The sequence below is a fragment of the Mesorhizobium sp. B2-3-15 genome, assembly GCF_006442875.1.
Taxonomy (GTDB): domain Bacteria; phylum Pseudomonadota; class Alphaproteobacteria; order Rhizobiales; family Rhizobiaceae; genus Mesorhizobium; species Mesorhizobium australicum.
Genome location: NZ_VFVO01000003.1, coordinates 450,189 through 496,814, shown reverse-complemented (window position 1 = coordinate 496,814; position 46,626 = coordinate 450,189). Strand labels below are relative to the sequence as shown.

Here is a 46,626-nt window from a genome sequence, read left to right as displayed (position 1 = left end):
GATCTACACCGACGCCAATGGCATGACGCTCTACACCTATGACAAGGACGAGAAGGGCAAGACCAACTGCTACGACAAGTGCGCCACCAACTGGCCGCCGCTGAAGGCCGAGGCGGGCGCCAAGGCGGACGATGAATGGAGCGTCGTCGACCGTACCGACGGCACCAAGATGTGGGCCTATGACGGCAAGCCGGTTTACACCTTCATCAAGGACAAGAAGGCCGGCGACGTGACCGGTGATGGCGTCGCCGGCGTCTGGCACGTTGTCAAGGCGGACTGATTTCCCCATCGGGAGTTCCGCCAAACGGGACTTCTCACCGGCCGCCGGGCATCCCTCCAAGTCCGGCGGCCGGGCCGTCACGGACTCGACTTGACCCATTCCAGGCCGATTGGACCAGCAACAAGTTGAACCTCTCCCAATCTTCCGAGGCTTGCGCCCACTCATTCTAAAATATGTGATGTTCTCCATACACTCTTAGAGTGTATTGCTGTCAGCGGCCCCGCAATTTGGGCGCTTGCCCTTGACCGGATGCAAAAGCGCGGCCATGTGAGCGACGAACAGAACCGAGATTTCGTCGCGCGCAGCGGAATTCTTCTGCCGCATCACAGCTGATATGAGACCTCATGGACGTCGTCGTCGTCGAATCGCCGGCCAAGGCAAAAACAATCAACAAATATCTGGGCAGGAACTACAAGGTTCTGGCCTCGTTCGGCCATGTCCGCGATTTGCCGGCCAAGGATGGCTCGGTGCGCCCGGATGAGGATTTTGCCATGTCCTGGGCGGTCGACACCGCCTCCGGCAAGCGGCTCGCCGACATCGCCAAGGCAGTCAAGGACGCCGACGGCCTGATCCTCGCCACCGACCCGGATCGCGAAGGTGAAGCCATCTCCTGGCACGTCCTGGAAGTGCTCAAGCAGAAGCGCGCGCTGAAGGACAAGCCGGTCAGCCGCGTCGTCTTCAACGCCATCACCAAATCGTCGGTGCTGGAGGCGATGGCCAATCCGCGCCAGATCGATGCGCCGCTGGTCGACGCTTATCTGGCCCGCCGCGCGCTCGACTATCTCGTCGGCTTCACCCTGTCGCCTGTCCTGTGGCGCAAATTGCCGGGCGCCCGCTCCGCCGGCCGTGTCCAGTCGGTGGCGCTGCGCCTGGTCTGCGACCGCGAATCCGAGATCGAGCGCTTCATCCGCGAGGAATACTGGCAGATATCAGCTCTCCTCGGCACGCCGCGCAACGAGACCTTCGAAGCCCGCCTCACCGCCTTCGAGCGCAAGAAGCTGCAAAAGCTCGACATTGCCAACAAGGCACAGGCCGACGACATCAAGGCGATGCTCGAAGGTGCCACCTTCAAGGCGCTGTCCGTCGAAGCCAAGCCGACCAAGCGCAACCCCGGCCCGCCCTTCACCACCTCGACATTGCAGCAGGCTGCCTCATCGGGCCTCGGCTTCTCGGCCACGCGCACGATGCAGGTGGCCCAGCGGCTCTATGAGGGCATGGAGATCGGCGGCGAGACCACCGGCCTGATCACCTATATGCGAACCGACGGCGTGCAGATGGCCCCCGAGGCGATCGACGCCGCGCGCGATGCCATCGCAAAGGAATTCGGCCCGAAATACCTGCCGGAGAAGCCGCGCCAATACACCGCCAAGGCCAAGAACGCGCAGGAAGCGCACGAGGCCATCCGGCCGACGGATTTCATGCGCACCCCCGCATCGGTCAGGCAATATCTCGATTCCGACCAGATGCGGCTTTACGAACTGATCTGGAAGCGCGCCATCGCAAGCCAGATGCAGTCGGCCGAGATCGAGCGCACCACTGTCGAGATCGAGGCGCTGAATGGCGCCCGCACCGCTGAACTTCGCGCTGTCGGTTCGGTCGTTCGCTTCGACGGCTTCATCGCCGCCTACACCGATCAGAAGGACGACGACGCCGAAGACGAGGAAAACCGCCGTCTGCCGGAGATCCGCTCCGGCGAGCAGCTTGCCCGCCGCGCGATCAATGCCACCCAGCACACGACCGAGCCGCCGCCGCGCTACTCCGAGGCGTCGCTGATCAAGAAGCTGGAAGAACTCGGCATCGGCCGCCCCTCGACCTACACCGCGATCCTGAAGACGCTCGAGGACCGAGACTACGTCACCATCGACAAGCGCCGGCTGGTGCCGCAGGCCAAGGGCCGCCTGCTGTCGGCCTTCCTGGAAAGCTTCTTCGAGCGCTATGTAGAGTATGACTTCACGGCATCGCTGGAAGAAAAGCTCGACGAGATCTCCGACGGAAAGCTCGCCTGGAAGGACGTGCTGCGTGATTTCTGGAAGGATTTTTCGGGCGCCGTCGCCGACATCAAGGAGCTGCGCGTCACCGATGTGCTCGATGCGCTGAACGAGGAACTGGCGCCGCTGGTTTTTCCCGCCCGCGAGGACGGTTCCAACCCGCGCATCTGCCCGAAATGCGGCACCGGTAATCTGTCGCTGAAGCTCGGCAAGTTCGGCGCTTTCGTCGGCTGCTCGAATTATCCCGAATGCTCCTTCACCCGCCAGCTCGGCGACGCCGCCAATCCCAATGGCGAGAATGGCGGCGGCGAGGACGGCACCAAGGTGCTGGGCAAGGATCCTTATACGGCCGAGGAAATCACGCTGCGCTCGGGCCGCTTCGGCCCCTACATCCAGCGCGGCGACGGCAAGGAGGCAAAGCGTTCGAGCCTGCCCAAGGGCTGGACGCCTGATTCCATCGACCATGAGAAGGCGCTGGCCTTGCTGGGGCTGCCGCGCGACGTGGGCAAACATCCCGAATCCGGCAAGATGATCTCGGCCGGCCTCGGCCGTTACGGGCCGTTCGTGCTGCACGATGGCACCTACGCCAATCTCGACAGCATCGAGGATGTGTTTTCCATTGGCCTTAACCGTGCCGTCACGGTGATTGCCGAGAAGCAGTCCAAGGGCAAGGGTGGCCGCAATGGTGGCACGCCTGCGGCTCTGAAGGAACTCGGCGACCATCCGGATGGCGGCGGCAAGATCGTCGTGCGCGACGGCAAATACGGCCCCTACGTCAATTTCGGCAAGGTCAACGCCACGCTGCCCAAGGGCAAGGATCCGCAATCGGTGACGATCGAGGATGCGCTGGCGCTGATTGCCGAGAAGGAAGCCAAGGGCGGCGGTGGCAAGAAGCCGTTCCGCAAGGCGGCGGCAACCAAAGCCCCCGCCGCCAAGAAAACAGCGGCCAAGAAGCCGGCCGCGAAGAAAAAAGGGTAGAACGGCGTGGCGCGCAGGATCACCGGAAGAAGTCACGGCGATCCCCGCACCGCCGACACACGGGCCAAGGTCAAGGACGACTATCGGCCCTCGCGCGACGAAATCCTGCGCTATATCGCCGAAAACCCAGATCGCGCCGGAAAGCGCGACATCGCCAAGGCGTTCACGCTGCGCGGCGACGACCGCATCTGGCTGAAGGATCTCCTGCGCGACCTGCAGGACGAAGGCGTTCTGACCAAGGAGCGCAAGCGGTTGGCCCGGGTCGGCGCCCTACCCCATGTCGCCGTGCTCGACATCTTTGGCCGCGACGGCGATGGCATCTTGCTGGCGCACCCGACCGAGGCAGTCGGTCCGGGCGAGCCTCCCGTGGTCTCGATCCGCGTTTCGCGCAGCGGCAACGGTCCCGCGCCAGGCATCGGCGACCGCGTGCTGGCCAAAACCTTCCCGACCGACGATCCGTCAGGGCCCGCCTATACCGGCCGGGTGATCAAGATCTTCGAGAAGCGCACGGACGCTGTCCTCGGCGTCTTTCGCGTGCTTCAGGACGGCAGCTTCCGCATCGAGCCGGTGGAACGGCGCCAGCCCGAGCTGATCGTCGACAAGGAATTCCAGAACGGCGCCAAAAACGGCGATCTTGTCGAAGTCGAGCCAGCGCGAGCCTCCCGCTTTGGGTTGCCGCGCGCCAAGGTGCTGAACGTGCTGGGTTCGCTGACCAGCGAAAAGGCGGTTTCGATGATCGCCATCCACGCGCACGACATTCCCCACATTTTCCCGGCCGACGTCATTGCCGAATCCGAGGCGGTGAAGCCCGCGACGCTTGACCATCGCGAGGACTGGCGTGACCTGCCGCTGGTTACCATCGATCCGGCCGACGCCAAGGACCATGACGACGCGGTCTTCGCCACCCCTGACCTCGACGAGAAGAACCCCGGCGGCGTCATCGCGACGGTCGCCATCGCGGATGTCGCGGCCTATGTCCGCCATGGCACGGCGCTCGACCGCGAAGCGCTGAAGCGCGGCAATTCGGTTTATTTTCCCGATCGCGTCGTGCCGATGCTGCCCGAGCGCATCTCCAACGATCTCTGTTCGCTGCGCGAGGGTCAGGATCGCCCGGCACTCGCGGTGCGCATGACTTTCTCCGCCGAGGGCAGAAAGATCAGGCACTCCTTCCACCGCGTCATGATGAAGTCGGCGGCCAAGCTGGCCTATAGCCAGGCCCAGGCCGCGATCGACGGTGTACCGGACGACAAGACCGGCCCGATCCTCGACACTGTGCTGAGGCCGCTGTGGGAGGCCTATGCGATCCTCAAGCGCGGCCGCGACGGCCGCCAGCCGCTGGAACTCGACCTGCCGGAGCGCAAGATCCTGCTCAAGCCGGATGGCACGGTCGACCGCGTCATCGTGCCGGAGCGGCTCGACGCCCACAAGCTGATCGAAGAGTTCATGATCCAGGCCAATGTCGCCGCGGCCGAAACGCTGGAAGGCAAGAAGCAGGCGCTGGTCTATCGCGTCCATGACGCGCCGTCGCTGGTCAAGCAGGAATCGCTGCGCGAATTCCTGCAGACGCTTAGCCTGTCATTGGCACGCGGCGCCCAGATGCGGCCCAGCCAGTTCAACGGCATTCTTGAGCGTGTGCGCGGCGCCGACAATGAGGCGCTGGTCAACGAAGTGGTGCTGCGCTCGCAGAGCCAGGCCGAATATTCACCCAAGAACATCGGCCATTTCGGGCTCAACCTCAGCCGTTACGCTCATTTCACCTCGCCGATCCGCCGCTACGCCGACCTGATCGTGCATCGCGGACTTATTGCCGCGCTCGGTCTCGGCCCCGGCGGGCTGACGCAGGATGAGGAGGCCCGCCTCGAAGATGTTGCGGTGCTGATCTCCGGCACCGAGCGGCGCGCGATGGCTGCCGAGCGCGACACGGTCGACCGGCTGATCTCGGCCTACCTCGCCGAGCGCATCGACGACCGCTTCGACGCCCGCATCTCCGGCGTCACCAAATCAGGACTTTTTGTCCAATTGCCGCAATATGGCGCCGATGGTTTCATCCCGGTGTCAACTTTGGGCGGCGATTACTATATATACGATGAAACGGCCCGCTCCCTGTTCGGAGAACGCTCGGGCAAAGGCTACCAGCTCGCGGACCGCGTCGAGGTCCGGCTCGTCGAGGTGGCGCCAATGGCCGGCGCGATGCGCTTCGAGATGTTGACCGACCCAAAGCCCCTGCCAGGCTCCAGCAGGTCGTTTCACAAGGCTAAGGGCCGCGCCCGTGCGTCGCAATCGCGACCGGGGTCGCGCGGCAGGAGACGATGATGGAACAACAGGTTTTTGGTGGCGAACATCACTCTGGCCGGGTTGCCCGCCCCTTGTGGACGGCGATGAAGCGGGGCTTCTTGGGCCGCTGCCCGAACTGTGGCGAAGGCAAGCTGTTCCGCGGCTTCACCAAGACTGTCGAAACCTGCAGCGTCTGCGGCGAGGAGATCCATCACCATCGCGCCGACGATCTGCCGGCCTACCTGGTCATCGTCATCGTCGGCCATATCGTTCTCGGTGCCTTCATGGGCGTGGAAGCGACCTCGACGCTCTCCACCTGGCAGCACATTGCAATATGGGTGCCCTTGACCATCCTGCTCTCCATCGCGCTGCTGCAACCGGTCAAGGGTGCCGTCATCGGACTGCAATGGGCGTTCTATATGCACGGGTTCGGTGGCCAAAAGGATGGGACGGAGTCCCACCACGGCGCCTAAGGCGCCGCTGGCGCAACACGCCAATCGGTAAGGCCACTTTCGCATGCAAGAAGTTTCCGCTAGGTCCCTGCGCATGGAAGCATTGACCAAGGCGGATGCCGACAAGCTCGACAAGGGTCTTGCCACGCATGGCGGCGGGCGCCTGCGTCCGCGTGACGCCGCGACGCTCATCCTGCTCGACCGCAAGGGCGACGACGTCCTGGTGTTGATGGGGCGCCGCCACGCCGCACACGCTTTCATGCCAGGCAAGTTCGTGTTCCCCGGCGGCCGAACCGACCCTGCCGACAGCCGCATACCGACAGCGACGGCACTTGACCAGCACGAAGAAGCCAAGCTGACGGCCGGCCCCGGCCGCACCAGCCGCGCCCGCGCCCGCGCCATTGCCTTGTCGGCGGTCCGCGAGACCTACGAGGAAGCCGGCCTGCTGATCGGCCGCAAAGGCGCCTTTGCCACGACCAGGCGCGATTGGCAGGGTTTCGTCGAACATGGCGTGGCACCGTCGCTGGAAGCATTGCGCTTCGTCGCGCGCGCCATCACGCCGCCGAACCGGGTACGCCGCTTCGATACCCGCTTCTTCAGCGCCTGGCGTGGCGATGTCGCCGTCGAACTGCCCGATGGCGGCCCGACCAATGAATTGGAGGAACTGGTCTGGCTGCCGCTCGCCAAGGCCAAGCAGGCCGACATACCCGACATCACTCGAATGATCCTGGACGAGCTGGAAAAGCGGCTCGCCGACGATCCGCTGCTGCGTCCGGGCGGACCTGTCCCTTTCTACCGGCTTGTCCGCAACCACTTCACCCGCGAACTTCTCTAAGCAATTCCAGGAACACTGTGCCGCGGTTTCCCACGGGAATTGCGCAAGATCAAAAAGACAGAGTATTCAGCATCCCATGACGGTCGATACCCAACCACAGGGCGACGAACGCGTACACTGGCTGCCGATGGTGGCGGCGATTTCGTCGATCAGCGTCGTCGGCATCGCCATTGGCCTCGGCATGCCCTTGCTCAGCGTCATCCTGGAAACACGCGGTCATTCGGCCTCGATGATCGGCCTGAACACGGCTGTCGCCGGCGTGGCCTCGATCGCCGGGGCGCCGCTGGCCACGCCGCTCGCCATGCGCTTCGGCGTCGCCTGGACCATGATCGCCATGATTGCCACCGGCGCGCTCGCCTTCGTCGGTTTCCATTTCGCGCCCGATTTCTGGATGTGGTTTCCGCTGCGCGTCGTTCTGCACATCGCGCTGACCGTGCTGTTCATCCTGTCGGAATTCTGGATCAGCACGTCGGCGCCGCCACACCGGCGCGGCCTTGTGCTTGGCATCTATGCCACCGTCCTGTCGCTCGGCTTTGCCGCCGGGCCGTGGCTGTTCGCCCATCTCGGCAGCTCCGGCTTCAGGCCGTTCGGCGTCATCATTGCCCTGGTGACGCTGGCTGCCATACCGGTGCTCGCCGCGCGCAACGAAAGCCCGACCATCGTGGCCGACAGCGAAACCAGCCACTTCCTGCGTTATATCTGGCTGGTGCCGACCGCGACTTTCGCCGTGCTCGTGTTCGGCGCGGTTGAGACAGGCGGCTTCGCGCTGTTCCCGGTCTACGGCAACCGCATCGGTTATTCCGAGGCCGACGCGGCGCTGCTGCTGACCATGATCGGCCTCGGCAATGTGCTGTTGCAGATTCCGATCGGCATGATCAGCGACCGCGTCTCCGACCGGCGTTATCTCTTGCTCGCCTGCGCCACGGTCGGCCTCGTCGGCACGATATTCATGCCGTTCTTTGCCGCGAACTGGCATTTGATGGCCGCGCTACTCTTCGTCTGGGGCGGTGTCGTCGCCGCCATGTACACGATCGGCCTCGCCCATCTCGGCTCGCAGCTCTCCGGCCACGAACTGGCCTCCGCCAACGCCGCCTTCGTGCTCTGCTACGGCGTCGGCATGGTGCTTGGCCCGCAGGCGATCGGCATCGGAATGGACAGTTTCGGGCCTTCCGGATTCGGCTGGTCACTCGGCCTGTTCTTCGGCGCCTACATCGCCCTGGTCTGCTTCAGGCTCGTGCGCAAGCTCCTGCTGTAACACTGCGCCGTCGAGTGCCCTTATCCGCCGCGCCGCGGCGGATGCTGACAGAACCGTGTCAGCAGCGTCCGGTTAGAAGAGTGTCCCCTGATATCCGAAGTTGAGGACACTGCCATGATCGACAGCGGCTTTGAGACCACATCACTGCGAATGACGCTTCTGCTGCTTGTAACCTTCCAGGCTCCAGCTGCCGATGTTGACCGCATCATGGACGCGGTTGTCGCGATCGCACCGCTCGCCATGGGCAAATATGACCGCAACGCGTATCAGTCGGCACACGGCATCGAGCGCTACAGGCCGCTTGAAGGGGCCGCGGCCGGCGCCGAGACCGAATTGCGCCGCCGCCCGGGCACGGTCGAGGTTTCGTTCGAACTGCCCGACGACCAGACGCTGGCGGCCCGCGTCGTCGAAGCGATCTTCCAGGCGCATTCCTATCAGGAACCGGTGATCCGCATCCAGCCGATCCTTGCCAGCCGCTCCAAGGGGCTGGACGACCGTGCCAATCCGAATCGGTGGTGGAACACGACCGGAGACTGGAAGGAGGTTGCGGTATCCGAGGCGGAAACCGCCTGATTTATGCGTTCTGGGCAGCTTGGGCCGGCCACATCAGGCGAGCCGGGCTTGACTTTCCAGGCACGTTCTTTATGTGTCGCGCCAAGTTTCCCGCGTCCGGGTGTTTTCCCGTGCTCCAGCGGCCAAAACCCCACGAACATAACGGACTGAGATCATGGCCAAAGCCGCAAACATCAAGATCAAGCTTCTGTCGACCGCCGACACCGGTTTCTTCTACGTCACCAGCAAGAACAGCCGTACCAAGACCGACAAGCTGTCGTTCCGCAAATACGACCCGGTCGCCAAGAAGCACGTCGAATTCAAGGAAACCAAGATCAAGTAATCTGGTTTTTCCTCTGGAATGCCAAACGCCGCCCATCGGGCGGCGTTTTCGTTCGGCCCGGGCGGCTGAAGTCCGTCAGCCCGGCTGAGCGCCTTAGAGCCGGATGATTCAGGTCGAGTCGACCTGAAATCTGAATCCGTCTCTAAATCAAAGAGATAGAGCATGATGTCGTCCGAAAACCGCTTCACACTTTTCGGCATCATGCTCTAGCCGATGCGGTCGCCGCTCTTCCCGTCGAACAAATGCAGCGATGCCGGATCGGCCGACAGGCGCACCATGTCGCCAGGCTTCACGGCCGCGCGCCCCATCGCAAAGACGCAAAGCTGCTGGCCGGCCAGCTTGACGTAGAACTGCGTCGACAGGCCGAGCGGCTCCACCACTCCTACTTCGCCTTGCAGCGTGCCGTCGTCAGCCAGCCGGATATGCTCGGGCCGCAGGCCGACGGTGATGACGTCACCGTCCCTGAGCGGCAGGCCGTCCGGCAGCCGAAGCTTCTGGCCATCGGACAACACGGCGTCCACCTTGCCGCCCTTCTCCACCGTGGCCGGCAGGAAATTCATTCCAGGCGAGCCAATGAAGCCGGCGACGAACATATTGGCCGGCCGGTCATAGAGATCGAGCGGCGCCCCCACCTGCTGGATCAGCCCGTCATGCATGACGACGATGCGGTCGGCCATGGTCATCGCCTCGATCTGGTCGTGGGTGACGTAGACCGAAGTGGTCTTCAACTGCTGGTGCAGCGCCTTGATCTCGGCGCGCATATGAACGCGCAGCTTGGCATCGAGGTTCGACAGCGGCTCGTCGAAGAGAAAAACCTTGGGATCGCGTACGATGGCGCGGCCCATGGCGACGCGCTGGCGCTGGCCACCAGACAATTGCCTGGGCAGGCGTTGCAGGAACGTATCGAGCCCCAGCCGCTTGGCGGCACCATCGACGCGCGCATCGATCGCCGGCTTCTCGGCCTTTCGCAGCATCAGGCTGAAGCCCATGTTCTTCGAGACGTCCATATGCGGATAGAGCGCATAGGACTGGAACACCATGGCGATGTCGCGGTCCTTGGGCGCCACGTCATTGACCAGCCGCTCGCCGATGCGGATCTCGCCGCCCGAGGCTTCCTCGAGCCCGGCGATCATGCGCAACAGCGTGGACTTGCCGCAGCCGGACGGTCCGACCAGCACGACGAACTCGCCATCGGCGATTTCGAGATCGACCGCGTGCAGGACGCGCACGGCGCCATAATCCTTGCGGACCTTTTCGAGCGTGACAGAGGCCATCGGTCTATCCTTTGACGGCGCCGGCGGTCAGGCCGGTGACGAGATAGCGTTGCAGGAAAGCGAAGAAGATGCAGACCGGGATCAGCGCCAGGATCGACGCCGCCATCATCTGTCCCCAGTCAACGGCGAACTTGCCGATGAAGGTGAGCAGGCCGACGGCGAAGGTTTTCTGGTCGTCGCTGGAAATCAGCATCAGCGCGAACAGCAGCTCGCTCCAGGCGGCGGTAAAGACGAAGCCCAGCGTCGCGCCCATGCCGGGCAGCGTCAGCGGCACGATCACCTTGCGCATCGCCTGCGCGCGCGTGCAGCCGTCGATCATCGCCGCCTCCTCCAGGTCCTTGGGGATGCCGTCAAAGAAGGACTGCATCAGGAAGGTGGCGAAGGCGGTGTTGAAGGCGGTGTAGATGATGATCAGCCCGGTCAGGCTGTTGATCAGGCCGATCTGCCCCATCACGCGGTAGATAGGCGGAATGACCATCACCAGCGGAAAGGTCTGGGTCAGCAGCAACATGAGAGCCAGTGCAGCCTTGCCGCGAAAGGTGAAGCGGGACATGGAGTAGCCGGCGAGCGTGGCGATGACCGTGACCAGTGCCGCCGTCGACACCGAGACGATGACGCTGTTGAGGAAATAGCGCGGGAAATCGGTGGCTTCGAGCACGGTCACGAAATTCTGCAACGTCATGTGCGACGGCCAGAAGGTGATGCCTTCGGAATAGAGCAGCCGCTCCGGCGTGACCGAGATCTTCAGCGTCCAGTAAATCGGGAACAGAGCGAAGACGACGTAGGCGGCGATCGCGGCGTAGAGGCCGATGCCACCGAAGAAGCGCTGTGATGCTGAGCGTCCGGCAATCATCAGACGTGCCTCACAAGCGAGCGGCGGATGGCGATGAGCACGATCGCGTAGGCGATGAGCAGGACCAGCAGCAGCACGGCCACGGCCGAGGCATAGCCCTTGTCCAGCGACTTGAAGGCGCTGACATAGATGTAGACCGGCACCGTGTTGGTCGAGCCGGCCGGTCCGCCCTCGGTCATGACGAAGATCAGGTCGGCGAAAGTGGCGATCCAGATGGTGCGCAACATCACCGTGATGGCGATGGTTGGGGCCAGGAAAGGCAGCGTCACCTTGGTGAAACGTTGCCACGGCGAAGCGCCGTCGATCGCCGCCGCCTCATGCAGTTCCGAGGGAATAGACTTCAGCGCCGCCAGCAGCGTTATGGCGAAGAACGGAATGCCGAACCAGACATTGGCTATGATCGGCCCCCACATGGCGGTGGAGGGATCGGACAGGACGTTGGTCGGTTCGGCCTTCAGCCCCAAGGCGAACAGCCAGTGCGGCAGCGGACCGACGATCGGGTTGAACAGCCAGGCCCAGGTCAGGCCCGACAGGAAGGACGGCACCGCCCAGGGCAGGAAGACCAGTGCCTGCACCGCCTTGCGGCCTAGGAAAGGCTTGTCGAGCAGCAACGCCAGGCCAAGGCCGAGGAAGAACTGGAAGAACAGGCTGGCCGCCGTCCACCACAACGTGTTGATCAGCGCCTGGCCCAGCACCTGGTCCGACAGCATCGCCTGATACTGCCCGAGCCCGACATACTCGGACTTGAAGGCCGAAAATTTGCGGAAGGAATAGCTGATGCCGATGACCAGCGGCACGAGCAGCACCACGACCAGCAGGATGATCGCCGGGCTGAGGTAGAGCCAAGGCTCGATCGTCGCGTAGGAGAGCCGCTTTTTTCGCGGCGCCGCTGCGGACCGAATTTCGGATACGGCATAGGTCATAGCGTGCTGGATCGTCTCCTGGAGGGCGCCGGGATTGGCGACAGCGTCCTTCTCCCGTTTCACGGGGAGAGATGCCGGTTCACCCTCCGTGCTGCACCGCAGCGAAGGATGGCCAGCCAGATGAGGGACGGCGCCAGCTTCTCAGAACTCAGCTCTGCCCCTCATCCGTCAACTCGTGCCACCTCTCCCCGTTGAACCGGGAGAAGGAAAGGCGCTTGTTTACTTCTTGTTCTTCGCCAGCCAGTCCTGCTGTTCCTTGGTCAGGAAGGCAGCCCACTGGTCGGCGACCTCCTTGGCCGTCTTCTGGCCGAGCAGCACTTCCTGGAAGTTCTTGATCGCGACCTGGTCGACGAAATTGCCGAGGTTTTCCAGATGCGTCGGCGGCGTCACCATTTCATATTTGGAGCTGTCGCTGAGTTCCGTGAACCAGCCCTTGAACTGCTCGGTCTTGAAATGGGGATCCTGGTCGGCACCGTTGTGGATCGGCACGACGCCGACTTCCTTGGCCCATTCCAGATTGTCCTTCGGCGACAGAAGCGTCGCCATCAGCTTCCAGGCATCATCCTTGTGCTGCGAGTTGGCGAACATCGCCCAGCCGGCATAGCCGAGGGTCGGATAGGACTTTCCGCTTGGTCCGACCGGCAGCGGCGCCACGGCGAAGTCGTCGGCGCTCATCTTGTCGGCGATGCCGAGCAGCGCGTCCGGATCCTGATTGAGCATGGCGCAAGTGCCGGAGTAGAAGCCGGTGACGGTTTCGTTAAAGCCCCAGCTTACGGCATCCTTCGGCGCTAGACCATTCTTGTACATGTCGGCCAGCATCTGCAGGCCCTTGACCGAGCCTTCTTCATTGATGGTCGAGGTGCCGTCCTCGTTGAAATAGCCGCCCTTGCCCTGAGCGATGTTCATGAACATGTGCATGCCGTTGAAGGCGCCCGGCCCGCCGCGCAGGCAGTAGCCGTATTTTCCGGGAATGGCCGAGATCTTCTTGGAATCGGCGACAAACTCGTCGAGCGTCGCTGGCGGGCCGTCAAGACCAGCCTCCTTGAACAGCTTCTTGTTCCAGAACAGCGCGTTCACATAGTAGCCATAGGGGATCATGAACTGGGTGTTGTTGACCGTCGAGCCGAACTGTTTGGCGCGGTCGCCGAGCGTCTTGGCGTCGTCCCACTTGGCCATATAGGGGCCGAGATCCTCGAGCTGGGCATTGTTGGCGTAAAGCCCCATCCAGCGTTCCGGCATCTCGACCACATCGGGCGTGTCACCGGCCTGCACCATGGTCAGGAATTTCTCGAAAGCCTGGCCCCAGGGCAGCGAGACCAGTTCGACCTTGACGCCTGGATTGGCCGCCTCGAACTCGGCGATCTGCTTCTTGAGGAATTCGGTGCGTGGCGGGCTGGTGATCACCTCGACCATTTTCAGGGTTGAATCGGCGAGCGCGCCACCGGCGGAAATCGCCAGCCCCGCGACGGTGGCAAGCATGACGGTCAGTTTTTTCATGTTCAAGACTCCCATTTTGAACCCGCTTGTTATTTTCTGGCTTTTTCGAGGGCCTGGGCGACATCCGCCCAGAGATCCTCGACACTTTCCAATCCGACATTGAAGCGGATGGTTCGGGGGCTGACGCCGAAGCGCGCCATCGAATTCAGTCCTGGCGTCTGCTCCAGCGACGCCTTGGCCGGTACGACCAGGCTCTCATGCCCACCCCAGCTGACGCCGATGCGGAAATATTTCAGCGCGTCGACGAAGACGGGAATGTCGATGTCCTCGGTAACCTCGAACGAGAACAACCCGCCATAGCCGGCAAGCGTCGCCTTGCCCGGATGGTTCGAATAGGCCGGATGGTTCACCCGCTCGACATCGCCATGCGCCTTCAGCCGCTCGGCGATGGCAAGCCCGCTCTTCATATGGTGCGGCAGGCGCAGCGGCAGCGTGCGCAGGCCGCGCAGCAAAAGCCAGGCCTCGAACGGCGACAGCTTGCCGCCGAGATAGGAATAGGTCTGCTCGTTGATCTGCTTGATATGCGCTGCCGAGCCAGCCACCACGCCGGCGACCGTGTCGCTGTGGCCGCCGAGATATTTCGAGGCCGAGTGCAGCACGAGGTCGACGCCGTGCGAGATCGGCTTCTGGAACACCGGCGTCGCCCAGGAATTGTCGATGGTGGTGACGATGCCCTGCTCTTTTGCCAGCCGGGTCAGATGCGGCAGGTCCTGGAGCTCGAACACCATCGAGGTCGGGCTTTCCAGATAGAGCAGCTTGGCGCCGGGAAGCGCCGCCGCGACCGCGTCCGGGTCGGAACCGTCGACATAGTCGACCTTGATGTTGAGCCGCGGCAGGAGCCGCTCGAACAGCCGGTAGGCATCGCCATAGCAGTTGCGTACAGCAACGATGCGCTCGCCCGCCCCGACGAAGGCAAGCACGGTGGCGCTGATCGCCGCCATGCCGCTGGAGAAGCCGCGTGCGGCCTCTGCACCCTCGAGCGCGGCGACACGAGCCTCGAACTCCATGACCGTCGGATTGTCGCCGCGGGAATAGATCGGCTGCTTTCGTTTGCCGGCAAAGGTATCGGCCATTTCCGCATAATTGGCGAAAGTGAACAACGAGGTCTGGTAGATCGGCGGCACGACGGCGCCGCCGGGAAACGGTTCGTCATGCGCCAAAACCGTCGCCGCCTCGGCGAGATAATCGTGATCGAAACCGTCTGGATGCCCGTTCATTTCAGGTCCGAAAGTTTGAGTTTGGCCGCACCGCGCTTCAGATCGTCCTCGACGGTGGCGATGAGCTTGAGCGCCTCGTCGCGGGCGCCCTGCGGATCACGCGCGGCGATACGTTCGTAGATGGTGCGGTGATAGGGAAAGCTGGCATGGCCGAAATCGCGCACGCCGAGCGGATGCTCCCAGAAACGGTGGAACAGTTCGTGCATGGCGGCAATGATCTGTTCGAACAGTGGATTGCCGGAGACCCGGTAGATCGCCTGGTGGAATTCCCAGTCCTCTTCCGATGACATGCCGTCAAGGGTGCGAAACGCCTGCTCCATGATATCGAGCTTGCCCTCGATCTCGGCAATGTCGGCCGGGCTGGCCCGCTCGGCGCACAGTGCCGCTGCCTCCGCCTCCAGCGCGCGGCGTATTTCCAGCGTCTGCATCAGGCTGGTGAAGTCATTGCCGCCCGCCAGCGTCAGCGGCAAATGCAGCATGTCGGGCGAGACGGCCGCCTTGAGAAACGTGCCGCTGCCTTGCCGGCGTTCGACCAGGCCCAATCCTTCCCACCGCGTCAGCGCCTCGCGCACCGTGTTGCGGCTGACCTTGAGCCGTTCGGCTAGAATGCGCTCGGTCGGCAGTCGCTCGCCAGGCCGCAAGGCCTCGGCGCGGACGAAGCCCACCAATGCCTTCAGCACGGCGTCGTCACGCGCCGTCGTCTGAATTGGTGGCAGGCTGTTCTGGTCCACATTTCCTCCAAGTGGTCCAATGGTCCAACCAATTTCTGCACGGATGGAGCCTCCTGTCAATTGCTTGTCAGGAGACAGCTGGCCATCAGCCTGTGGAAGGTGACGCGCTGCGTTCGGAGGGGCGCCCGGCTCCGGCATCCGGTCCGAACCATCTGGTCAGCGCATCGGCCAATCCCTGTCCATCCTCAACGCCAACCCAGGCCACGTATCCATCGGGCCGGATCAAGACCGCGTCGGGTGCGGCGACCGTTCCGAGTACGGGAAGCTCCCAGGCACCGGCATACGATGCGTCGATCTGCCGGATCCGGTCGGCCCAAGGCGCAATGTCCAGCCTGCCTGGCTCACCGAAATTGAGGAGCAGCGGCCGCGCGTCGTGGAGCAACGTGAACAGTCGCAACGGCCCATCAGCGGTGGAGAGATCGAGGTCGGGTATTCGTCGCCCAAGCAGCGCGTGCCCCTCCCCGAGATCGTAGTGGACATCCAGGCCAGACATCTCCGCGGCGATCCGTTTGCGTGGCCCATCCATGGCGAGCAGTTCGGCGAATGTGTCGCTCAAGGCCTTGGTGCGAGCATCCATCCGGCGAAGCGCGACCTGCGCCATCGCGTTGCGCAGCACGCGGGCGGCGACCGGATAGCGTTCGGCATGGTAGCTGTCGAGCAGGCCTTCCAGTGACATCCGCTTGACCACCTGGGCCAGCTTCCACCCCAGGTTCACCGCGTCCTGCACGCCGATATTGAGGCCCTGTCCGCCCATTGGGGGATGGATATGCGCGGCGTCACCGGCCAGCAGAACACGTCTGTGGCGGTAAGCGGCAGCCTGCCGCGTCATGTCGGTGAACCGGGAAATCCAGGTCGGACTGTGGACCCCGTAATCGGTGCCGTAGACACCGACAAGCGCCTCGCTGAGATCGCGCAGTGTCGGTTCGCCACCAATGGTCAGTTGTCGCTCGGTCAACACGATACCCACCCGGCCGTCTTCCTCAATCTTGCCGATCGCATGGATACCATGGGCGTCACTGCGAAAGCCCAACGCTGGTTCCTCCGCCGTCTCCACCTCGGCGATTATCCAGCTCATCGTCGGATCCCATCCATCGAACGCAATCCCCGCGGCCTTGCGGATCATGCTGCGTCCTCCGTCGCAGCCGACGAGATACTGCGTCCGCAACCGCTGGCCGCCAGACAGATCGATGTCGACGCCACCATTATCCTGTGCGAAGCCCGTGACGTCCTGCCGGCGATAGATCGGCACGCCGAACTCGCTGATCCAGTCGGCCAATATCCGCTCGATATGGTTTTGCCGCAACGCCAGCAGATAGTTGTGCCGCGTGGGAAAGTCGCTGATGTCCAATCGGATCATGTGGAAGCCCACCGACGGCGATGTCTGTCCCTGCGAGAGGAACCGGTCGGCAATTCCGCGCTGGTCGAGCACCTCGACGGTGCGGACGTGCAGGCCACCCGCGCGCAAACCGATGAGTTCCTGGTTTGGCCGCCGCTCGACAATGGCCACATCGACGCCCGCCAATGCGAGTTCGCCGGCCAGCATCAACCCGGTCGGACCACCTCCGGCGATCACCACGGCATGATCCCGACGCACTCGGCCACCTGGCAACAATTCCGGCATTTCGCCACTCCCGTTTCCGTTAACCTGGGTCGTGGTTCTACGGGAACAGCCGGGTCTTGCCGCAAGCCCCTTGCGCGCCATATGTATGAAATGGAAGGAGCTGGCTCCTCTCCTTCTCCTTATGCAATGGCGGTGAAAAAGTCTTGGCGTTGCCAGGCAATAGCGCCGAGAGTGCAGCCGAAGCCGTTACAGTCCAGAAAAGCGGGAACCTGCCGCAAAAAAGCCCCGGCACTTCCGGGGCTTGACGCAGATTCCTGATGTCATATCGGGCAAAGGGGGCCGGTCGGCGTTTGGCAGCGGTACGAGGAGGCCACTATGTGCCAGCGCCGGCCGGCCGACCCCACGGACCCAGGAGATGCGGCGGACCTGAGCATCATGGGGTATTCGAGGATCGAGCCGGCTGTCTACCTCGTGCCGGCTTCGTCTTGGCCTTCACATTTGCGCAAGAGCTTATGGAAATCAACAGTTTCTTAACCAAGGCTCGCGAATCGCTTGGATTAAGGTAAATGGGTAACCCTGTTGGGTTGACCGGATAATCGGGCCCGGAGCGTCAGGCTGCCTTGGCAACGACGCGGTTGCGGCCGCCGCTCTTGGCTTCGTAGAGCGCGAGATCGGCGCGTTTCATCAGTGCCGCCACCGTGTCCACGCCCTTCAGCACCGATGACACGCCAACACTGACGGTGACCTCGATCGTCTTGCCCTCGGCGCCGATGGCGAACGGCATCTGGGCGATTTCGGCACGAATGCGCTCGGCCACCTTCTCGGCCACTGCGCCGTCGGTGTCGGGCATTACCACCACGAACTCCTCGCCGCCGAACCGGCAGGCAAGGTCGATACCCCGGACGTTCTTGCGCAGCCGCCGCGCGAATTCGCGCAGCACCTCGTCGCCGCCGTCGTGCCCATGCGCATCATTGATGGACTTGAAGCGGTCGAGATCGGTGATCATCACCGACAGCGGCCGGCGCCGCGCCACGGCGCGATCGAACAGCGTCTGCAGATGGCTGTCTAGATAGCGGCGATTGTGCAGCCCCGTGAGGCCGTCGGTCACGGCCATTTCGATGGTCTGGGTGACACTGGCGCGCAATTGGTCATTGTAGCGCTTGCGGCGCACCTGGGTACGCAGCCGCGCCGTCAGTTCCTGCTGGTCGATCGGCCGCATCAGATAGTCGTTGATGCCGAGTTCGAGCCCTCGGATGATGCGCTCCTCCTCGCCCTCCTCCGCCAGCAGGATGATCGGCACGAAACGGGTGCGGTCGAGCGAGCGCAGTTGCGAGCAGAGCCTGAGCGGATCGAAATCGGCGAAGGCCGTCGAGATCATCACGCATTCATAGGGCGTCTCCGCGGCCTGGAAGAACCCGGCATGCGGATCGCCCGTGACGTCGAGGTCGGCACGATCGCGCAGCATCTTCTGGATGCGCTCGACCGACGATTTGCGCTCGTCGATCAAAAGCACCTTCGGCGTCGTGTCCTCGGACGCGAAATTGCGGCTCAAAAGTTCTTCGATGCCGATGTTGCGCGTGGTCGAGGCGCGCAGCCGAAGCTCGTCGGTCAACGACTTCAGGCGGACCAGGCTCTTGACGCGCGTCATCAACTGCAAGTCGTTGACCGGCTTGGTCAGGAAATCGTCGGCACCGGCCTCGAGCCCGCGCACGCGGTCGGTGACCTGATCGAGAGCGGTGATCATCACCACCGGAATGTGCGACGTCGCCGGATCGCTCTTCAATCGCCGGCAGACCTCGAACCCGTCCATGTCGGGCATCATTACGTCGAGCAGCACGACATCGACCTTGCCGTTCTCGCAGGTCTCGATCGCATCGGCCCCATTGGTGGCGGTCAGAACCTCGAAATACTCGGCCAGCAGCCGGACTTCCAGCAGCCTCACATTGGCAGGGATGTCGTCGACGACGAGGATCCGCGCAGTCATTTCACAACGCTCCGGCTCGGCTGGAAGGGTACATCAGGCATCGCCCAGATAAGATTTGATGGTTTCGATGAAACGCGGCACCGAGATCGGCTTCGAAATATACGCCTCGCAGCCGCCTTGGCGGATGCGTTCCTCGTCGCCTTTCATCGCAAAGGCAGTCACCGCAATCACCGGGATGACGTGCAGATCGTCGTCCTCTTTCAGCCATTTGGTCACTTCCAGTCCCGACACTTCGGGCAGTTGGATGTCCATCAGGATGAGGTCCGGCCGGTGCTGGCGCGCCAGGTCGAGCGCCTCCAGACCGTTGCGGGTGCGCACCGTCTCGTAACCGCTTGCTTCGATGAGGTCCCGAAAGAGCTTCATGTTGAGCTCATTGTCCTCGACGATCATGACCTTCTTAGGCATCGGCATCCCGTCCCGGCCGTCCTCCACCCGGAGGTGGCCGTCATGCGCTCTTTCCTTGAACGCACCAAACCCTGCTTCACTATACGGCAATATGATTGACGAAACGGAAACCCGAAGCCTGCAAAGCAGCACGAATTCCGCCTCGCCTCCCTGCGCGTCCAAAAGGCGCGCCACACGCTAATGGCTTGCCGCAAGCAATTCTTGCCATTACTGCGGGAGAGACTCATTCCACGCACCGAAGGTAGTGATGGCAAACGCAGCGTCAATGCGCGAAGAGGCGGAAACCATTGCCGTCAAGGCACTGGGCTTCGTTGCCACCGATCCGGAGCTTTTACCGCGCTTTCTGGCAATCACGGGAATAGAGGCGCATTCGATCCGCCGGGCGGCCGGCGAGCCGGGTTTCATGGCCGGCGTCCTGCAGTTCATTCTCGCCCACGAGCCGACCTTAATGCGCTTCGCCGAGGAAACCGGCACGCCACCAGCGGCTGTCGGCAAGGCGTTGCGCGTCTTGCCGCTTGGCGATGACAATCACGAGCACTCCACATGAGCGATGATCCCGAAACCGCGCGCCAGATCGAGGAACTGGCGGCTGACGACCGACCGCTGCTGGTGCTCGATGTCGATGACGTGGTGCTCGAATTCATCCGGCCCTTCCCGCATTTCCTCAAGGCGCGCGGCTATGGCCTGACGCTGGCGTCCTTCCGGCTGACCGGCAACATTGCCGAGACAGCCAGCGGCCGCCTGATCGGACAACCTGAAGTCACCGCACTCCTCGGCGATTTCTTCGACGCGCAAGCCGATTGGCAAAGCATCACCGATGGCGCCGCGGAAGCCCTGACCGGGCTTGGAGACCGTGCCGAAATCATATTGCTGACAGCCATGCCGCACCGGCATCGCGCCGTGCGACGCGCCCATCTCGATGCACTGGGGCTAGCCTATCCGCTGCTGACCACCGAAATGGCCAAGGGCCCGGCGGTAGCCAAACTGCGCGGCAAGAGCGGCAGGCCGGTGGTCTTCGTCGACGATCAGCCAGCCAATCTGGCGTCGGTGCGTGACTCGGTCGCCGACGCAAACCTATTCCATCTGATGGCCGACAATTCGCTGCGTACGTTCCTGCCATCGGTCCCGGACGATGTCATCGTCGTCCAGGATTGGCACGAAGCCGCGCCTAAGATCGCTGGCGCGCTGGGGTTCTAATCCAGGCGTTTTGGTGCGATCCCGGACGAAAAAACCGGTTCGCACTGTTCCGGATTTGCTCAAGGGCAGAACACTCAAGGATTGAGCTTCGCCCCTGCCCCGCCGTTAGCGCCGCCGCCATTATCGCTACCGCCATTATCGCCGCCGCTCTCATCGTCCGAACCGTCACCGTCGTCGACGCTATCGTCCACCGCCGGGTCGGCGGGCTTCAGCATGACGCCGTTGACGGTGACCGAGCCGTCGGCCTTGGTGTTGATAGCCCATTCCAGCTTGCCATCCGGCAGCGTCTTGGCAAAACCCTTCGCCATGAGAGCGATAGGCACGTACTGCCCGACCTCCGGCTCCGCCTTCGCCGCTTCCTGCAGATGTTCCATGACCTTGTCGAAGCCGGCGACGTCGACAGTGAGATTTGCGTCGGGTTTCTGGCCGAAGCTTGTCATCTCACCTTCCAGCGCGATCTCCATGTCCTTGTTCTTCACGGTACTGTGGCCGATGACGACCTTCGGCGTCTTGGCCAGGAATTCGGCTTTGAGCTGGTCGCCGAACTCGGCCGGCAGCGGCGGATCCTGGTTGAGATCAAAGGCTTCGATGGCCTTCTTCGCCATGCTGTCGAGATCGATGTTGGCACCGCCGAAATTCAGGTCGATATCGGTGGGCAGCAATGCCACGCTCCAGCTCGGCAAAAGCTGCTGCGGCACGGTCAGCCCCGAAGCCTTGATACCATAGCTGACCTTGCCGTTCTGGGCGACGCCGTCGGAACCGAACGCTATGCCGAACTGGGTTGCTCCGAACGTGCCGATAGGGCTGTCGACCGCGAAGTCCTTGAAGCCATAGGTCCCGTCGATACGCTCCCACACCGGAAGCGCTGCAAGCAGAAGCGACTTGAGCTGCGCCTGGTTTGCCTTCAGCGTCTTCTCGTCCTCATTGGCCACGGCAAACGCCAGGAGATCGAGCAGAGGCCTGGTCTGCACGCCCTTGCCGCTGGCCTCCACGGAAAATTCCGGCGACTTCACGGTGACGGGAAAATTCAGCCCGCTCTCGGCATCGTTGAATTTTATCGCTTCGACGAAGTTCGAAATCTTTTGCGACGTCGTGAAATCAACGCCGCCATTGGTCGCCTTGGTCGCGGAAAGCGTCACGGTGCCGGCACCGGCGGTCACATCCATCTTTTGCTTGGCGTCCTGCGACGACATCGTCATTCCGGCCATCGAACTCGTGGCGCTGGTGAAGGCCGCCAACTTGGGGTCGTAGACGCCGTTGCCCTTGCCATCCTTGATCGAGAACTGCGTGCTCTGCTTTCCCTGAGGGCCGTTGAATTCAAAGGAGGCGCTCTGCGAAAAATCCATCGAGACATCCCAGGACCCGTCGCTGCGCGGCTTGACCAGCAGGGCGTAGGGCGCAAGGTCGAATTTCACCAGTTTCTGGTCGGGAAAGCTGCTGGCCAGCGCCTTGAAATCAACCACGATCTTGTAGGCGTCGCCTTCGGCCGAAACCTTCAGGATGCCCTTGTCGAGCGCCTGTTTGCCGACATAGCGCGACAGGTCATCGGACAATTGCTTGGCGCCCTGACTGTCGACGGTCTGGCCGAAAGCAGGCGCGCTCAGCAGGAACGCGGTAAAGGCAATAGGCAGCATACGGTTCACGGGAATTCTCCGTTCGGTCGAAAAGGCAAAATGGTCTCGTATCTCTGGTAGGGAAATACCATCGCGACTGCAAGACGATGACAGTCAGGCAATCGGCTTCAACACCAGCCGCATCAGCGGTCGACCGGCCTTGCGCTCCACAAGCCTTTCGAACCCGGCTTTCTCGAACACTCCCGATGACCCGACAAACAGGCCGATCGAACGCGAATCGCGCGACAGGTCGATCGGGCAGGCCTCGACGAGCCGCGCCCCGTTCCTGCGGGCGAACTCGATGCCGCCTTCGACGAGGCGGTGGGTGATGCCCCTGCCGCGCGCCTTGGCGCGGATGAAAAAGCATGAGATCGCCCAAACGGCCGGATCGGACGCGTCGGCGGGATCGATCGGCGCCGAGCCCCTGCCCTTGTTATTCCATTCGGGCACGTCGGCGCGTGGCCCGATCTGCATCCAGCCGACCGCCTTGCCGTCCTCGAAAGCCAGCAGGCCGGGCGGCGGGCCGGCTTCGATGCGCGCCTTGATGTGATCCTTGTTGCGTTCACGACTGCTCTCGCGCCGCGCCGCCGGCGCCAGCCGGAAATGGGTACACCAGCAGCCGTAGCAGGCGCCCTGCTTGCCGAAAAGGTCCTCGAATTCAGGCCAGAGCTCTGGCGCCAGCGGCACTACGGTCGTGCTCATGCGTTCTCCCCAGGCCAGGCTTGTCGCTGGCCTTGCGCTGTCGTACCATTGGTTTTGTTCTCTTTATGTTCGCAGCGATGGCGACCCCTGTCAACAATCCCGACCACGGTTTTTGTCGTGACTGCCTGACTTTTCAGCGCAGTGAAACGCGCCGTTGCGAACGCTGCGGCAGCCCTCGCCTTGCCCGCCATCCCGAGCTTTACCGGCTGCACCTCGCCCATATCGATTGCGACGCCTTCTACGCGGCCATCGAGAAGCGCGACAACCCTGCGCTCAAGGACAAGCCGCTGATCATCGGCGGCGGCAAGCGCGGTGTCGTCTCCACCGCCTGCTACATCGCTCGCATCCGCGGCGTGCGCTCCGCCATGCCGATGTTCAAGGCGCTCGAGGCCTGCCCGGAGGCGGTCGTGATCGCGCCCAACATGGAAAAGTACGTGGCCGTCGGCCGCGAGGTGCGCGCCATGATGCAGGCTTTGACACCGCTGGTCGAGCCGTTGTCGATCGATGAGGCCTTCCTCGACCTCGCCGGCACCGAGCGCCTGCACGGACTGCCACCGGCCGTGGTGCTGGCGCGCTTTTCGCTGGCGGTGGAGAAGGAGATCGGCATCACCGTTTCATCAGGCCTGTCCTATTGCAAATTCCTCGCCAAGATAGCGTCCGATTTCCGCAAACCGCGCGGCTTTTCCGTCATCGGCGAGGCGGAGGCGGTCGGCTTTCTGGCCACGCAGCCGGTGACCATGATCTGGGGCGTCGGCAAGGCGTTCAACGCCACGCTGGAACAGGATGGCATCCGCACGATCGGCCAGCTCCAGAAGATGGAGCGTGGCGACCTGATGCGCCGCTATGGGGTGATGGGCGAACGGCTCTACCGGCTTTCGCGCGGTGAGGATGTCCGCCGCGTCGACCCAGACCAGGACGCCAAGAGCGTATCGGCCGAAACCACTTTCGACACCGATATCGCCTCACTGGACGAGCTTGTCTCGGTGCTGAGGGGCCTTTCGGAAAAAGTCTCGGCGAGGCTGAAGAAATCAGGCATCGCCGGGCGCACCGTGGTGCTGAAGCTGAAGACCCAGGACTTCAGGCTGCGCACGCGCAACCGTCAGCTCGGCGACCCGACCCGGCTCGCCGACCGCATCTTTTCGACCGGCGTGGAACTTCTTCGCAAGGAGACCGACGGAACGAAATTCCGATTGCTCGGCATCGGCGTCAGCGACCTCTCCGACGACGACAAGGCCGACCCGCCGGATTTGGTCGATGTGCAGTCGCGCAAGCGCGCCATGGCCGAAGGCGCCATCGATGCGCTACGCGACAAGTTCGGCCGCAAGGCGGTGCAAACCGGCTACACCTTCGGCAAGGGCCGCGACGCCCATCCGCCGGAGCCGCTGGAAGATTGAACCCGATCAGCTGCGTCGAAGATCGATGCGGCTGGTCACCACGCTCTTGCCGGTCTTGGGATCGCGGTCGACCACGGTCAAGACTATGCCGTCCGCACCGTTTTTCTGCACGGTAAGCTGCGCGGCGCGGTCGCCATTGACCTCCTTGGCCCAGCGGATGGCGAGGTTTATCGCATTGCCGGAACGGCTTCCGTTCAACTGCGCCGGTCCGGTGCGCGATCCCACATAGACACCGCTGTATTTGGCGCCGCTGGTCTTCAGGCGAGCACTGATGGCGCGTGTCACCAGGATCAGGCCGCGGCAGTTGCCGTCGAGGGACAGCGAAGACGATGTCGCATTCGATTTGAACGTGCAGGAAACGCTGACCGTTGGCGCCTGCGTCGTCACCTGAACGGTTCCCTTGCCGGCGAAATTGCCCTTGAAGGATTGGAGAAATTTGCTCTCGTCCGCATGCGCGGCTGTGGCCGCGACGGCCAGGCACCCGGCAAGCACAAACCGCGTGAGTAATGTCATCGAAGGTCTCCTTGTGACGGGTGGAACGGCGATCGGTGATGCTCAAGCGGACATCGCGACTCAACGCGGCTTGCCATGTCAGGTTCCGCCCGCGACAGGGCTGTTTTGCAACGTCGCGCCAATATCTCTGGCCCAGTCAAATGCGGCGGCTAGTGGTTGCGGCAAAAACCCCGGCTTGCGAGATAGCTGACATGGCACCTACCCCCTCGATCCCCAAGGCCGCTTTCTGGATGGCGCTGTCGATCGCCTCGTTCCTGGCGATGTCGGTCGCCGGCCGCGCCACGACCGCCGAGCTCAACGTCTTCCAGGTGCTGGAACTGCGCTCGGTCATCGGGTTCTTCATTCTGCTGCCGCTGGTGATGATGAGCGGCGGCTTCGCGGCGATGCGCACGCAGCGGCCCGTCGCTCATATCGCCAGAAACGTCATCCACTATACCGGGCAGGCGGCATGGCTCTACGCATTGACCTTGATTCCGTTGGCCGTGCTGATTTCGATCGAATTCACCACACCGATCTGGACGGCTATCCTGGCGGTGACCTTTCTTGGTGAAAGGTTGTCCCGGCCAAAGCTTGCCGCGATCGTGCTGGGCCTGATCGGGGTGGTAATCATCGTTCGCCCCGGTGTGGGCTCGGTCGATCCGGGCCATCTCATCGTGCTCGGCGCCGCGGTTTGCTTCGGCATCTCGGTGGTCCTGGTCAAGTCGCTGACGCGGACGGACAGCGTCGTGCGCATTATCTTCTGGATGCTGATCATCCAGTCGGTGGTCGGCCTCGTTCCAGCCCTTTACGAGTGGCGCAACCCGCCGCTGGAACTGTGGCCATGGATCGTGCTGATCGCCTTCACCGGCATGTCGTCGCATTTTTGCATGGCCCGTGCGCTTGGCTATGCCGACGCCACCGTCATTTCGCCGATGGATTTCCTGCGTGTACCGTTGTCGGCGCTCATCGGCTGGCTGCTTTACAGCGAGCAGATCGACGCCTTCACCGCTGGCGGTGCATTGCTGATCCTGATGGGCAATCTGCTCAACTTGCAGCGCAAGGCAGTCAAGCCGGCAGAAGTCGCGGCGTCATAGCGTTGCCAGTCAGTTCCCTTCGTCTGGAATGTTGAGCACGTGTCCGCACGCCTTGCAGTGTACGGCGTCCGGCTCGTGACGCTGCAACCCGCATTGCGGACAGGGAAAGAACACCTTGGCCGGCCGAAAGATCGCCTGCGCCAGCCTGACGAACAGCGATATGCCGATGATCATGGTTACGATCGCCGTCAGCTTGCCGGCGATGCCCGGCAGCACGATGTCTCCGAAGCCTGTCGTCGTCACGGTCGCGACGGTGAAGTAAAGCGCGTCGATGTAGTTTTCCAGTCCGGCTCCGTTGCGAAAAAAGAACGTGTAGACGAAGCCCGTGATGACAAAGAGAAAGGTCAAAAGGTTGATCACCGCGTGGCTTGCCTCGCGCCAGGGCCGCAGGCCACGCATCTCGAAATGCCGCCAGATCGAACCGCTGCGCGACAGCGACCATAGCCGCAGGATGCGCAGAAAGCCGAGGCTCGCGAGAGCTGTCGGCATCAGCAGCGTCAGAAGGATGAAGGCATCCACCCAGAAGGTCGGCTGCTTCGTCAGGCGCAGCATGTCGTTGGAGGCGAGCAGCCTGGCAATCAGATCGGCGGCGACGAGAGCCGCCACGGCATAGTCTAGCCACAGAAACGAGGGCGACTGCTGGATGACCGGGGTGGCGATGAAAAAAGCGATGATGGCGAGGTCGATGATGACAGCCACCAGTTGGAACCGGAACGCGGCCGGCGAGCGTCCGTGATAGAGCCTGCGCAGCCTGTCGCGTAGTCGCGCCGTCGCGGAAAGGTTCTGCGATGGGCGCCTCTCCTTGGCCTTCATGCTGGCATGAGCAGCCGATGCCGGCCCGCGGGGTGCCGCCTGGTAAGCGCGCAGATCACACCAGTTCCACTTCAATCACGCCCGGCACGGCGCGCATCGCCGAGGCGATCTGCGGCGAGACGCGGTAGCCGCCTTGCAGAGCGATCTCGACCTCGCCCTGCGCCTCTTCCTTGATCACGATAATGCTCACCTGGCTCTCACCGCGCTGCGTGAGCTGGGATTGGATCATCGAGGCAGGTCCATCGTTCCTGACGAAAATGCGCAGGGCTTTCTGGATGCGGCTTGCTTCGTCCTCCAGCGATTGGACGGAGTTGATGCGCAGGCTGACGCCCTCGGGCCTGTCCTCCGCCGCGACCGTGATGACAACCGAGCGGCCGGCCTCGAGGAGGTCACGGTACTGCGCCAGCCCTTCCGAAAACAGCACCGCCTCGTACTGGCCGGAGGTGTCGGAAAAGGCCACCACGCCCATCTTGTTGCCGGTGCGCGTCTTGCGCTCCTGCTTGCTGGTAACGGTGCCGGCAAGCCGGCCGGCGGAAGCGCCGCGCTTGACGGCAGCGGAGAACTCCGCCCAGTTCTGCACCCGCATCTTCTGCAGCGCCGCCTTGTACTCGTCGAGCGGATGCGCCGAGAGATAGAAGCCGACGACCTGGAACTCGCGGTGCAGGCGGTCGGCAGCGAGCCACGGATCGGTCGCCGGCAGGTTGAGCGCCTGAGACTGTGCGCCGAGGGATGCGCCGAAGATGTCGGCCTGACCCGAAACGGCGTTCTGCTGGGCGAGCGACGCCAGCCCCATCATTCGCTCGACGCCGGCCAACATCTGGGCGCGATCGTGGCCGAAGCAGTCGAGCGCGCCAGCCATGATCAGGCTTTCGAAAACCCGTTTGCCGACGATCTTCGGGTCGACCCTCTCGCAGAAATCGGCCAGGCTCTTGAACGGCTTTTCGCCGCGAACGGCGACGATGTGCTCCACCGCGGCATCGCCGACGCCCTTCAGCGCGGCCATCGAATAATAGATCCGGTTCTCCCCGACCTCGAAGGCACGGAAACTCGTCATCACTGACGGCGCCAGGACTTCGATGCCAAGGCGCAGCGCATCCTGGCGGAAGTCGGCGAGCTTGTCGGTGTTACCCATGTCTAGCGTCATCGACGCTGCCAGGAACTCGACCGGATAATGCGCCTTGAGATAGGCGGTCTGGTAGGAGACGACAGCGTAGGCGGCCGCATGAGACTTGTTGAAACCGTAGTCGGCGAACTTTGCCAGCAGGTCGAAAATGAAGTCGGCTTGCGGCTTTGCGACGCCGCGCTCGACCGCGCCGGAGACAAAGCGTTCGCGCTGCTTGTCCATCTCGGCGCGGATCTTCTTGCCCATGGCGCGCCGCAGAAGGTCGGCTTCGCCGAGCGAATAGCCGGACAGCTCCTGCGCGATCTGCATCACCTGTTCCTGGTAGACGATGACGCCTTGCGTCTCCTTCACCAGATGGTCGATCTTGGGATGGATCGAGGCCATCTCCTCCTCGCCATGCTTTCTGGCGTTGTAGGTCGGGATGTTCTCCATCGGTCCCGGCCGGTAGAGGGCAACCAGCGCGATGATGTCCTCGATGCAGTCGGGCCGCATGCCGATCAGCGCCTTGCGCATGCCGGCACTTTCCACCTGGAACACGCCGACCACCTCGCCGCGCGACAGCATCGCATAGGTCTCGGGATCGTCGAGCGGGATGGTTGCCAGATCGATATCGATGCCGCGCCGGCGGATCAACTTGACGGCCGTCTCCAGCACCGTCAGCGTCTTCAGGCCGAGGAAGTCGAACTTCACCAACCCCGCCTGCTCGACATATTTCATGTTGAACTGGGTGACAGGCATGTCCGAGCGCGGATCGCGGTACATCGGCACCAGTTCCGACAACGGTCTGTCGCCAATGACGATGCCGGCGGCGTGCGTCGAGGCGTGGCGGTAGAGGCCCTCCAGTTTCTGCGCCATGTCGAGCAGCGTCTGCACGATCGGCTCTTTCTCAGCCTCCTCGGCAAAGCGCGGCTCGTTGGCGATGGCATCGGCGAGCTTGACCGGATTGGCCGGGTTCTGCGGCACCATTTTCGAAAGCTTGTCGACCTGGCCGTACGGCATCTGCAGCACGCGGCCGACGTCGCGCAGCACGGCGCGCGCCTGCAGCGTACCGAAAGTGATGATCTGACCGACCTGGTCGCGGCCGTATTTCTGCTGGACGTAGCGGATCACCTCTTCGCGACGGTCCTGGCAGAAATCGATGTCGAAATCGGGCATCGACACGCGGTCCGGATTGAGGAAGCGTTCGAACAGCAGTGAGAAACGCAGCGGATCGATGTCGGTGATGGTGGTCGAATAGGCAACCAGCGAACCAGCGCCCGAACCACGCCCCGGCCCGACCGGAATGCCTTGCGCCTTGGCCCATTTGATGAAGTCGGCAACGATCAGGAAGTAGCCGGGGAATTTCATTTTCTCGATGATGCCAAGCTCGAATTCGAGCCTCTCACGATACTGCTCGATCGTGTAGCCCGGTGTCGGTCCGTGCAGGGCGAGCCGTGCATCGAGCCCCTCGCGCGCCTGACGGGCCAGTTCCTCGGCCTCGGCCTTTTCGGCGGCGTCCTTGTCGGAGGCATCGCCGCCCGTGAAACGCGGCAGGATCGGACTGCGGGTTTTTGGATAGTAGGAGCAGCGCAGCGCGATCTCGACAGTGTTGTCGATGGCTTCAGGCAGGTCGGCGAACAATTTCGCCATATCGGCCTGGCTGCGCAGGAAATTGTCCGGCGACAGCCGGCGGCGGGTGTCGACGGCGACAACCGACCCCTCGGCGATGGCGATCAACGCATCATGCGCCTCATACTCGTCGCGCGACGAGAAGAACGCCTCATTGGTGGCAACCAGCGGCAATTCATGGGCATAGGCGAGATCGATCGAGGATTTCTCGATCATCCGGTCGTACCCCGAAACCCGGTCCAGCTCGACATAGAGCCGGTCGCCGAACATCGCCTTGAGCGTTACCAGCCGCGCTTCGGCAAGATCGCGGCGATCTTCCTTCAGGGCCATGCCGATCGGGCCGCGCGGCCCGCCACTAAGACAAATCAGGCCGTCACATTGGCCGTCCATCATTTCGGTGGTCAGGTGCACCGCTTCGCCGGGCGGTGTTTCAAGGTAAACGCGGCTGACCAGCCGGACGAGATTGGAATAGCCGGTTTCGGTCGCCGCGATCAGCACGACCGGCCGCATATCGGGACCTTGCCGACGACGGTCACGCTGGCCGTCGCTGTTTTCGCCGGAAAAGGCAAGCGCGATCTGGCAGCCGATGATCGGCTGGATGCCGTCCTTCACCGCCTTCTGGGCGAACTCCAAGGCGCCGAACAAATTGTTGGTGTCGGTCACCGCGATCGCTGGCGCTTCGTCCTTGACGGCATGGCCGACGATCTTGCCGAGTTGCAGCGCGCCTTCCAGCAGCGAATAGGCCGAGTGCACGCGCAGATGGACGAACGGCCGCGCCGGCACCTCCGGCCGCGCGGCCGCGATCGCGGCCTCGCGCTTCAGGGGATCGCGTGGAAGTCTCTCATCCGCCATGGTTTCTCGCGCTGTCCGTAAGACTTGAGTCGATGGAGATGTATTGTCCGGGACCGGGCGATACCAGTCCAGCACAAACGACTACCGACCCACAGGCTTCCAGCCGTTCAGGCGAATTCCATGATCACCGCGTCGACGGCAAGGCTGTCGCCCGGCTTGGCATTGAGTTTCGCCACGACGAGGTCGCGCTCGGCGCGCAGAACGTTTTCCATCTTCATCGCCTCGACCACGGCCAGCGTCTCGCCCGCCTTGACCTCCTGGCCTTCGACAACGGCGATCGACACGACGAGGCCCGGCATCGGGCAGAGCAGCAGTTTCGACGTGTCCGGCGCTATTTTCTCCGGCATCAGCCGTTCCAATTCGGCGGTGCGCGGCAGCATGGCGCGCGCGGTCACCGACATGCCTTTCCAGGCGATGCGGAGGCCATTGGCGACAGGACGGATCTGGGCGGCAACCCTGCGCTTGCCGACCGTGCCGCGCCAGATGAGATCGCCGGGCCGCCAATCGGACGAAACTGTCAGCGCCTTGCCGCCATCGATGGACAGGTCCATTTCCATCGGGATGGAAATCATGCCTTCGAGGATCGACGCCGACAAATACTCTTCGCCGATCTTCACCACCCATTCGCGCTTGAGCGCTCCCGAATGCGGCGCCAGCCGCCCGCCCAGCCGGTCGAGACGATCGCGGCGCAGCAGTTCCACCGCGGTCGCGATCGATGCCAGAACGGCTTTTTCCTCGCTGTTCGGTACGACGGGGGCAAAACCGTCGGGATATTCCTCCGCGATGAAGCCGGTCGATATCGCCCCTTCCCGCCAGCGTGGATGCTGCATCAGCGCCGCCAGGAACGGTATGTTGTGCTCGATGCCGTCGACGACAAAGCTGTCCAGCGCTTCCGACATGGCGTCGATGGCCTCGAGCCGCGTCGGCGCCCAGGTGCACAGCTTGGCCAGCATCGGATCGTAGAACATGGAGATTTCCGAGCCTTCGGTGACGCCGGTGTCGTTGCGGATGACGACCTCGCCGAAGCGGCCTTCCTCGGGTGGCCGGTAGCGTGTCAGCCGGCCGATCGACGGCAGGAAATTGCGATAGGGATCCTCGGCGTAGAGCCGGCTTTCCACCGCCCAGCCGTTCAGCTTGATGTCGCTCTGCTTGATGGCGAGCTTTTCGCCGGCGGCGACGCGGATCATCTGCTCGACCAGATCGATGCCGGTGACGAGTTCGGTCACCGGATGCTCGACCTGCAATCGTGTATTCATTTCAAGGAAATAGAAGTTCTTGTCCTTGTCGACGATGAACTCGACGGTGCCGGCGCTCTGGTAGTCGACAGCCCTGGCCAACGCCACCGACTGCTCGCCCATCGCCTTGCGCGTCTTGGCATCGAGGAAGGGCGACGGCGCCTCTTCCGCCACCTTCTGATTGCGGCGCTGGATCGAGCATTCGCGTTCGCCAAGATAGAGCGCGTTGCCATGCCCGTCGGCCAGCACCTGGATTTCGATGTGACGCGGGTCGACCACGAACTTTTCGATGAAGACACGGTCGTCGCCGAACGAACTCTTGGCTTCCGAGCGCGCCCGGTCGAATCCGTCACGTACTTCCGACTGGTCCCAGGCGATGCGCATGCCTTTGCCGCCGCCACCGGCCGAGGCCTTGATCATCACGGGATAGCCGATCTCGCCGGCGATCTTTTCGGCGTGATCGGCATTCTCGATGACGCCGAGCCAACCCGGAACCGTCGAAACCTCGGCGGCGTTGGCGAATTTCTTCGACTCGATCTTGTCGCCCATCGCCTTGATTGCCCTGGGTTTCGGCCCGATGAAGACGATGCCTTCCGCTTCCAGGGCTTCGCAGAACGCGGCTCGCTCGGACAGGAAGCCATAGCCGGGATGCACGGCCTGAGCGCCCGTCGCCTTGCAGGCCGCGATGATCTTTTCAGGAACGAGGTAGCTCTGCGCGGCAGGCGACGGCCCGATATGCACCGCCTCGTCGGCCATTTCGACATGCACGGCATCGCGATCGGCGTCGGAATAGACGGCGACCGTGGCAATGCCCATCTTGCGCGCCGTCCTGATGACGCGGCAGGCGATCTCGCCACGATTGGCGATCAGGATCTTGGTGAACATGCGGGCAGAATTCCCCTCCGGCAGATGGTTCAGTTCTATGGACTATGTCGCCAGGTCTCAAGTGCCGCAGCGGACGACATGGCGGGCGTCCCTCCCGATGCTCCGTCGCACTCCCCTGCCGAGCCGGGCTGGTTGTCGACGGTGTGCTATCTGCGTCAAGAAAGCCAAGATTTCGTCTCATCTGAGAGTTGATGAGCAGCTCAAAACCTGAAACCTTGGCTCAAAATCGCCTTTGGAGGAATTGCCCGATGAAAACCCGCGCCGCTGTCGCTGTCGCCGCCGGAAAGCCGCTGGAGATCATGGAGGTCGACCTTGATGGACCGCGCGATGGCGAGGTGCTGGTCGAGATCAAGGCGACCGGCATCTGCCACACCGACGAATTCACGCTGTCGGGCGCCGATCCCGAAGGCCTGTTTCCCGCCATCCTCGGCCATGAGGGCGCCGGCATCGTCGTCGATGTCGGGAAGGGCGTCACCTCGGTCAGGAAGGGCGACCATGTCATCCCGCTCTATACGCCCGAATGCCGGCAGTGCCCGTCGTGTTTGTCGAGGAAGACCAATCTGTGCACCGCCATCCGTGCCACCCAGGGGCAAGGGTTGATGCCGGACGGCTCGTCGCGCTTCTCGATCGGCAAGGACAAGATCTTCCACTATATGGGCTGCTCGACCTTCTCCAACTTCACCGTGCTGCCGGAGATCGCGGTGGCCAAGGTCAACCCCGACGCGCCCTTCGACAAGATCTGCTACATCGGCTGCGGGGTGACCACCGGCGTGGGTGCCGTCATCAACACGGCAAAGGTCGAGCAAGGCGCGACCGCGGTGGTCTTCGGCCTCGGCGGCATCGGCCTCAACGTCATCCAGGGCCTGAAGCTTGCCGGCGCCGACATGATCATCGGTGTCGACCTGAACAACGACAAGAAGGAATGGGGCGAGCGATTCGGCATGACGCATTTCGTCAATCCGAAGGAGATCGACGGCGACATCGTGCCCCACCTCGTCAACATGACCAAGCGCGGAGCCGACCAGATCGGCGGCGCCGACTATACATTCGACTGCACCGGCAACACCAAGGTGATGCGCCAGGCGCTGGAGGCATCGCATCGCGGCTGGGGCAAGTCGGTCGTCATCGGCGTCGCCGGCGCCGGCCAGGAGATTTCGACCCGGCCGTTCCAGCTGGTCACCGGCCGCAGCTGGATGGGCACCGCCTTCGGCGGCGCGCGCGGCCGCACCGACGTGCCGAAGATCGTCGACTGGTACATGGACGGCAAGATCCAGATCGACCCGATGATCACCCACACGCTGAAGCTCGAGGACATCAACAGGGGATTCGACCTCATGCATGAGGGCAAATCGATCCGGAGTGTCGTGGTTTACTAAAAGACAGCCACACGCCGCCGGCCATCCGGCCAGCGACCCCTGTGGTGAAACATGGGAGGAGAGAAAAAATGGCGGAGAAACTGCATCCAAAGATCGACAATGGGCTGCCCAGGGAGAGCGCCAGCTTTGCCGGCGGCACGCTGGTCTGCGCCTGCACCAGCAAGCCGGTCAAGGTGAAGGTCAAGGGCCAGATCGCCCACAACCACGCCTGCGGCTGCACCAAATGCTGGAAACCCGACGGTGCTGTATTCTCGGTGGTTGCGGTCGCCGGCACCGGCGATGTCACCGTCACAGAGAACGGCGACAAGCTCAAGGTGGTCGACCCCTCGGCGCTGATCCAGCGTCATGCCTGCACCCAATGCGGCGTCCACATGCACGGGCCGGTCGAGCGCGACCATCCGTTCAAGGGCCTGTCCTTCATCCATCCCGAGCGCTTCGAGGAAGACGGCTGGTCGCCTCCGGGCTTCACCGCCTTCGTCTCCTCGATCATCGAATCGGGTGTCGACCCAAGCCGCATGGACGGCATTCGCGGCAGGCTGAAGACGATCGGGCTGGAACCTTATGACTGCCTCAATCCGGGCCTGATGGACTATATCGCCACCTGGACGGCGAAGAAATCCGGCGCCCTGCCGGCCTGACGACCGAGAGATTTCAGACAGGGGCCGGATATGTTTCCGGCCCCTGCTCGTTTCCGGAGAGACAATGCCCGCACCCGCCATCTACGTCGACGCCGACGCCTGCCCGGTCAAGGCCGAGGTAGAAAAGGTCGCCGAACGCCATGGCGTCGTCGTCACCTATGTTTCCAATGGCGGTCTGCGTCCCTCCCGCGACCCGATGATCCGCAATGTCGTGGTCTCCAAGAGCGCCGATGCCGCCGACGACTGGATCGTCGAGAACACCAAGCCCAACGACATCGTGGTCACGGCGGACATTCCGCTTGCCGCCCGCACGGTGGCGATCGGCGCGCATGTGCTGGGACCGACCGGGCGGCCGTTCACGCCCGAGACGATCGGCATGGCGGTGGCGATGCGGGACCTCAAGCAGCATCTGCGCGAAACCGGCGAGAGCAAGGGCTACAATGCCAGCTTCGCGCCGCAGGATCGTTCCCGGTTCCTGGGTGAACTTGACCGCATCTTGCGGCGCGCGCTGAAATCCGCCACACCGGGCTAGCAACAAAGCGCCATCCAGGTGGAGACCGCCATGGCCGCCGAAACCCCGATCAAGAAACCGATGCAGCGCCACATGCTGTTCGCGGTGTCGGCCTGTATCGGTGCGTTTGCGCTGCTTGTGGCGCTGCTGCTGCACGCCCCACTCGCCTATTCGATCGGTGCCAACATATTTTTTGCCGCTTACGTCCTTCTTGTCGTCAGCCAGATGCCCAAATTCACCGGCAAGTACCTGAGCAAGAATGCACGCGCCACCGATCAGCCGGTGCTGGTGATCTTCGCGGTCACGCTCGTTGTCGTCGGCGTTGCCCTTGCCTCCCTGTTCCTGCTGATCAATCGCAAGGATGGGGATCACCCGATCGAACTCGGCTTCGCACTGCTGTCGATCCCGCTCGGCTGGTTCACCATCCATGCCATGGCTGCGCTCCACTATGCCCATGTCTACTGGATGGACGGCGACGCGGTCGACGCCGGCACCAATAAGAAGATTCCGGTCGGCGGCCTGCTGTTCCCGGGCGACAAACGCCCCGAGGGCTGGGATTTCCTCTATTTCTCGACCGTCATCGGCATGACGGCGCAGACCGCCGACACCAACATCTCGACGACGCACATGCGCTGCGTCGTGCTTGTCCACTCGGTCCTGTCGTTCTTCTTCAATACGGTCATTGTCGCCGCAGCCGTCAATCTCGCCGTCAGCCTGGGCGGTCCGTAATAAATCCGTGATCGCATGAAACATCGGTTTGGATCGCGACGTATCAAGAGGACAATGAACGCTTAGGACAAGCCGCAAGGCCGGGAGATCAGACAAGATGGAATCGGTTGCCAGAAGCCAATCCGAAATTGGACCGGGCGTCCCCGCGTCAAAAGAGAAAACATTGATCTACCGGCAGTCGCGCTGGACGCGGCTGACACACTGGCTATGGGCTATCTCGTTGTTTTTCATGCTGCTGTCCGGCCTGCAGATCTTCAATGCCCGCCCGCAGCTCTACATCGGCAAGCAATCCGGCTTCGACTACAACAACACCATTTTCGCCATAGGCGCCGAAAACACCAATGCCGGGCCGCGCGGCTACACCGAAATCTTCGGCCACCGCTTTGACACGACAGGCGTCCTCGGCTGGTCGGGCCCGGCCGGTAACGAGACGGCGCGCGGTTTCCCGTCCTGGGCGACGATCCCGTCCTACTATGACCTCGGCACCGCCCGCGTGATCCATTTCTTCTTCGCCTGGATACTGACGACGACCTTGATCGTCTGGCTCGTCGCCAGCCTGATCAACGGCCACATCCGCCGCGATCTGGCGCCTCGCCTGGATGACCTCAAACGCTTGCCCCGGGACATCGCCAACCACGCCAGGCTGAAATTCCACCACACGCGCGAATACAACACGCTGCAGAAGATGGCCTATGGCGGCGTGCTGTTCGTGCTCTTGCCACTGATGATCATCACCGGCCTTGCAATGTCGCCGAGCATGAATTCGGTGCTGCCCTTCCTCAATGAATTGACCGGTGGCCGGCAGACGGCACGCACCATCCATTTCACCGTCATGCTGCTGCTGGTCGCCTTCTTCGTCATTCACATCCTGATGATCCTCGCCGCCGGCCCGATCAACGAACTGCGCTCGATCATTACCGGCTGGTACCGCACTGATCCTCCCGTGCATGACGACAAAACGTCCGAGAGGAGTGCCTGAGATGGCGAAATTTGAGATAAGCCGCCGAAAGTTCCTCACCGCCGCCGGCCTCGGCGCGTCCGGCATCATGCTGTCGGGCTGCGACGCCTTCGACAGCCAGCTCAGCATCGGCAGCGGCCTGCGCAGCTTCCTCGAAAACGCCAATGGCCTGACCCACAAGGCACAACGGTTGCTCGGCGGCGGCAATTCGCTGGCGCCCGAATTCACCGAGGCTGATATCCGTCAGCCAATGCGGCCGAACGGCGTGACCGCGCCGGACGACGACGCTTACAAGGCCCTGCTCGCCAACAACTTCGCCGATTGGCGACTGGAGGTGTCAGGCCTCGTGGAAAAGCCGCTGTCACTCACCCGCGAGCAGCTCATGAACATGCCGAGCCGCACCCAGATCACCCGACACGATTGCGTCGAAGGCTGGAGTTGCATCGCCAAATGGACCGGCACGCCACTGGCGCTGCTGCTCGACCAGGCGGTGGTCAAGCCACAGGCCCGCTATGTCATGTTCCATTGCCTCGACACGATCGACCGCAGCCTGTCAGGCGACATCAAATATTACGGCACGATCGACCTCATCGATGCCCGCCATCCGCAAACGATCCTTGCCTACGGCCTGAACGGCAAGCCGCTGCCGGTCGAGAACGGCGCGCCGCTGCGTGTCCGCGTCGAGCGCCAGCTCGGCTACAAAATGCCGAAATATCTCTACAAGATCGAACTGGTCGATGGCTTCGCCACTATCGGCGGCGGCCGGGGCGGCTATTGGGAAGACAACGGCTATGACTGGTATGGCGGGATTTGACGGTCCCTCGCATACGGGCCGAGCACGACTTGTCCCCCATGGAATTGAGTTCGCTCGAGGATCGTCTCAACCGCGATAACCGACGTATGATCGACCGCGACGATGACCGAGGGCTGACCTTTGTCATCCGCGATGGTGCGGGACACGCGGTCGGAGTAGCCGCCGGCTATTCCTGGGCGGGCACGTCCGAACTGACTTTAATGTGGATAGACGAGGCTCACCGAGGTCGCGGCTACGCAAGGCAGTTGCTAGACGCCTTTGTCGCGGAGGCCGCCGATCGCGGTGTCAGGAAAATCTGGGTCTCCAGCCACGACTTCCAGGCACCAGATCTCTATGAAAAGGCTGGCTTCGAGCGTATGGCCGAATTCTCGGGATGGCCCGAAGGCCATTCCAATATCATTCTTTGCAAAACGATAGCAGCGGACGGCGGGGCTTAGGCAACCTTGTCGAGCAACGGCTTCAGCGCCGGATGAATTTCCGGCGAGGCATGCTTGATCAGGGTCAGCAGCGCACGCTCATTCTCGTAAAGAGGCCGGTTCACCCCGATATGTCCGACCAGCCACTTTGCCTCACAGGCATCGATCGTCTCGGCACGGCGGGCCAGCGCCTCGGCGGCCCTGTTCTTGGCCTCCCATTCGGTCTCTATGTCGTCAGGAGAGCGGTAGGCCTCGATGACACCGGCAAGACCGCCGGAGACCATGCGGCTGAAGAAGCCGCCGATTTCCGGATCGGTATGATCGAGGAAAGTTTCCTGGCGCAGCGCCACCTCGCGGGTGGGCGCCTCATAACCGGCCGAGCACATGACGAAATTGGCGATCGCCTTGACGAACAGGTCGTTCCACGACGGATCGTTATTGGCCTGGGCGGTCCGCTCGTTGATCCTGAACAGCACCTCGGCCTCGGCCTGGGTGATGGCGATGTTGCCGTCGCCACCATGGGCATGGAGGATGCGGCGCAAAAGCTCGACTTCGGCCCCGGCGATCAGTCCGGGCACCAGCGCGCCGCCGAGCATCAGCGGTCCCTTACCGTCGACGACGGCGTGGGCGACCTGCTCCAGCGCGTAGACGCAAAGCCGGCTCGGCGAGGATTTCGCCTCTTCCAGCACATGGACCAGCAATTCGAGTTCGGTCCGGCTGTCGACCATGCCGTCGCGCGAAATCGTGCGGACCAGCCAGTCGGCATTCTCCCCCGAAATGTAGCCCAAGGGCTTTTCCTGATGAACGATGTAGTCGGTGACCGCCTCGACGAAGAACGGCGCCCATTCCGCGCATTTGTCCCGCGCCGTCTGGTTGAGCGCGAACAAGGCCTCGGCTTCGCCCCGGCTCACCACGCCGTCGGCGAACACGTCGCGGCGCAGCATCACGACGTCCTCTGAAGCAATGCGGTTCTTCGAAGTCAGCCCCGCCACCGGAGCACTCATGATCAACTCGCCCATCTGTCGTCCCCGTCCGCCCCAACGCGTCACATCGGTCAGCTTTATCAGGAGTGTCTTGAAAAACCGGCAAACGGCGTGGTTAGCGAAGACTTGTCAGAACAATGTCGCTGGGAGGTGACAAGGTGTCGTCGACGGGCTATGGATGGCGCGTCGAGGGCTCAGGGTTCTGAGTCCTACCTGTTTGCGGGAGAGAGCAGCGAGAGCTGCCGCCGAAGGGGAAATCGCCCGAAATCTCTCAGGCAAAAGAACCGTGGACGGGAAAGACACTCTGGAAAGTCGGGGCTTGCCCCCGCGCCGAAGGTGTAAGCGCCGCTGACAGAGTTCCGGCTGCGCGAGTCTCTCAGGCTTCAGACAGAGGGGCACGGACTGGTCGCCATCAGCGGCCGATTGCGTGCGACTCTGGAGGCGACATGACGGGCGACGACGACAAACACCTTCCCCTCGAAGATATTCATGCGGCTGCCGGAGCGCGCTTCGGCGCCTTTGCCGGCTGGTCGATGCCGCTGACCTATCCGGCCGGCGTCATGAAAGAGCATCTTCACACCCGCGAGCATGCGGGGTTGTTCGACATCTCGCATATGAAACTGTTCGAGGTCAGTGGCCCGGAAGCGGTTGCGCTGTTGAACCGCGCCTGCCCGCTGGACGCCGGCGCGCTCGAAATCTCGCAGTCAAAGCTATCCTTTTTCCTGAACGAAGCAGGCGGCATTCTCGACGACCTGATCGTCACCCGGCTCGGCGACACCAGGTTCATGGTGGTCGCCAATGCCGGCAATGCCGTCGCCGACGAAAAGCATTTGCGCGCCCTGGCGACCGATTTCGAGGTGAAGGTCGAGCCGCTCGACCGCGTCTTCCTGGCGATCCAGGGTCCCGAAGCCTGGGCTGCACTCTCCCGCGCCGGCATCGAGACCGGCTCGCTGCTGTTCATGCATGGGGTCGAGCCGCGAAAAAACTGGTTCATGAGCCGGTCCGGCTACACCGGCGAGGACGGTTTCGAGATCGGCCTGCCGGAAGCCGATGCGCGTGACCTTGTCACCAAGCTGCTGGAGGATGAACGCGTGCTTTGGATCGGCCTTGCCGCGCGCGACAGCCTGCGGCTGGAGGCCGGCCTCTGCCTGCACGGCCAGGACATCACGCCCGAGACCGACCCGGCCGCGGCGGCGCTGATGTGGGCGATCCCGAAAGAAATCCGTGCCTCCGGCACCTTCATTGGCGCCGACGCCTTGCGCGCCGCCGTGGAACGTGGTCCGGCGCAGAAGCGCGTCGGGCTGAAACCGGAGGGTCGCCAGCCGGTGCGCGCCGGTGCCGCGCTGTTCGAAACCGACGGCAATCCTGCCGGCCATGTCACATCGGGCGGCTTCGGCCCTTCCGCCGGCCATCCGGTCGCCATGGGTTATGTCTCCACGCCGCTGGCAAAGCCCGGAACGCGGATTTTCGCCGACGTGCGCGGCACGAAGATCCCAGTCGATGTCAGTTCTCTGCCCTTCACCCCTCATCGCTACCGCAAAGGATGAATTCCATGGCAACAACCTATTTCACATCGGATCACGAGTGGCTCAGCGTTGAGGGCGGCATCGCCACCGTCGGCATCACCGACTACGCGCAGGAGCAGCTCGGCGACCTCGTCTTCGTGGAACTGCCGGAAACGGGAAAGAAGCTCGCCAAGGGCGACACCGCCGTCGTGGTCGAATCCGTCAAGGCAGCCTCGGACGTTTATGCGCCGGTCGATGGCGAGATCACCGAAGCCAATGGCACGCTGTCGTCCGACCCCTCGCTGGTCAACTCGGCGGCAACCGGGGCCGGATGGCTGTGGAAGATGAAGCTCGCCGACGAAAGTCAGCTCGCCAGCCTCATGGATGAGGCCGCCTACAAAGCCCATATCGCCTGACATCGGGAACTTATCGACATGACCGCTGCTCCCTACCCCTTCTCGGCCCGCCACATTGGACCCGGCCTTGCCGACGTCAGAGCCATGCTCACCGTCATCGGTGTTCCCTCGGTCGAGACACTGATCAGCCAGGCCGTGCCGAGATCGATCCGCCTCGACCAGCCGCTGGACCTCCCCGCGCCGGCCAGCGAAGCCGAAGCTCTCGCCGAATTGTCGGTGACCATGGCGAGGAATACGGTGCTGAAAAGCTTTATCGGCGCCGGTTACCACGGCGTCCACGTGCCGCCGGTCATCCAGCGCAATCTGTTCGAGAATCCGGCCTGGTACACCGCCTACACGCCCTATCAGGCCGAGATCAGCCAGGGCCGGCTCGAAATGCTGTTCAACTTCCAGACGCTGGTCACCGAACTGACCGGCCTGCCGGTGGCATCGGCTTCACTGCTCGACGAGGCGACCGCCGTCGCCGAAGCGGTCGGCATTGCGCTGCGCCACCACCGCGACAAGCGCACCAAGGTGGCGCTTGCGGGCACGCCGCACCCGCAGACGCTGGACGTCGTTCGCACCCGCGCCGAGCCGCTCGGCATCGAGATCGACGGCGAGACGATCGACGACAACACCGCCGCCCTGCTCGTCTCCTGGCCGGACACCTTCGGCGTCTATGGCGACCACAAGGCGGCGATCGAAAAAGCGCGCGCCACTGGCGCCATTGTCGTCTTCATCGCCGACCCCCTTGGTCTGACGCTGACCGACGCGCCGGCGAAACTCGGCGCCGACATCGCGGTCGGCCCGATGCAGCGCTTTGGCGTGCCGATGGGCTTTGGCGGCCCGCATGCGGCCTATTGCGCGGTCTCCGACAAGCTGACGCGGCTGATGCCCGGTCGCCTGGTCGGTCAGTCGACCGACAGCAAGGGCCGCCCCGGCTACCGCCTCGCCCTGCAGACGCGCGAGCAGCATATCCGCCGCGACAAGGCGACGTCCAATATCTGCACCGCACAGGCCCTGCTTGCCAACATGGCCACCGCCTACGCCATCTGGCACGGCCCGGTCGGCCTGCAGGCGATCGCCGGGCGCATACACGCGCTGGCCAACCGCTTGGCAAGCGGCCTCGAGGCGGCGGGCGTATCGGTGCTCGGCTCCAGCCGCTTCGACACGGTGACGGTGGAGACCAACGGCAAGGCGGCCCAGATCGCGGTCGCCGCCGAAAAGACCGGCCGGCTGCTGCGTGTGCTCGATGCCGACCATGTCGGCATCAGTTTCGACGAGACCTCGACCGACACCGATCTCGACGCGATCGCGGCCTTGTTCGATGCCAAGGCTGCCGCTTCCGCCGACAGCACGGTGCCCGGCAAGCCGCGTGGCAAGGAGTTTTTGACCCAGCCGGTCTTTCACGAGAACAAGTCGGAAACCGAGATGATGCGCTTTCTGCGCCGGTTGGCCGACAAGGACCTGGCGCTCGACCGCGCCATGATCCCGCTGGGCTCCTGCACCATGAAGCTCAACGCCGCGGCGGAAATGATGCCGGTGAGTTGGCCAAGCATCGCCAATTTGCATCCCTTCGCGCCGGCAAGCCATTCGGCCGGCTACCGCGCCATGATCGGCGAACTGGAAGGCTGGCTGTCGGAGATCACCGGTTTCGACGCCGTGACCTTGCAGCCCAATGCCGGCAGCCAGGGCGAATATGCCGGGCTGCTCGCCATTCGCGCCTATCACCGCTCGCGCGGCGAGGGCCATCGTACCGTCTGCCTGATCCCGTCTTCCGCGCATGGCACCAATCCGGCGAGTGCCGCGATGGCCGGCATGAGCGTCGTCGTCGTGCGCTGCCTGGAAGACGGCAACATCGACATGGACGATATGCGCGCCAAGGCCAACGAGCATTCCAAGAATCTCGCGGCGCTGATGTTCACCTATCCCTCCACCCATGGCGTCTACGAGGAAGGCGCGCGCCACCTCTGCGCCCTCATCCATGAGCATGGCGGCCAGGTCTATTTCGATGGCGCCAACCTCAACGCGCTGGTCGGCCTTGCTCGGCCAGGCGACATCGGCGCCGACGTCTGTCACATGAACCTGCACAAGACCTTCTGCATCCCGCATGGCGGCGGCGGCCCGGGTGTCGGTCCGATCGGTGTCAGGGCTCATCTGAAGCCCTATCTGCCCGGCCATGTCAGCGAAGGCTCGGCTCATGCCGTGGCCGCCGCTCCCTTCGGCAGCGCTTCCATCCTGCCGATCACCTGGATGTACATCCGCATGATGGGCGCTTCCGGCCTGAAGCAGGCGACCGAGACGGCGATCGTTTCGGCCAACTATGTGGCGACGCGGCTCGCCCCGCATTTCCCGCTGCTTTACAAGGGCAGGAGCGATCGCGTCGCCCACGAATGCATCCTCGACACTCGCGTGCTCAAGGAGAGCGCCGGCATCAGTGTCGAGGACATCGCCAAGCGCCTGATCGATTATGGTTTCCACGCGCCGACGATGTCGTTTCCGGTCGCCGGCACGCTGATGGTGGAGCCGACCGAGTCCGAACCCAAGCGCGAGTTGGATCGCTTCTGCGAGGCCATGATCGCCATTGCCGGCGAAGCGGCGAAAGTGGCCAAAGGCGAATGGCCCTTGGCCGACAATCCGCTGGTCAACGCACCGCACACATCGGCCGAGGCGCTGGCCGGTCAATGGACCCATCCGTATTCGCGTCTGGAGGCGGCCTATCCCGCCGGCGATGCCGACACGGCGACGAAGTACTGGCCGCCGGTGTCGCGCATCGACAATGTCGCCGGCGACCGTAATCTGGTCTGCTCCTGCCCGCCGCTGTCGGATTACCTGGGCGCGGCCGAATAGCTACGCGGAACGCAAGGCCGGCTCGACCGCGTCGGCCCTGCCCGTCTTTTTGCGGCCGATGACGCAATTTCGCCCCGCACGCTTGGCGGCATAGAGCGTGGCGTCGGCCCTGGCCAGCACCTCATCGAGGGTGCTGCCGTCGGCCTCGCCGAAGCCAATCCCGCCGCTGACCGTGCTGCGCAAGGGCCCGAGGGCGGTGGGCACGACTTCCGTGCCGAAAGCGACGCCGATCTTGCTGGCGAGGTCATAGGCCCGCTCTTCCGTCACGCGCGACATGACGATTGCGAACTCCTCGCCGCCCAGGCGAAAGGCGTCGACCCCGGTTCTGGCATATCTCCTGATGACGGCGGCGAAGCGGCACAGGACCTGGTCCCCGACCGGGTGTCCATAGATGTCGTTCGTCCGCTTGAAATGATCGAGATCGAACATGACGATCGCCATGAACGGGCCGAAGGTGCGCTCGCCATAAAGCGACGCTAGCCCCCGACGGTTCATCAGTCCGGTCAACGGGTCGGTCATGGTCTCGGCCTTGAGCTCGATCTGCGCCTGCAGATGGTGGAGCGAAAGCGTCAACGCGCCAAGGCCTGTCATACAGGCCACCGCCACGACCGAGTTAAGGCGTTCGGCCCAATTGTCGGGCGCGACGCCGAGCGTCCACTGGCCTTTGGCCATCAGAACCACGCCGCAAAGGGCAAACGACAGCGCACAGGTGCCGCTCAGGACCGATACCACCAGGAGAATACGGCGATCGTGACTGCCATTGATCCAGAACATGGCCCCGATCGTCGAGAGCAGCGCGGTAACCGTCGCGTAGGTGATCACGAAGCCGACCCCGTCAAGGCCCATGAAAGTCACGGCCGCGCAGACAGCCATGGCGGCAAATGTCGGCGCGATCGCACGCCTGTGCTCGCGCACGCCGAGATACTGCATGGCCGAAATGCAGATGATGAGAAAACCCAGGCTGAGTAGCGCCAGCGCGATCTGGCAAAGCAGCGGATCGGGCTCCCTGGTATAGCGCCAGAACAGGATCACATGCGCGACGAGCACGATAATGCCGCACGCCACTGTCAGCACGAAGCCCGCCCGCGGCGCCGTGAGCCAGATCGCAACCATGGTAGCGGCTAGACAGGTACCCGACAGCGCGGCTGCGAGCAGGAGCGAACTGAAATCCAGCATATCGGGCGGAGGCCTCTCGAGCGTCGGCGGTTGCGCCGCATTCTAGGTCAGCGGCAGCCCTCGGATATGATTTTCGGGCGATCTCTCGGCCCAAGCTGCGGATAGGGTTTACAAAGCGTCGATGCCACCTGTGCCAAAATCGCCCCCCTGGACGGCGCGACCATCAACCGGCATCAGCCCTTGTTCAGCAAGGCGAGGTTGGCGTCGACAACGGTGGGATCGGTCATGCCGGCCTTCGCCTCGAGCAGCAGCGCCCGGGCCTTCTTCTTGTTGCCGCGCAACAGTTGCGAATAACCCATATTGTTGACGATCTGCGGCTTGCGGCCGGCAACCTTCAGGAGCTGGCCGTAGGCGCGGTCGGCGAAGTCGAAGCGGCCAAGTTCGTCATAGGAAGCCGCAAGCCCCATCCAGGCCTCGGCATTGTCGGCCTTCAGTTCGACGGCCTTGCGGAAATGCGCTTCGGCAAGACCATAATTGGCATCGCGAAACTGTGCCTTGCCTTCCGCCAGATCGGATGTGGCGACATCCTTCCCTGCAGGCTGGATCGCAGTGGTCTTGGTCGTGTCGACGTTGTTGTTCGTCGTACACCCGCTGATCATTAGGACGGCTGCCATCATGGCCATCGCCGCAAATTTTATCTGACGCATGCCCTGCCCCGTCGCCCGATTTGCCGGGTCGTTCTTCGGGAAAGAGACTACAGGACAGCGATTAAGCTTCGGTGCCGAAATGCAGCTAACTTTCAGTTTCCGGAATAGCAATCATTAACCACCGGCGCGTGCCCGTCAAATCTCCGCGGACGCGAGCGGCGCCGCAGCGAGGCCCAGCAAGAGGGTGCGCAACAATATTTGCATGGACTTCTCGCTCATTTAGGCCGAAGCGGGTCCGATTTACCTGCCGTACCCAATAACTTTCTTGCAATCGCCTCGGCGGACTTTTGCGGTGAACACCATCACCTCGCCCGCACTCCAAAATACAGCTAATGGGCCGTCATTTTGACGATGATGGGAATGACCGCGATCATCAGCACCACCGGCAGGATGCAGACCACGACCGGCACCGACATCTTGGCCGGCAAGGCATGGGCCTTCTCCTCGGCCAGCGACATGCGCTTGTGGCGCATTTCGTCTGAAAACACTCTGAGCGCGCCCGACAGGCTGGTGCCGAGTTCCTTCGACTGCTGCAGGAGCGTGGCGAAGGAGCGTACCTCGTCCAGGCTGAGGCGATCGGCGAGCGCCTTCAGCGCGTCGTCCAAGCTGCGTCCCGCCCGAAGTTCCAAGCACACGAGCTGCAGGTTCTGGCTGAGCGACGGATAGCTCTTGGCGAGTTCTTTCGAAACGCGCTCGACGCCGGCTTCCATGCTCATGCCGGCGTCCGAACAGACGATCATCAGATCCATGAAATCGGGGAAGCCGTTGCGGTATTCGCGCATCTTCTCGCGCACCTTCTGGGTCAGCACCAGGCCCGGCAAAAAATAGCCTGCGGCCCCCGACAGGATGATGAAGGTCCACCGGCTGGTCATGGTCGCGTCGGGACTGGCCATCCACCGGTTGAGCACGAAGACCGCGAACGTCGTGCCGATCATTGCCGTGAACCGGATGAGGAAGAACATGCCGACGGCGCGCGGCTCCATGTAGCCCGCCTGGATGAGCTTCAGGCGCAGCCGAGCGACATTTTCCGGGTCGCTCTTGGCATAGAATTCCTGCGCCCTCTTCACCGCTTGCTCGCGCACGACGCCGCTATTCTTCTTCTGCACAGGTTCGGGCCTGGCGGCCACGGGACCCTGGTCGACCTTGAGCCGGCGCTTGACGTCGTTGCGGTCGCCCTTCGCCACCACCATCGGCCAGGCGACAGCGGCCGCTCCCGCG

At 63.1% G+C, this 46,626-nt stretch carries 41 protein-coding genes and 1 riboswitch (1 of these 42 cut by a window edge); of the genes, 22 read left to right on the top strand and 19 right to left on the bottom strand.

Annotation, left to right across the window (positions count from 1 at the left end; translation table 11 throughout):
* From FJ954_RS09590 to rpmG, 8 genes are all read left to right on the top strand, one after another.
* A partial coding sequence (locus tag FJ954_RS09590) for a hypothetical protein (RefSeq protein WP_140661186.1) occupies positions 1-280 on the top strand: 280 nt, incomplete at its 5' end.
* A 344-nt stretch (positions 281-624) separates the two neighbouring features.
* Complete coding sequence (gene topA / locus FJ954_RS09585) at positions 625-3,246, top strand: type I DNA topoisomerase (RefSeq protein ID WP_140661185.1); 2,622 nt, start codon at positions 625-627, stop codon at positions 3,244-3,246.
* A 6-nt stretch (positions 3,247-3,252) separates the two neighbouring features.
* Positions 3,253-5,559, top strand: coding sequence for a ribonuclease R (gene rnr / locus FJ954_RS09580; RefSeq protein WP_140661184.1), 2,307 nt, complete (start codon positions 3,253-3,255; stop codon positions 5,557-5,559).
* The gene (locus FJ954_RS09575) at positions 5,559-5,993 is read left to right on the top strand and encodes a DUF983 domain-containing protein (protein ID WP_015317634.1); all 435 of its coding nucleotides are present in this window, start codon (positions 5,559-5,561) and stop codon (positions 5,991-5,993) included. The genes rnr and FJ954_RS09575 overlap by 1 nt, the downstream gene beginning before the upstream one ends.
* A gap of 73 nt (positions 5,994-6,066) precedes the next feature.
* Positions 6,067-6,807, top strand: coding sequence for an NUDIX hydrolase (locus FJ954_RS09570; RefSeq protein WP_140616207.1), 741 nt, complete (start codon positions 6,067-6,069; stop codon positions 6,805-6,807).
* Positions 6,808-6,883: 76 nt separating this feature from the next.
* Positions 6,884-8,062 carry an MFS transporter gene (locus FJ954_RS09565; protein WP_140661183.1) on the top strand — a complete coding sequence of 393 codons (1,179 nt, stop codon included), beginning with the start codon at positions 6,884-6,886 and terminating at the stop codon, positions 8,060-8,062.
* Between the two features lie 114 nt (positions 8,063-8,176).
* On the top strand, positions 8,177-8,635 hold the full coding sequence (locus tag FJ954_RS09560; RefSeq protein ID WP_140661182.1) for a hypothetical protein: 459 nt from the start codon (positions 8,177-8,179) through the stop codon (positions 8,633-8,635).
* Between the two features lie 154 nt (positions 8,636-8,789).
* A complete protein-coding gene (gene rpmG / locus FJ954_RS09555) occupies positions 8,790-8,957 on the top strand; it encodes a 50S ribosomal protein L33 (RefSeq protein ID WP_006201775.1) in 168 nt (55 codons plus the stop codon).
* A 206-nt stretch (positions 8,958-9,163) separates the two neighbouring features.
* Here the strand turns inward: rpmG and ugpC are convergent, their stop codons facing one another.
* The 9 genes from ugpC to FJ954_RS09505 all read right to left on the bottom strand — a co-directional run bounded on the left by ugpC (position 9,164) and on the right by FJ954_RS09505 (position 19,387).
* The gene (gene ugpC / locus FJ954_RS09550) at positions 9,164-10,231 is read right to left on the bottom strand and encodes a sn-glycerol-3-phosphate ABC transporter ATP-binding protein UgpC (protein ID WP_140661181.1); all 1,068 of its coding nucleotides are present in this window, start codon (positions 10,229-10,231) and stop codon (positions 9,164-9,166) included.
* A gap of 4 nt (positions 10,232-10,235) precedes the next feature.
* Positions 10,236-11,084 carry a carbohydrate ABC transporter permease gene (locus FJ954_RS09545; protein WP_140661180.1) on the bottom strand — a complete coding sequence of 283 codons (849 nt, stop codon included), beginning with the start codon at positions 11,082-11,084 and terminating at the stop codon, positions 10,236-10,238.
* Complete coding sequence (locus FJ954_RS09540) at positions 11,084-12,007, bottom strand: sugar ABC transporter permease (protein WP_140661206.1); 924 nt, start codon at positions 12,005-12,007, stop codon at positions 11,084-11,086. Before FJ954_RS09540 ends, FJ954_RS09545 begins: the two co-directional genes overlap by 1 nt.
* A 219-nt stretch (positions 12,008-12,226) precedes the next feature.
* Positions 12,227-13,504 carry a sugar ABC transporter substrate-binding protein gene (locus FJ954_RS09535; protein WP_015317626.1) on the bottom strand — a complete coding sequence of 426 codons (1,278 nt, stop codon included), beginning with the start codon at positions 13,502-13,504 and terminating at the stop codon, positions 12,227-12,229.
* Between the two features lie 29 nt (positions 13,505-13,533).
* A complete protein-coding gene (locus FJ954_RS09530; RefSeq protein WP_140661179.1) occupies positions 13,534-14,721 on the bottom strand; it encodes a PLP-dependent transferase in 1,188 nt (395 codons plus the stop codon).
* Positions 14,718-15,452, bottom strand: coding sequence for a FadR/GntR family transcriptional regulator (locus tag FJ954_RS09525; RefSeq protein ID WP_140661178.1), 735 nt, complete (start codon positions 15,450-15,452; stop codon positions 14,718-14,720). Before FJ954_RS09525 ends, FJ954_RS09530 begins: the two co-directional genes overlap by 4 nt.
* Before the next feature lie 85 nt (positions 15,453-15,537).
* Positions 15,538-17,073: an FAD-dependent monooxygenase gene (locus FJ954_RS09520; protein WP_181177784.1), complete on the bottom strand. Its 1,536-nt coding sequence runs from the start codon at positions 17,071-17,073 to the stop codon at positions 15,538-15,540.
* Positions 17,074-17,623: 550 nt separating this feature from the next.
* Entirely contained in the window at positions 17,624-18,997 is a 1,374-nt protein-coding gene (locus FJ954_RS09510) for a PleD family two-component system response regulator (protein ID WP_015317622.1), read from the bottom strand.
* 33 nt (positions 18,998-19,030) lie between these two features.
* Positions 19,031-19,387, bottom strand: a complete 357-nt coding sequence (locus tag FJ954_RS09505) for a response regulator (protein WP_280110242.1) — start codon at positions 19,385-19,387, stop codon at positions 19,031-19,033.
* A gap of 262 nt (positions 19,388-19,649) precedes the next feature.
* On the opposite strand from FJ954_RS09505, the gene FJ954_RS09500 reads away from it, so the two are divergent.
* Positions 19,650-19,949, top strand: a complete 300-nt coding sequence (locus FJ954_RS09500) for a DUF3572 domain-containing protein (RefSeq protein ID WP_140661177.1) — start codon at positions 19,650-19,652, stop codon at positions 19,947-19,949.
* Complete coding sequence (locus FJ954_RS09495) at positions 19,946-20,599, top strand: hypothetical protein (protein WP_140661176.1); 654 nt, start codon at positions 19,946-19,948, stop codon at positions 20,597-20,599. The genes FJ954_RS09500 and FJ954_RS09495 overlap by 4 nt, the downstream gene beginning before the upstream one ends.
* Positions 20,600-20,673: 74 nt before the next feature.
* Here FJ954_RS09495 and FJ954_RS09490 read toward each other — a convergent pair whose 3' ends face one another.
* Together FJ954_RS09490 and FJ954_RS09485 are read right to left on the bottom strand one after the other, a co-directional pair.
* Positions 20,674-22,233, bottom strand: coding sequence for a hypothetical protein (locus tag FJ954_RS09490; protein ID WP_140661204.1), 1,560 nt, complete (start codon positions 22,231-22,233; stop codon positions 20,674-20,676).
* Positions 22,234-22,326: 93 nt separating this feature from the next.
* Positions 22,327-22,914: a GNAT family N-acetyltransferase gene (locus FJ954_RS09485; protein ID WP_015317617.1), complete on the bottom strand. Its 588-nt coding sequence runs from the start codon at positions 22,912-22,914 to the stop codon at positions 22,327-22,329.
* A 65-nt stretch (positions 22,915-22,979) separates the two neighbouring features.
* Here FJ954_RS09485 and FJ954_RS09480 point away from each other — a divergent pair, with 65 nt between their 5' ends.
* Positions 22,980-24,308: a DNA polymerase IV gene (locus FJ954_RS09480; protein WP_041163442.1), complete on the top strand. Its 1,329-nt coding sequence runs from the start codon at positions 22,980-22,982 to the stop codon at positions 24,306-24,308.
* Between the two features lie 6 nt (positions 24,309-24,314).
* Here FJ954_RS09480 and FJ954_RS09475 read toward each other — a convergent pair whose 3' ends face one another.
* On the bottom strand, positions 24,315-24,821 hold the full coding sequence (locus FJ954_RS09475; RefSeq protein WP_015317615.1) for a hypothetical protein: 507 nt from the start codon (positions 24,819-24,821) through the stop codon (positions 24,315-24,317).
* Positions 24,822-25,012: 191 nt separating this feature from the next.
* Here FJ954_RS09475 and FJ954_RS09470 point away from each other — a divergent pair, with 191 nt between their 5' ends.
* On the top strand, positions 25,013-25,894 hold the full coding sequence (locus FJ954_RS09470; RefSeq protein WP_140661175.1) for a DMT family transporter: 882 nt from the start codon (positions 25,013-25,015) through the stop codon (positions 25,892-25,894).
* 9 nt (positions 25,895-25,903) lie between these two features.
* Here the strand turns inward: FJ954_RS09470 and FJ954_RS09465 are convergent, their stop codons facing one another.
* From FJ954_RS09465 to FJ954_RS09455, 3 genes are all read right to left on the bottom strand, one after another.
* Positions 25,904-26,707, bottom strand: coding sequence for a potassium channel family protein (locus tag FJ954_RS09465; RefSeq protein WP_140661174.1), 804 nt, complete (start codon positions 26,705-26,707; stop codon positions 25,904-25,906).
* 55 nt (positions 26,708-26,762) lie between these two features.
* Positions 26,763-30,290 (bottom strand): DNA polymerase III subunit alpha, encoded by a 3,528-nt coding sequence (gene dnaE, locus FJ954_RS09460; RefSeq protein WP_140661173.1) that lies wholly within the window; start codon positions 30,288-30,290, stop codon positions 26,763-26,765.
* A 107-nt stretch (positions 30,291-30,397) separates the two neighbouring features.
* On the bottom strand, positions 30,398-32,410 hold the full coding sequence (locus FJ954_RS09455; protein ID WP_140661172.1) for an acetyl/propionyl/methylcrotonyl-CoA carboxylase subunit alpha: 2,013 nt from the start codon (positions 32,408-32,410) through the stop codon (positions 30,398-30,400).
* Positions 32,411-32,658: 248 nt separating this feature from the next.
* On the opposite strand from FJ954_RS09455, the gene FJ954_RS09450 reads away from it, so the two are divergent.
* From FJ954_RS09450 to FJ954_RS09420, 7 genes are all read left to right on the top strand, one after another.
* The gene (locus FJ954_RS09450) at positions 32,659-33,786 is read left to right on the top strand and encodes an S-(hydroxymethyl)glutathione dehydrogenase/class III alcohol dehydrogenase (RefSeq protein WP_140661171.1); all 1,128 of its coding nucleotides are present in this window, start codon (positions 32,659-32,661) and stop codon (positions 33,784-33,786) included.
* 68 nt (positions 33,787-33,854) lie between these two features.
* Complete coding sequence (gfa, locus tag FJ954_RS09445; RefSeq protein ID WP_140661170.1) at positions 33,855-34,424, top strand: S-(hydroxymethyl)glutathione synthase; 570 nt, start codon at positions 33,855-33,857, stop codon at positions 34,422-34,424.
* A gap of 64 nt (positions 34,425-34,488) precedes the next feature.
* Entirely contained in the window at positions 34,489-34,956 is a 468-nt protein-coding gene (locus FJ954_RS09440) for a YaiI/YqxD family protein (RefSeq protein ID WP_140616173.1), read from the top strand.
* Positions 34,957-34,986: 30 nt separating this feature from the next.
* On the top strand, positions 34,987-35,664 hold the full coding sequence (locus tag FJ954_RS09435) for a DUF1345 domain-containing protein (protein WP_140661169.1): 678 nt from the start codon (positions 34,987-34,989) through the stop codon (positions 35,662-35,664).
* Between the two features lie 97 nt (positions 35,665-35,761).
* Positions 35,762-36,643: a cytochrome b/b6 domain-containing protein gene (locus tag FJ954_RS09430; RefSeq protein WP_140661168.1), complete on the top strand. Its 882-nt coding sequence runs from the start codon at positions 35,762-35,764 to the stop codon at positions 36,641-36,643.
* Position 36,644: 1 nt separating this feature from the next.
* A complete protein-coding gene (locus FJ954_RS09425) occupies positions 36,645-37,436 on the top strand; it encodes a molybdopterin-binding protein (RefSeq protein WP_140616171.1) in 792 nt (263 codons plus the stop codon).
* Between the two features lie 38 nt (positions 37,437-37,474).
* A complete protein-coding gene (locus tag FJ954_RS09420) occupies positions 37,475-37,873 on the top strand; it encodes a GNAT family N-acetyltransferase (RefSeq protein WP_015317605.1) in 399 nt (132 codons plus the stop codon).
* Here the strand turns inward: FJ954_RS09420 and FJ954_RS09415 are convergent.
* Entirely contained in the window at positions 37,870-38,871 is a 1,002-nt protein-coding gene (locus tag FJ954_RS09415; RefSeq protein WP_140661167.1) for a hypothetical protein, read from the bottom strand. The two genes, FJ954_RS09420 and FJ954_RS09415, sit on opposite strands and share 4 nt — an antisense overlap.
* A 174-nt stretch (positions 38,872-39,045) precedes the next feature.
* Positions 39,046-39,132: riboswitch (glycine riboswitch) on the top strand.
* A 149-nt stretch (positions 39,133-39,281) separates the two neighbouring features.
* Between FJ954_RS09415 and gcvT the strand changes: the two genes are divergently transcribed.
* From gcvT to gcvP, 3 genes are read left to right on the top strand one after another with little or no spacing between them, the layout of a single operon-like run.
* The gene (gcvT, locus tag FJ954_RS09410; protein WP_140661166.1) at positions 39,282-40,382 is read left to right on the top strand and encodes a glycine cleavage system aminomethyltransferase GcvT; all 1,101 of its coding nucleotides are present in this window, start codon (positions 39,282-39,284) and stop codon (positions 40,380-40,382) included.
* Between the two features lie 5 nt (positions 40,383-40,387).
* Positions 40,388-40,756: a glycine cleavage system protein GcvH gene (gene gcvH / locus FJ954_RS09405; protein WP_015317602.1), complete on the top strand. Its 369-nt coding sequence runs from the start codon at positions 40,388-40,390 to the stop codon at positions 40,754-40,756.
* Positions 40,757-40,774: 18 nt separating this feature from the next.
* The gene (gene gcvP, locus FJ954_RS09400; protein ID WP_140661165.1) at positions 40,775-43,585 is read left to right on the top strand and encodes an aminomethyl-transferring glycine dehydrogenase; all 2,811 of its coding nucleotides are present in this window, start codon (positions 40,775-40,777) and stop codon (positions 43,583-43,585) included.
* Here gcvP and FJ954_RS09395 read toward each other — a convergent pair whose 3' ends face one another.
* From FJ954_RS09395 to FJ954_RS09385, 3 genes are all read right to left on the bottom strand, one after another.
* Positions 43,586-44,761: a GGDEF domain-containing protein gene (locus FJ954_RS09395; RefSeq protein ID WP_140661164.1), complete on the bottom strand. Its 1,176-nt coding sequence runs from the start codon at positions 44,759-44,761 to the stop codon at positions 43,586-43,588.
* 173 nt (positions 44,762-44,934) lie between these two features.
* Entirely contained in the window at positions 44,935-45,408 is a 474-nt protein-coding gene (locus tag FJ954_RS09390) for a tetratricopeptide repeat protein (RefSeq protein WP_140661163.1), read from the bottom strand.
* Positions 45,409-45,737: 329 nt separating this feature from the next.
* Positions 45,738-46,626: the 3' portion of a type II secretion system F family protein gene (locus FJ954_RS09385; RefSeq protein WP_015317598.1), read on the bottom strand. It continues 74 nt past the right edge of the window; only the last 889 of its 963 coding nucleotides appear in the window; the start codon falls outside the window, past its right edge; it ends in the stop codon at positions 45,738-45,740.

Excerpts from the sequence above, each read along its gene's own strand:
- topA (WP_140661185.1), top strand. The coding sequence starts at position 625 with ATGGACGTCGTCGTCGTCGAATCGCCGGCCAAGGCAAAAACAATCAAC.
- FJ954_RS09575 (WP_015317634.1), top strand. The coding sequence starts at position 5,559 with ATGGAACAACAGGTTTTTGGTGGCGAACATCACTCTGGCCGGGTTGCC.
- FJ954_RS09570 (WP_140616207.1), top strand. The coding sequence starts at position 6,067 with ATGGAAGCATTGACCAAGGCGGATGCCGACAAGCTCGACAAGGGTCTT.
- FJ954_RS09565 (WP_140661183.1), top strand. The coding sequence starts at position 6,884 with ATGACGGTCGATACCCAACCACAGGGCGACGAACGCGTACACTGGCTG.
- FJ954_RS09560 (WP_140661182.1), top strand. The coding sequence starts at position 8,177 with ATGATCGACAGCGGCTTTGAGACCACATCACTGCGAATGACGCTTCTG.
- rpmG (WP_006201775.1), top strand. The coding sequence starts at position 8,790 with ATGGCCAAAGCCGCAAACATCAAGATCAAGCTTCTGTCGACCGCCGAC.
- ugpC (WP_140661181.1), bottom strand. The coding sequence starts at position 10,231 with ATGGCCTCTGTCACGCTCGAAAAGGTCCGCAAGGATTATGGCGCCGTG.
- FJ954_RS09545 (WP_140661180.1), bottom strand. The coding sequence starts at position 11,084 with ATGATTGCCGGACGCTCAGCATCACAGCGCTTCTTCGGTGGCATCGGC.
- FJ954_RS09540 (WP_140661206.1), bottom strand. The coding sequence starts at position 12,007 with ATGACCTATGCCGTATCCGAAATTCGGTCCGCAGCGGCGCCGCGAAAA.
- FJ954_RS09535 (WP_015317626.1), bottom strand. The coding sequence starts at position 13,504 with ATGAAAAAACTGACCGTCATGCTTGCCACCGTCGCGGGGCTGGCGATT.
- FJ954_RS09530 (WP_140661179.1), bottom strand. The coding sequence starts at position 14,721 with ATGAACGGGCATCCAGACGGTTTCGATCACGATTATCTCGCCGAGGCG.
- FJ954_RS09520 (WP_181177784.1), bottom strand. The coding sequence starts at position 17,073 with ATGCCGGAATTGTTGCCAGGTGGCCGAGTGCGTCGGGATCATGCCGTG.
- FJ954_RS09510 (WP_015317622.1), bottom strand. The coding sequence starts at position 18,997 with ATGACTGCGCGGATCCTCGTCGTCGACGACATCCCTGCCAATGTGAGG.
- FJ954_RS09505 (WP_280110242.1), bottom strand. The coding sequence starts at position 19,387 with ATGATCGTCGAGGACAATGAGCTCAACATGAAGCTCTTTCGGGACCTC.
- FJ954_RS09500 (WP_140661177.1), top strand. The coding sequence starts at position 19,650 with ATGGCAAACGCAGCGTCAATGCGCGAAGAGGCGGAAACCATTGCCGTC.
- FJ954_RS09495 (WP_140661176.1), top strand. The coding sequence starts at position 19,946 with ATGAGCGATGATCCCGAAACCGCGCGCCAGATCGAGGAACTGGCGGCT.
- FJ954_RS09490 (WP_140661204.1), bottom strand. The coding sequence starts at position 22,233 with ATGCTGCCTATTGCCTTTACCGCGTTCCTGCTGAGCGCGCCTGCTTTC.
- FJ954_RS09485 (WP_015317617.1), bottom strand. The coding sequence starts at position 22,914 with ATGAGCACGACCGTAGTGCCGCTGGCGCCAGAGCTCTGGCCTGAATTC.
- FJ954_RS09480 (WP_041163442.1), top strand. The coding sequence starts at position 22,980 with ATGTTCGCAGCGATGGCGACCCCTGTCAACAATCCCGACCACGGTTTT.
- FJ954_RS09475 (WP_015317615.1), bottom strand. The coding sequence starts at position 24,821 with ATGACATTACTCACGCGGTTTGTGCTTGCCGGGTGCCTGGCCGTCGCG.
- FJ954_RS09470 (WP_140661175.1), top strand. The coding sequence starts at position 25,013 with ATGGCACCTACCCCCTCGATCCCCAAGGCCGCTTTCTGGATGGCGCTG.
- FJ954_RS09465 (WP_140661174.1), bottom strand. The coding sequence starts at position 26,707 with ATGAAGGCCAAGGAGAGGCGCCCATCGCAGAACCTTTCCGCGACGGCG.
- dnaE (WP_140661173.1), bottom strand. The coding sequence starts at position 30,290 with ATGGCGGATGAGAGACTTCCACGCGATCCCCTGAAGCGCGAGGCCGCG.
- FJ954_RS09455 (WP_140661172.1), bottom strand. The coding sequence starts at position 32,410 with ATGTTCACCAAGATCCTGATCGCCAATCGTGGCGAGATCGCCTGCCGC.
- FJ954_RS09450 (WP_140661171.1), top strand. The coding sequence starts at position 32,659 with ATGAAAACCCGCGCCGCTGTCGCTGTCGCCGCCGGAAAGCCGCTGGAG.
- gfa (WP_140661170.1), top strand. The coding sequence starts at position 33,855 with ATGGCGGAGAAACTGCATCCAAAGATCGACAATGGGCTGCCCAGGGAG.
- FJ954_RS09440 (WP_140616173.1), top strand. The coding sequence starts at position 34,489 with ATGCCCGCACCCGCCATCTACGTCGACGCCGACGCCTGCCCGGTCAAG.
- FJ954_RS09435 (WP_140661169.1), top strand. The coding sequence starts at position 34,987 with ATGGCCGCCGAAACCCCGATCAAGAAACCGATGCAGCGCCACATGCTG.
- FJ954_RS09430 (WP_140661168.1), top strand. The coding sequence starts at position 35,762 with ATGGAATCGGTTGCCAGAAGCCAATCCGAAATTGGACCGGGCGTCCCC.
- FJ954_RS09425 (WP_140616171.1), top strand. The coding sequence starts at position 36,645 with ATGGCGAAATTTGAGATAAGCCGCCGAAAGTTCCTCACCGCCGCCGGC.
- FJ954_RS09420 (WP_015317605.1), top strand. The coding sequence starts at position 37,475 with ATGGAATTGAGTTCGCTCGAGGATCGTCTCAACCGCGATAACCGACGT.
- FJ954_RS09415 (WP_140661167.1), bottom strand. The coding sequence starts at position 38,871 with ATGGGCGAGTTGATCATGAGTGCTCCGGTGGCGGGGCTGACTTCGAAG.
- gcvT (WP_140661166.1), top strand. The coding sequence starts at position 39,282 with ATGACGGGCGACGACGACAAACACCTTCCCCTCGAAGATATTCATGCG.
- gcvH (WP_015317602.1), top strand. The coding sequence starts at position 40,388 with ATGGCAACAACCTATTTCACATCGGATCACGAGTGGCTCAGCGTTGAG.
- gcvP (WP_140661165.1), top strand. The coding sequence starts at position 40,775 with ATGACCGCTGCTCCCTACCCCTTCTCGGCCCGCCACATTGGACCCGGC.
- FJ954_RS09395 (WP_140661164.1), bottom strand. The coding sequence starts at position 44,761 with ATGCTGGATTTCAGTTCGCTCCTGCTCGCAGCCGCGCTGTCGGGTACC.
- FJ954_RS09390 (WP_140661163.1), bottom strand. The coding sequence starts at position 45,408 with ATGCGTCAGATAAAATTTGCGGCGATGGCCATGATGGCAGCCGTCCTA.